The organism is Allobosea sp. ASV33, from assembly GCF_016428755.1.
Lineage (GTDB): Bacteria > Pseudomonadota > Alphaproteobacteria > Rhizobiales > Beijerinckiaceae > Allobosea.
This window is the reverse complement of the sequence record NZ_JAELTI010000011.1, coordinates 1-56,547: the sequence shown is the minus strand read 5'-3', so window position 1 is coordinate 56,547 and position 56,547 is coordinate 1. Positions and strand designations below refer to the sequence as shown.

Genomic DNA, 56,547 nt, shown 5'->3' with positions numbered 1-56,547 from the left:
GACTGCCGCGCGCGACAGCACCGGCACGAATTCGCGCTGCCCGCCGGTCGAGGCGCCCTTGCCGCCGGGCTGCTGCACCGAATGGGTGGCGTCGAAGATCACGGGCGCGCCGATCTCGGCCATGGTCGGGAGCGCGCGCATGTCGGAGACCAGCGCATTGTAGCCGAAGGAGGCGCCCCGCTCGGTCAGCATCACGTTCGGGTTGCCGCTCTCGGTCACCTTGGCGGCGACGTTGACCATGTCCCAGGGCGCGAGGAACTGGCCCTTCTTGACGTTGACCACGCGGCCGGTCTTCGCGGCCGCGACCAGCAGGTCGGTCTGGCGGCAGAGAAAGGCCGGGATCTGGAGGATGTCGACAACCTCCGCCACGGGCGCGCATTGGTCGGCCTCGTGCACGTCGGTCACGACCGGCAGGCCGGTGCGCTCGCGGATTTCAGCATAGACCGGCAGGCCTGCCTTCATCCCCATGCCGCGGGCGCCCTTGACGCTGGTGCGGTTGGCCTTGTCGAACGAGGCCTTGAAGACGAGGCCGATGCTCAGCGCCGCCGCGATCTCCTTCAGCGCGAACGCGCATTCGAGCGCGTGGTTGCGGCTTTCCATCTGGCAGGGGCCGGCGATCAGGGCGAGCGGCAAGGCGTTGCCGAAGCGCACGGGGCGGGCGAGATCCTCGCCGATGGTCACGATGGCGTTGGGAGTCATGGCGGCGTCCTTGTCCAGCGGGCCGCCGGGCTTATGTCCGTGAACCCTGCCGGGTCAAGTCAGGACGGGCTTGCGGAGAGCGGATCGGCCATGTTCGCTGCGAACGGGCTGGCGAAGCGGGAGCGAGGTCTGTAAATTCGCTAGCGAAGCACTATCTCGGTTGTCGATGCAGGATCGGATGGATACGGCGCGGACGGGAATGATGCAGTCAGGCCAGGGCATAGCAAGGCAGGCCGGGCGGCCGGTGCGCGCCAGCGACGCGCCGGTCATGGCCGACCGTCCCAAGCGCGGCCAGCCGCCGAGCGACGGTGGCGGGCGCGACGGCAACGGGCGCGAGGGCAGCGGCACCGCCGTCCTCACCCGGACGCGGACGCGCAAGCCCAATCTCTACCGGGTCCTGCTGCTCAACGACGACTACACTCCGATGGAGTTCGTCGTTCACGTTCTGGAGCGGTTCTTCAACAAGGACCGCGCCGAAGCCACGCAGATCATGATGCATGTGCATCAGAACGGCGTCGGCGAATGCGGCGTCTTTACCTACGAAGTCGCCGAGACCAAGGTTACGCTCGTCATGGATCTGGCGCGCAAGCACATGCATCCGCTGCAATGCGTGATGGAGAAAAAGTAGCCTTGGGTTCGATAGTTCATTCGGAAATCAGATAGGAGCGCGCCCCTTGCCGAGTTTCTCGCGCAGTCTCGAACAGGCGCTTCACCGGGCTCTGGCCCTCGCCAACGAGCGCCGTCACGAATACGCCACCCTCGAACACCTTTTGCTCGCGCTGGTCGACGACCAGGACGCGGCGGCGGTGATGCGCGCCTGCAGCGTCGATCTCGACCTGCTCAGGCGCAACCTCGTCGATTATATCGACGCGGAATTGACCAATCTCGTCACCGACGGACGTGACGATTCCAAGCCGACCGCCGGCTTCCAGCGCGTCATCCAGCGCGCGGTGATCCATGTCCAATCGTCCGGTCGCGAAGAGGTGACCGGCGCCAACGTGCTCGTCGCGATGTTCGCCGAGCGCGAGAGCCATGCGGCGTACTTCCTGCAGGAGCAGGACATGACCCGCTACGACGCGGTCAACTATATCAGCCACGGCATCGCCAAGCGCCCCGGCGCCAGCGAGAGCCGGCCCGTGCGCGGCTCCGAGGAGGAGGGCGAGCCGCAGCGCGAGCAGCGCTCCGAGCAGGGCCAGCCCGAGGACAAGGACAAGAAGAAAAAGGAAAGCGCGCTCGACGCTTACTGCGTCAATCTCAACCGCAAGGCGAGGGACGGGCGCATCGATCCGCTTATCGGCCGCGAGGCCGAGGTGCAGCGAACGATCCAGATCCTCTGCCGCCGCCAGAAGAACAATCCGCTGCTGGTCGGCGACCCCGGCGTCGGCAAGACCGCGATCGCCGAGGGCCTCGCCCTCAAGATCACGCGCGGCGAGGTGCCGGAGGTGCTGGAGGACGCGACCGTCTTCTCGCTCGACATGGGCACGCTGCTCGCCGGCACGCGCTATCGCGGCGATTTCGAAGAGCGCCTCAAGCAGGTGATGAAGGAGATCGAGCAGCACCCGAAGGCGATCATGTTCATCGACGAGATCCACACGGTGATCGGCGCCGGTGCGACCTCGGGCGGCGCGATGGACGCCTCGAACCTGCTGAAGCCTGCGCTGGCCTCGGGCTCGCTGCGCTGCATCGGCTCCACCACCTACAAAGAATACCGCCAGTATTTCGAGAAGGACCGGGCGCTGGTGCGCCGCTTCCAGAAGATCGACGTCAACGAACCGTCGGTCCCGGACACGATCGAGATCCTCAAGGGGCTGAAGCCCTATTTCGAGGAGTTCCACAAGCTGCGCTACACCAACGACGCCATCAAGGCGGCGGTGGAGCTCTCGGCCCGCTACATCCATGACCGCAAGCTGCCGGACAAGGCGATCGACGTGATCGACGAGACCGGCGCCTCGCAGATGCTGGTGACCGAGGCGAAGCGCAAGAAGACGATCGGCGTCAAGGAGATCGAGGCGGCGATCGCGACCATGGCGCGCATCCCGGCCAAGACCGTCTCCAAGGACGACGCCGAGGTGCTGCGCAATCTCGAGACCACGCTGAAGCGCACCGTCTACGGGCAGGAGAAGGCGATCGAGGCCCTGTCCTCCTCGATCAAGCTCGCCCGCGCCGGCTTGCGCGACGGCGAAAAGCCGATCGGCTGCTATCTCTTCGCCGGCCCGACCGGCGTCGGCAAGACCGAGGTCGCGCGCCAGCTCGCCTCCTCGCTCGGCGTCGAGCTGATCCGCTTCGACATGTCCGAGTATATGGAGCGCCACACCGTCTCGCGGTTGATCGGCGCGCCTCCGGGCTATGTCGGCTTCGACCAGGGCGGGCTCCTGACCGATCAGATCGACCAGCATCCGCACAGCGTGCTGCTGCTCGACGAGATCGAGAAGGCCCATCCCGACCTGTTCAACATCCTCCTGCAGGTGATGGACCACGGCAAGCTGACCGACAATAACGGCAAGCAGGTCGATTTCAGGAACGTCATCCTGATCATGACGACCAATGCCGGCGCCGCCGACATGGCCCGCAACGCCTATGGCTTCACCCGGACCAAGCGCGAGGGCGACGATACCGAGGCGATCAACAAGCTGTTCGCGCCGGAATTCCGCAACCGGCTCGATTCGGTCATCTCCTTCGGCCATCTGCCCAAGACGGTGGTCGCCCGCGTCGTCGACAAGTTCGTGCTACAGCTCGAAGCGCAGCTCGCCGACCGCAACGTCACGATCGAGCTCTCGGACGAGGCGCGCGAATGGCTGGTCGAGAACGGCTATGACGAGGCGATGGGCGCCCGCCCGATGGCGCGCCTGATCCAGCAGACGATCAAGACGCCGCTGGCCGACGAGGTGCTGTTCGGGCGCCTCAAGAACGGCGGCGCGGTCAAGGTCGTCGTCGTCCCGTCCGAGACCGGCATCAAGGTGCTCGGCCTCGAATTCCCGGACGGCCCGGCCAAGCCCAAGCCGGAGAAGGATGTCGAGGCTGCCACGGCCAAGCGCGTGCCGAAGCCGCGCGCAAAAGCTGCGTCTGCCGGCAAAACGACCAAGACTCCGCCGCGGCGAGGCCCTAAAGGTGGCGGCACTCCCGATGGAACGGGCGGTGATACTCCGAAGGCCTCGGCCAAGAGCGTCCGCACCGTGCCGAAGGTTCCGCTGACGAAGGCCTGAGAACGTGTTGTTCAAGCGCAAGACCGCGAGCCTCGCCGCCGAAAGCGGCGAGGTGCTTCAGGATACCCCGGCGACGCCTGCCGCGCCCGCACGGCCGAAGAAGGAAAAGCTCGGCTGGTTCGAGAAGCGGGACCGCCGCCGCCGCCGCCGCAAGATCTTCGAGGAAGTGCTGGGCTGGATCCTGGTGCCGGCCTTCATCTACCTGATCTATCTCGGCGTGAAGGCTGTCGGCGGCATCCCCAAGGAGCTGATCGACTTTGCCAATGAGCTCATCGCGATCGCGATGAAGGGCGGCAAGGGCTGACGGGCCGGGCGCCCTCCCTGCAGCAATCGCAGGGCTGGCCGGCTTACCGACGCCTATGCAAGCGTCGCGTGCATGGACGATAGAGGAAACGGCTCGTTCTTCCGGGCCGCAACCTGAGTCGAGCCGTCCCGCAGCGATGATCTCATGAGCGTATCCGCCGACTGGAGCTGGCAGCGCGTGGCGTTGGCCGGCATGCGTGATGCGCTGACGCTGCCGGCCTGGATCGTCGGCTTCGGATTGATCGGCATCGGCTCGCTCGCCCGCGATGTCGGCTATCCCGTCGATGTCGCCGTGCTCTCGACCATCCTGGTCTGGGCCGGACCTTCCCAGGTTCTGTTCTTCGCCTCGATCGCGGCGGGGGCGGCCTGGAGCGCCATCCTGATCGCGATCGCCTTCGCCTCGTTACGCTTCCTGCCGATGACGATGGCGATCCTGCCGCTGCTGCGCCGGCCCGGCCAGAGCGTCTGGCAGCAGCTCTTCCTGGCACATTACGTCGCGGTCACGGCCTGGAGCGAGGGCCTGCGGCGCCTGCCCGCCATCGCCCCGCATCAGCGCGTCGCCTATTTTCTCGGCTTTGCCAATACCTGCATGGCGGTGAGCTCGGTCGGCACTTTCGCGGGTTATTACCTGCTCGGCGCGCTGCCCATCCCCTTCGCCGCGGGGTTGCTCTGCCTGACGCCGATGTTCTTCCTGGTCTCGCTGATGGGCGGATTGCGCCATCGCGGCGACGCGGCGGCGCTGCTGCTTGGCCTTGCGCTGGCGCCGATCTGCGAGCGCTTCATCGGCGGCGGCTTCGACCTGATCGTCGCGGGGCTCGTCGCCGGAAGCGTTGCCTTCCTGATCGGACGGAAGCGGAGGCCGGCATGACCCAGCCGATCGCCATGCTCGACGGGCCGCTCTGGCCCTATCTCGCGCTGATGCTCTTCGCCGTGCTGCCAACGGAGATCTGGCGCTGGCTTGCCGTCGGCTTCGCGCGCCGGCTTTCCACCGACTCGCCGCTGCTCGAATGGGTGAGGGCGGTTGCGACCGCGCTGCTCGCAGGGATCGTCGCCAAGCTGATCGTCTCGCCGCCGGGCGTGCTCGCGACGGCTCCGGCCCTGGTGCGCGTCGCGGCGCTGGCGGCGGCTGCCGGCATCATGTTCGTCGACAAGCGCCGGATGATGCTCGCGGTCTTGGCCGGCGAGACCGTCCTGATCGCAGGTGTCTGGCTGTTCGCGGGCTAGGCACAACGCTGTCATTCCGGGGCGCGCCGGAGGCGCGAACCCGGAATCCACGACGGGCCGAGCGCTCTGCAACTCCGCGTGAGAAGTCTCACCCGGTCGCGGGTTCCGGGGCTCTTCGCTACGCGAAGCCCCGGAATGACGGTCGTGGTCCGTACTGTCTAAGCTTCCAGCAACCGCCGGACATGGCCGAGCTTGTCGGGGTTGCGGATGATGTAGATCGCGGCCACCGCCCCGTCGCGGATGTCGAGCGCCATCGCCTGTACGGTCTCGCCGCGCTCCAGGCTGACATAGCCGGGCAGGCCGTTGATCGTCACGAACTCATAGCGCGTGGTCGAGCGGCCCTCCCGTTCGACATGGCGGCCGATGCCTTCGAAGAAGCGGCCGATCCTGTCGCTGCCGAGGATCGGGTTGAGCACGGAATTGACCTTGCCGCCGCCGTCGGCGCGCAGGATCGCATCATGGGCGAGCATACTCTTCAGGATCGTGGCATCGGTACCGTGGGCCGCTTCGAAGAAGGCCTGGGCATAGCGCCGGGCCTCGTCGGGCGAGAGCGGATGGCGCGGGCCGTCCTCGTCGCGGGCATGGCGGCGCGCCCGCGAGACGAGCTGCCGGCCGGCGGCTTCGTTGCGCCCGAGCGTTTCGGCGATTTCGGAAAAGGGCAGGTCGAAGACGTCGTGCAGCAGGAAGGCGGCACGCTCCAATGGCGAAAGCCGCTCCAGCGCGAGCTGGAGCGCATAAGGCACGTCGATCGCCTCATCCGGGCTCGGAGCGGCGCCGATTGACTCGATCAGCGGCTCTGGCAGCCAGGCGCCGACATAGGTCTCGCGCTTGCGCCGCGCTGATTTCATCAGGTCGAGGCAGAGCCGCGTCACCACGCGCCCAAGCCAGGCGCGCGGGTTCGCGATCGCCTCGGGCGCGGTTCCGTGCCAGCGCAGCCAAGCGTCCTGCACCACATCCTCGGCATCGCTGAGCGAGCCGAGCATGCGGTAGGCGAGGCGGGTCAGGTAGGACCGGTTTGCCTCGAAGGGGTTGGCGGCCGCGCCCGTCATGCGCGCCGGGGCGGTGTCATCAGGCGGCAGCCTCGGTCTGGCGCAGCCGGTCGGCCGGGTGGCGCGTGCGGAACCCGCAATTGATGCGGTTCCAGGTGTTGATCGCGCCGATGGCGAAGGACAGATCGACGCTGTCCTTCTCGTTGAAGTGCTCCCGGAGCTCCGCGTAAGCTGCGTCGCTCGGGCTCCGCTCGGCCACGCGCGTCAGCTCTTCCGTCCAGCGCAGCGCGGCGCGCTCGCGCGGCGTATAGAGCTCGGACTCCTCCCAGGCATTGAGCAGGTTGATGCGCGCCTCGCTCTCGCCGGCCTTGCGCGCATCGAGCACATGCATGTGCAGGCAATAGGCGCAGCGGTTGATCTGCGAGGCGCGGATCTTCACCAGCTCCATCAGGCTGTGCTCGAGGGCCGACTTGTTGATGTAGTCCTGCAGGACCAGCATCGCCTTGTAGGCTTCGGGCGCGATCTGGAAGGCGTTGAGGCGTTGGCTCATGATTGTCTCCATCGGTTGATGACGACAAGACGAGGCGGCGCGCCGCGCTGTGACATGGTCCGTCAGATTTTTTTCAGGGCCTCGCGGATTTTCTCGGCATTGCTGGCGAGAACCTCGTTCTTCTCCATCGCGCCGGTATGCGGGCGCAGCGCCACGCCCTCGAAACGCGGCATGACGTGGACATGGAGATGGAACACGACCTGGCCGCCGGCGGCCTCGTTGAACTGCTGGATGGTCACGCCCTCGGCCGAGAAGGCGGCCTTCACCGCCCGCGCCAACTTCTGCGTGGTCAGCGCGACCGCATTCAGCGCATCGGCGGGGGCATCGAAGATGTTGCGGCAGGGTGCCTTCGGGATCACCAGCACATGGCCGTCGGCGCGCGGCATGATGTCCATGATCGCCAGCGTCTCGGCGTCTTCGTAGACCGTGTGGGAGGGCAGTTCGCCACGCAGGATCTTGGCGAAGACGTTGGATTGATCATAGGCGGTCATGGCGGGTCCGGCAGGATCGGAAAAGGAGGGCGCAAGCTGAGGCGCCCCAGCCGGTGCGTCAAGGCCGCGGGCCGGCTGATCGCTCCGCCTCAAGCGCCGAGCGGCAGCACGGCTTCGACATGGGCGTCGAGCACGAGATCGTCGCTCGCGCCCATCACCTGAAGCTCGCTCACGGTGAGGTTGAGCAGGGACGTGCCCCACCAGCGCGAGACGATGCCGGCCAGCGCGGCGGTCTCGTCGGCATCGAGATCGTCGATGAAGTTGTAGAGACCCACAAGCCAGAGGTCGCCCGGCGCCCGGCCGAAGGCGGCCTGCACGTCCTGCAACGCGTTTCGGCCGGCGCGCTTCTCCGGATAGACCGGCAGGTACAGCCGGCCGCGATTGACGTTGCCGGAGAAGAGCCCGCGCAGCTCGACCGTGAAGGGCTCGATCTTGCGCAGGGCTTCGCGGGTTTCCGCGGTGATCGTGGGCGGCTCGGCAAGGCTGAGCGAACCGCAGACCGTCGCGTGCAGGCGATCCTGGCGCTTCGGCAGGATGTCCCAGGCGATCTTGCCGGCGAAGGGCGCGGCCTTCAGTTCGGCCTCCAGCGCGACGAAGGCTGGGGAGGCGCGTAAGGTGCCGTCCTCGACCGGCAGGACCAGCGAGTAGACGACCGGGTGGCGGCCCATCTCGTAGAACTTGCCCTCGCGCCGGGCGATGATTCCGGGGTGCTCCGGCGCGACCAGCGGGAGATGCGCCAGCCGGTAGCTCTCGTCGAGCATCAGCGGGCTCGTGAAATCGGTGAGGCTGCGGCGATAGCCGAGCTCGTCGTCCTCGCAGAACACGGGCGCCGTTGAGACCGGATTTGCGAGCGCGGCGTCAGTCATCGGCGGAATCCGTCTTGCGGAAAGGGCTTTCGACCGCAAGCGCCTCTCGGGCCGCCGCGATCTGCTCGCGCTCCTGCGCGAGATAGGCCGCGACGGGCCGGCGCAGGCCGGGATCGGCGATATGGTGCAGCGAGCGGGTGATGACCGGCCGGTAGCCGCGCGCCAGCTTGTGCTCGCCCTGCGCGCCGGCCTCGACGCGGGCAAGGCCATGGGCGATCGCGTAGTCGATGGCCTGATGGTAGCAGACCTCGAAATGCAGGAAGGGGTGATCCTCGATACAGCCCCAGTTGCGGCCATAGAGCGTGTTGGCGCTGCGGAAATTGATCGCGCCGGCGATATAGCGCCCGGCGCGCCTGGCCATCACCAGAACGATCCGCTCGCCCATCGCTGCGCCGACCGCCGAGAAGAAGGCGCGATTGAGATAGGGCCGGCCCCATTTGCGCGCGCCGGTATCCTCGTAGAACGAGAAGAAGTCATCCCAGACCGCTTCGGTGAGGTCGCTGCCGGAGAGGACATCGATCGTGATGCCGGCGGCGAGCGCCTCGCGCCGCTCGCGCTTCAGGGCCTTGCGCTTGCGCGAGGCCAGCGTCGCCAGGAAGTCGTCATAGGTGCCGAAGCCTTCGTTCTGCCAATGGAACTGCAGGTCGTTGCGTTCGAGATAGCCGGCCTGCTTCAGTGCGGCGATGTCCGGTTCCTGCGCGAAGGTGACGTGCACCGAGGAGGATTGCGTCTGCCCGCGCAAAGCTTCCAGCCCGCCGATCAGGGCGGCGCGGGCTTCCTCGGCGCGTGGACCATCCGCGACCAGCAAGCGCGGGCCGGTTGCCGGGGTGAAGGGGGCGGCGACCTGGAGCTTCGGATAGTAGCGCCCGCCGGCGCGCTCATAGGCATCGGCCCAGCTATGGTCGAAGACGTATTCGCCCTGGCTGTGGCTCTTCAGGAAGCTGGGGGACGCCGCCAGGAGCTCACCGGCATCGTTCTCGACGAGGAGATAGGCCGGCGACCAGCCGGTGCGGCCGCCGACGCAGCGGCTGTCTTCCAGCGCCGTCAAGAATTCATGGCTGACGAAGGGATTGTCCCCGTCGAGCGCCGGATCGCCCGAGGGCGCAGCGGGCGCCGAGAGGGCGTCCGCCAGCGCGTGGGGATTGGCGCAGGCGTTCCATGCGCCTGCGGGGACGGCCTTGAGGGAGGTCGCGACACGAACGGTGAGATCGCTACCCTCCGCTTCGCTCAAGGGCGAAAACCCTCGAAGACCATCTGGTCGGCCATGGCGGCGGCCCGCTGCCGCTCTTCCGGCGTACGCACGGTCCAGCTCATCAGCGGCAGCCCCAGCGCGTTGCGGCAGAGATAGGGCGCGGCGCTGTCGAGATCGGTGACCTTCCAGGAGATGAAGTCCGGCCGGCTCTCGGTGAAGTGCAGGAGATTGGCGAGGGCATGCTTCCGGGCAACTGAGAGCTTGTCATAGTCGCCGTAATCATAGGCGTTCATCGCGACGATGCCGCGCGGAATCTCGGGGGCGAGTTCGCGGAGCGCCGTCACGATCTCGGGATCGAAGGATTTGATCACGATCGGGTGAGCCTTGTAGCCCGAGACGACCTCGACGGTCCGCCTGGTGAGAGCCAGATTGCCGTCGAAGCGGCTCTTGATCTCGATGACGAGGGGGACGCGCCCGCCGATCAGGTCGAGGAAGGCAGAAAGCGTCAGGATGCGGTCGCTGGAGCCTTTCAGCGTGATCGCATTGAGTTCCGCCGCCTTGCGCGCGACGACTTCGCCGGTCTCGCCCGTCAGGCGGTCGAGCACGAAATCGTGGAAGACGACCGCCTCGCCATCAGCGGTGAGCTGGACGTCGCATTCGATGCCGAAGTTGCCGGCGATCGCGGCCGTGGCGGCAGACGGACTGTTCTCGATCACGCCGGCCGCGAGATCATGCAGGCCGCGATGGGCGATCGGCCTTGCCACCAGCCAGCCCAGGTCGGGCCGGCCGGCGTTCTTGAGCGTGCCTGCCGACATCAGGCGATCTCGAACATCGCTTCGACCTCGACGGCGGCATCGGCCGGCAGTTCGGCGACGCCGATGGTCGAGCGGGCATGGCGCCCCTTGTCGCCGAGCACTTCGACCATCAGGTCGGAGGCGCCGTTCATGATCGCCGGCAGCGCGGCGAAATGCGGGGCGGCGTTGATGAAGCCGCCCAGGCGGACGCAGCGCACGATGCGGCCGAGATCGCCGCCGAGCGCGGCCTTGGCCTGGGCCAGCACGTTGATGGCGCAGAGGCGGGCGGCCTCCAGCCCGGCCTCGTTGAAGATCTCGGCGCCGAGCTTGCCCTTGTGCTTGTCCGCGAGCTTGCCGTCGAGCCCGAAGCAGAGCTGGCCCGAGATGACCAGCAGGTTGCCGGTGATCACATAGGGCACATAGTTGGCGATGGGCGCGGCCGGGGACGGCAGGGTGATGCCGAGTTCGGCGAGGCGGGTATCGGCGGCGTTCATGAGCTTGGCTCCGCGAGCGAGGCAGGGTGCCTTCGGGCAGGCCTTTCATGGCCGATGCGGGCTGCCCTCGCAAGCATCGGGGCATGCCGGGCGGGCAGGGCCGATGCGATGCTCGGGAGCGGCTGCATCGCCTTGTTTGCGCCATTGCCGCAATGCACCTAGATTTCGCACAGGCCATGATGGACAAGCGGCGCATGAACGGAACAGTCTCGAAGCTCGCAGCCCAGGCGAGCGGGGTTTTCGCGGGGGTGCTGGTTTTGGCCGCGACGCCGGCCTTGGCGCAGGCGGCAGCGGAACGGGTGGTTCTGGCGCCGCATCGCGCGGTCTACGATCTCGTGCTGGATAGCGGCAAACCGTCCGGCAATATCGAGACGGCGAAGGGGCGCATGGCCTACGAGTTCACGGGCGATGCCTGCGAAGGCTACGCGCTGTCCTTCCGGCAGGTGACGCAGCTCGGCACCGAGAACGGACCGCGCCTGATCGATGCCCGCACCACCAGTTTCGAGGCCGGCGACGGCGCGAATTACCGCTTCAAGACCGAAAGCTCCACCGGCGGCGCCAAGCCCGACACCGTCGACGGCACCGCGCAGAAGAGCGATGGCGGCTACGAGGTCAAGCTGCGCCTCCCCAAGGTCGAGACCCATCGCGAGGCTACCGACGCGCTCTTCCCGAATGCCCAAATGAAGGCCGTGATCCAGGCTGCGCGTGACGGACAGAAGACGCTGAGCGTCAGGCTCTATGACGGCGCGAATTCCGGCAAGGAGGTCTATGATACGCTCTCGATCATCGGGAAGCGCATCGAGGCCGAGCCTTCCGAGAAGCCGCTGCAGCGCCCCGAATTCGAGAAGATGGCGCGCTGGCCGGTAACGATCTCCTATTTCAAGGCGGGCTCCGGCGAAGCGACGCCGGCCTACAGCATCACCTTCGAGCTCTACGAGAACGGCGTCACCGGCGCGATCCGGCTCGATTACGGCACCTTCGCGCTGCGCGGCACGCTCACGCGTCTGGATCTTCTTCCTCAGGAATCTTGCGCGAAGTAGCGGGCTCGGACGAGCGGCGCTGCGGTAAACGCAGGCTCAGGCCCTTGCCGATCGCCTCGTCGCCGAAGCGGGCGCGCAATTTGTCGAGCGCGCCTTCCATCGCCTTCAGGCGCGGCGTCGCGGTATCGGCGAGGTCGCCATGATCGGCGGCGTCGGGCGCGCTGAAATCGCTCGCGCCGATGCCGATCAGGCGGTAATGCGCGCCATTGCATTCGCGTTTCAGCAGGTCGCGCCCGGCAGTGAAGAGGCGGGCGGCGAGCTGCGTCGGCTCCGGCAGGCGGGCAGCGCGGGTGATGATCTGGAAATCGGCCGTCTTCAGCTTCAGCGTGATGGTACGCCCCGCAAGCTCCTGTGCCTTCAGCCTTTTCGAGGTCTTCTCGCAAAGCCGCCACAGGATCGGCTCCAGCTCCTCGAAACGGGCGAGATCGACATCGAGCGTGGTTTCGCTCGAGACGCTCTTGGTCTCGCGCTCGGGCGTGACCTGGCGGGTGTCGATGCCGTTGGCGAGGTTCTTGAGGCGCGGTCCGTCCTTGCCGGCGAGCTTGAAGAGCTTGTCGACCGGGGCTTCGCGCAGGTCGCCGATCAGCTTGAAGCCGCCTTCCGCCAGTTTCGCGACGCCGGCCGGGCCCATGCCGGGGATGAGGCTGATCGGCTTGGCCGAGAGGAAGGCGACCGCTTCGCCCCGGCCGATGATCGAGAAGCCGCGCGGCTTGTCGAGGTCGGAAGCGACCTTGGCCAGGAACTTGGCATAGGACAGGCCGACCGAGATGGTGATGCCGAGCTGGACCTCGACATGTCTGGCGAAGCGCGCCAGCGTCACCGCCGGGCTGGCATGATGGAGGCGTTCCGTCCCGGAGAGGTCGAGGAAGGCCTCGTCGATCGAGAGCGGCTCGACCAGCGGGGTGAGCTCCCGCATGAGCTGGCGGACCTCCCGGCCGACCGCGACGTATTTCGCCATGTTCGGCTTGACGACGACGGCCTCGGGGCAGGCCTTCAGCGCCTTGAACATCGGCATGGCCGAGCGCACGCCATAGGTGCGGGCGATGTAGCAGCAGGTCGAGACCACGCCGCGCTTGCCGCCGCCGACGATGACCGGCTTGTCCTGCAAGCTTGGATCATCGCGCTTCTCGATCGTGGCGTAGAAGGCGTCGCAATCGATATGGGCGAGGCTGAGCGTGTCTCGCTCGTCGTGACTGAGCAGCCGCGGCGAGCCGCAGGCCGGGCAGCGCCTGGATGATCCGACAGTATCGTGATCCTCCAGGCAATCGCGGCAGAGCCAGCGCGGCGAGGGCGCGCCGATGCTCAAGAGAAGTCGTCCGGCTCCGGCCCGGCGAGGACGCGCCTGGCATCGGCGACGATTTCGGGATTCAGCCTTAAATTTCCGGCAAACTCCAGAAGGAGCGAATCGCTTGAGCCGATATGGTCGAGCACGGCGGCAAGGAAGCCGGGTTCGCCGGCAGCCTGGCGCAGATTGGCCGGGTTGAGGCCGGTCACACTCAGAAAGGGCTCGATCCGTTCGGGTTCGGAAGCCAGGAAGGCAAGAGCCTGAAGCGCGAGTGCCTCGGCCTCGTCGGTGGTCGATCGTCGTATCATGAGGCCCTGAGTCAGGTATCCGGTTTGCGTTTCGTCAACTGCTCGCGTGCTAAGCAATCATCTGATGACGCCGCCAATTTGGAAAGCCCGCCTTCGGCGTGAGCCTTCCCGGCGCGAATGAAGGGCGGCCCGATGAAGACGGTTCTGATCGTCGAAGACAACGAGCTCAACATGAAGCTCTTCAACGATCTCCTCGAAGCCCATGGCTATGCGACGCTGAAGACGTCCGATGGCATCGAGGCGATCGAGCTGGCGCGGACGCATCATCCGGCGCTGATCCTGATGGATATCCAGCTTCCGGAGGTCTCGGGGCTCGAGGTGACCAAATGGATCAAGGAGGATGACGACCTGAAATCCATTCCGGTCGTCGCGGTCACGGCCTTCGCGATGAAGGGCGACGAGGAGCGGATCCGGGAGGGCGGCTGCGAGGCCTATCTTTCCAAGCCGATCTCGGTCGCCAAGTTCCTGGAGACCGTGCGCACCTATGCCGGCGCGGCCTGACCCGGCGAAAGCAGAGCCATGACTGCCCGCGTCCTCGTCGTCGACGACATTCCCGCGAATGTGAAGCTGCTCGAGGCCAAGCTCTCGGCGGAGTATTTCGGCGTGGCCACGGCAACGAACGGGCGCGATGCGATCGCGCTCTGCGAGCGCGGCGAGGTCGATATCGTCCTGCTCGACGTGATGATGCCGGGCATGAACGGCTTCGAGGTCTGCCGGCGCCTGAAGGGGGCGCCGTCGACGGCGCATATCCCCGTCATCATCGTCACTACGCTCGACCAGCCGCGCGACCGGCTGCAGGGGCTCGATGCCGGCGCCGATGATTTCCTGACCAAGCCGCTCGACGACACCGCGCTCTTCGCCCGCGTGCGCAGCCTCGCCCGCCTCAAGGCGATGACCGACGAATTGCGCAGCCGCGCCCTCGCATCCGTCCGGCTGGGAATCGCCGATCCGTTGGCGACGGCGGCGGCCGAGACCGGACTGAACGGCCGCATCCTTGTGATCGAGGACCGTCCGAGCGCCGCCGAGCGGATCGAAAGCGCGCTCTCGGCCTTCCACGCCGTAGAGATCGAGAGCGACGCCCAGCAGGCGGTGATGCGCGCCGCCGAGGGCGATTTCGATGCCGTGGTGGTCAGCCTCGGCCTGGAAGGGCAGGACGGGCTGCGCCTGTGCAGCCAATTGCGCTCGCTGGAGCGCACCCGCAACATCTCCGTGCTGCTGATCGGCGAGATCGAGGATCGCGACCGCATCCTGCGCGGGCTCGAGATCGGCGCGCACGACTTCCTGACCCGCCCGATCGATCGCAACGAATTGCTGGCCCGCGTGCGCACGCAGGTGCGCCGCAAGCGCTTCACCGAGCGGCTGCGCGACAGCGTGCAGTCCTCGATGGAAATGGCGGTGATGGACCAGCTCACTGGGCTGCATAATCGCCGCTTCATGGACAACCGGCTTGCGGTGATGTTCGATGAGTCGGCGCTGCGCGCCCGCTCGCTTTCGCTGCTCGTGCTCGACATCGACCATTTCAAGACGGTCAACGACAGCTGGGGCCATGATGCCGGCGACGAGGTGCTGCGCGAATTCGCCGACCGTGTCCGCGCCTGCACGCGCGGCATCGATCTCGTGGCGCGCATGGGTGGCGAGGAGATTGTGGTCGTGCTGCCCGATACCGGGCGCGATGCCGCCTATCGCGTGGCCGAGCGCATCCGCGAGCGGGTCGAGAGCACGCCCTTCGCGGTCCAGAACAACACCCGGGACATCAAAGTGACGGTCTCGGTCGGCGTCTCGAACCGCCGGGCAGGGGACGCCTCCTCCGCCGACATGATGAAGCGCGCGGACGACGCCCTCTACCGGGCCAAGGCCAGCGGCCGCAATCGCGTGATCGTCGCCAGCGCGGCGTAGCGGTTCGTGGAGCATGCTTCGTTTTCGCGGAGTCACATCGTCATCCCGGACAAGCGGCGAAGCCGCGCCGATGCGGAATCCATCGTTGAGGTCCGGAGCTCCACGATGGATCCCGGGGCAGGCCCGGGATGACGCCTTGGTTCCGCGTAAAATCAGCAGGCGCCAATCCGGCAATCCTGCGGCGCCCCATGACCAAAGGGGGTCGGCGTGGCTCGCGAGCCCTCGGCACGGCATTTTCACGTCATATTGAAGCTTATTCTCAGGCTTGCGCCGCAAGATCCTGATGTCGGTCAGTTAAGCGCCTCCATGCTTCCTGGTGCGCCGTAAATCTTAAGCTTAGCTGGTAGGGTTAACGATCGATGAACGGCGCCGATCGGCCGGATTTGATTGATTTAGATGCGGTGCATTGTACATGTTTGTGCAACGCAGTGATCGCAAAGATCGCTCGGAAATGCCCCTCGGGAGCTCAGGTCCGCCGCATCTCCTGGGAAACCGAAGGGCTCGGCCGGTCGGTGACGGATTTCTGGCCTCCTCAGAACCGTCGCCGGCCGGCCACCATGCGTTGCTTGGCTTTTGCTGCCGCTAGCGCACGAATACTTGGTTTTTCCATCAAGCCTTGATCCTGCGGGGCCGGCTCGCCTTGGCGAGCAGACCACCGTCGCCGATCGGCATGTCCTCGCTTCCAAACCTGTCGCCGAGAACCCGCGACAGCACGCGACGCGCATTGGCGACGCAGTCCATGTCGTCGGGCTTCGCTTCGATATCCGCGATGAGCGCGACGAGCTGGGCCTTGCTCTCCTTCAGACGCGTCTCCAGCGTCTCGATATCCGCCACCTTGCGGCGCAGCGCCGCGATCAGCGCGGCGTGATCCCAATGGTCGAGGCCGGGCGGCAGGAGCTTGCGAATCTCGTCGAGGCTGAAGCCGGCCTTCTGCGCGGTCGTGATCAGTTCGAGGACCAGCACGGCCTCGGGCGGGTAGGTCCGATAGCCGTTCGGACGGCGATCGACGGTCTGGAGCAGGCCCGCGCTTTCATAGAAGCGGATGCGCGAATTCGTCAGCCCGGTGCGTTTGGCGAGCTCGCCGATCGTCATGGCTCGAGGTTCTCGTAAAGACGCTTGACCTTCAACTTAACTCAAAGGTTATGGTCCGTCCAACATCCCAGTTGGAGACCTCTGATGTCCCTGTTTTCGCCGCTGACGCTGCCCAATGGCGCCGTCATTCCCAACCGCATCGCCAAGGCCGCGATGGAGGAGAACATGGCCGACGGCGACCATGCGCCCTCGGCCGGGTTGATCCACCTCTATCGTGCCTGGGCCGAAGGCGAGGCCGGCCTGATCATCACCGGCAACGTCATGGTCGATGCCCGCGCCATGACCGGGCCCGGCGGCGTGGTGCTGGAGAACGATCGCCATCTCGACCGCTTCATGGCCTGGGCGGAAACCTCCCGCTCGCGTGGCGCGCAGGTCTGGATGCAGATCAACCATCCCGGCCGCCAGATGCCGGCGGGCCTAGGCCAGGAAACGCTGGCGCCTTCCGCGATCGCGCTCGATCTCGGCGCGCAGTCGAAGCACTTCCCGGTGCCGCGCGCCATGACGGCCGATGACATCGCCGAGTTCGAGCGCCGCTTCGTCGAGACGGCGCGCCTGGCCGAGCGCGCCGGCTTCACGGGCGTCGAGATCCATGCGGCGCATGGCTATCTCCTCAGCCAGTTCCTCTCGCCGCTGTCGAACCGTCGTGCGGATCAGTGGGGCGGCAGCCTGGAGAACCGCGCGCGCCTGCTCATCGACATCGTCCGCGCGGTTCGCGCCGCCGTTGCGCCGGGCTTTGCCGTCGCGGTCAAACTCAACTCCGCCGATTTCCAGCGCGGCGGCTTCTCGCCCGAGGATGCGAAGGCCGTGGTCGCGATGCTGAACCCGCTCGGGGTCGATCTCGTCGAGCTCTCCGGCGGCAGCTACGAGGCGCCGGCGATGATGGGGGCCTCCCGCGACGCGCGGACACTGGCGCGCGAGGCCTATTTCCTCGACTTCGCCCGCGAGATCGCGGAGGTCGCGTCGATGCCGCTGATGGTCACCGGCGGCATCAGGCGGCGCGAGGTCGCCGAGACGGTGATCGCGAGCGGCGTCGCCATGGCGGGAATCGCGACCGCGCTCGCTATCGCGCCCGATCTGCCCCGGCGCTGGCGAGCCGGCAAGGCCGATGCGCCTGCGCTCCGGCCGATCACCTGGAAGAACAAGCCGCTCGCCTCCTCGGCGCATATGGCGGCCGCGCGCTATCAGCTGGCACGATTGAGCCGCAGGCGTCGCACCGCGCCGAACGTCTCGCCGGCCTGGGCGCTGCTCTGCGCGCAGGTCGAGGGCGCCCGCCGCGCGCGCCAGTATCGCCGCTGGATCGGGCAGCGCAGGGCGGCGGCCTGAGCCGTACTCTTGGCGTTCTCCGTCCCCGGAAAAGCCGTCTCGGGACGGAGAGGCTCAGCGAGCGTCCGGAGCCAGCGCGATGGGCGCGATGGCGAGGATCTCGCAATCGGCCGCGCCGCCGTTCTGCCAGGACTGGACGAGGAAGCGGGCATCCGCGCCGACCGCCATGATCGGATGATGCCAGAGCCCGCGGCGATAGATCATACCCTGCGACGCGGAAAACGAGAAGGCGGCGAGGGTCGAAAGGTCGGGCGCGCCATCCGGGGCGGCCTGGCTGACGACGACGATATGGCCGGCACCGTCGAGCGGCATGATCAACTGGATCGAATTCACATGCCGCTCGAGCATCGCGATCGTGGCAGTCGGTTGCTGCGCCTTCGCTTCGAAGATCGAGGTGACGAAGCTGGAGCCCGGCCGGACGTCGGCAGCGGCATGCGCGTGGATGTCGTGACGACGCGCGGTGCCGTTGTTCGCGGCGCGGCCGGAAGCGCCCGTTTCCACCAGCCAGCCGAAGGGCGCGAAGCTGGCCTGCGTGACCGGAATCACGGGTAGCGAAGGAAGGAGTGCGCTGCCGTCCTTGATCTGATCGTTCGGCGTCATGCCAATCTCTTTCTCCGAAGCATCCGGTCGGCGGGCCTCAAGCCGGCGTCAGGCCGAAGACGGCCTCGGCGCTCTCGCCTGCCTTCAGGGCCGCCTCCCACTTCGCCTCCAGCACCAGCCTTGCCTCGGCATCGGCGATGCGGGTGCGGATCGTCGCGGGCGTCAGGGCGACAAGCCCGTCATCGTCGCCGATCAGGAGGTCGCCGGGCGAGACGATCGTGCCGCCGATCGTCACCGGGCGGTTGATCTCGCCCCGTTCCGCTGAGGACGGGCCGCGCGGCGTCACCGCGCGTGTGAAGACCGAGAAATCCGTCCAGCCGGCGAGCGTTCCGACATCGCGGATCGCCCCGTCGCAAACGAGGCCGACCGCGCCCTTGCGGCGGATGTGACCGCCCAGGATCTCGCCAATCATCGCGCTTTCGGCATGGCCCGCTGCCGCGATGACGAGGACGTCGCCCGGGCCGATGATGTCCATGGCGCGTACGACGGAGCCGAAATCCGGCGCTTCGCAGAAGGCGGTCACAGCGCGTCCGAACAGGCGCGGCTGCCGGCCGGGCGGCATCAGCGGGCGGATCGCCGGATCGATCTGGTTGAGATTGCGGCCGAGATCGACCGCGACCGCGACGGGAATCTCTCGCCAGCGCTCGATTTCGGCGGGGGTCAGGTCGTTCTTCGGGGCGGGGTGGATGGTCACAGGCATGGTGCTGTCCTCATCTTTCGCGATGTGGCGACGCTTTGGTGTCGATCGGAGTTTGCCTCAGCCGCGCGCTCGCGACCCCATCCGGGCTTTCAGGACATTGCCCAGCGCCGTGATGCCGGCGACCAGCCGCTCGTCGGTCTGCGTCGAATAGCTGAGGCGGGCATGGTTGGGCCGCTGGTCCAATGCGAAGAAGGTCGCGCCGGGAACATAGGCCACGCGGGCCTCCGGCAAGGCATGGTCGAGCATGAAGGCGGCGGCATCGAAGCCTTCCGGGAAGGTCAGCCAGGTGAAGAGACCTCCGCTCGCATCCGTGCAGGCGATGTCCTGCGGGAAGCTCTGCCGGATCGTGTCCAGCATCAGGTTCTTCTTGTGGCGATAGGCGCTGCGGATCGTCGCGATATGCGCGTCGATGTCGTATTCCGCGAGGAAGCGCGAGGCGACCGCCATGTTCAGCGTACTCGTCTGCGTATCGGCGGCGAGCTTGAGCAGGCCGAGTTGTTCGATCAGATCGCTCGACGCTACTGCCCAGCCGAGCCTCAAACCCGGCGCCAGAATCTTCGAGAAGCTGCCGAGATAAATCACCCGGCCTTCGGTGTCGAAGCTCTTGATCGGCGGGATGCGCTCGCCCTCGAAGCGGATCTCGCGATAGGGCGAATCCTCGAGGATGATGATGTCATGGGCGTTGGCGATCTCGACCAGCCGCTTGCGCCGCGCCAGGCTCATGGTGACGCCGGTCGGATTGTGGAAGTCCGGCACCGTGTAGATGAACTTGGCGCCGGGATTGGCCTTCAGCGCCGCGTCGAGCGCCTCGACATCCATGCCGTCCTCGTCCATGCCGACCGTGACATAGCGCGGCTCGCAGGGGTTGAAGGCGATCAATGCGCCGAGGAAGGTCGGGTCCTCGACGACGATGATGTCGTCCTTGTCGACCAGCAGCTTGGCGACGAGGTCGAGACCTTGCTGGCCGCCCTGGAGGATCAGCACCTCGTCGGCCGTGCAGGGCACGCCGTCGCGCGTCATCCGCTCGGCGATCTGGCGGCGCAGCAGCGGCATGCCGTTCGAGACGGTGTATTGCAGCGCCTCCTGCCCGCTCTCGGCCAGCGTCTTGCGGAAGACCTCGTCCAGCCCGGCGATCGGGAACAGCGAGGCGTCGGGATAGCCGCCGCCGAAGGAGATCACATTGGGATCGGCGCCCAGCCGCAGGAGCTCGCGGATGGCGGAGGGCTTGACCCGGCTCATCCGGGCGGCGAGGCGATGTGCCATGATCTCGGTCTCCGGCACTCAGGCAGTGACGTGGAGCTCGACGGCGCCTATGCCTTCGAGTTCGAAGCGATAGCTCTCGCTCTCGGTCGGGAAGCGGGTGGTGACGAGGCTGCCGGTCATCACGATCTCGCCCGCGCGCAGGCTCTGCCCCTTCGCCGCCAGCGCATTCGCCAGCCATGCAAGGGGCGCGAAGGGATGGCCGAGAACGTCGCGGCCATGGCCGCGGTCGATCTCCGTTCCATTGCGGCTAACCGTTCCAGAAACGGCATCCAGCGCCGGCCAGTCGCTGCGGAACTGCGACAGCACCACGCCGCCATTCCAGGAATTGTCGGCGACGAGCGAGAGCACGTCGAGCTCGGCATAGTCGGCCGCCCGGTCGTCGACGATCTCGATCGCGGCGCAGACCCCAGCGACATGCGCCGCGATATTTTCCTGCGTCCAGGCCGGGCCGCCGCTGGGAAGATCGCTGGCCATGCGCACCGCGATCTCGAATTCGAGGCCCATGCGGCCGTAGTCGGCGGTCGCGAGGCGCGCGCCCGAATGGTGCAGCCGGTCGGCCAGCACGACGCCGGCGATCGGGTGGCCGATGCCGCACATCGCCTGCATGCGTTGCGAGGTCAGGCCGATCTTGTAGCCGATGGCTGCGCCGCAGCGCGGCTTCAGCAGCGCCACATAGCGTTCCTGCACGGCATAGGAATCGTCGATCGAGGCGATGCCGTTCGCCGCGGCGAAGGGCCGGAATTTTTCCTTGCGATCGTGATCGCCGACGAGCCGAGCGGCCATGGCATCCGTGTCCATCATCCCATCCTCTCCGCCCGGCCCGTTGTCGCCGGGGTGAAATAAGCGATTCCCGAAAACCCTGGTCGGCGCGCTGTGGCAGGATGGATGCTCCGTTCGCGGCCAGCGCTGCACGATGCCGTGCGTCGCCGCGTCGAACAGGAGCTTATCGGCATCCTGCAAACTCACGCTTACGGCGGTCAGACCGTTGCCCCGGCCATGCGCTGCATGCCGCTCAGCACGGCCTTGAGCGAGGCCATGACGATGTTCGGGTCGATGCCGACGCCGTGGACGATCCGGCCGTCCCCGTCCTCCAGCTTCACATAGCAGGCGGCCGTCGCATGGGCGCCGCGGCCGACGGCATGCTCGTGGTAATCGAGCAGCGAGAAGGCGACGCCATAGGTCTTCTGGAGGGCGTCCACGAAGGCGTCGATCGGGCCGTTTCCAATGCCCTCGATGCTGCGGAGAGAGCCATCCCGCTGCTTGAGATCGGCGATCAGCGTCCGCGTATCCTGGCCGGTCGGGAAGGTCTTGTGGGAGATCAGCTCCAGCGGCGCGCCGGACAGGAGATATGTCTTGCCGAACAGGGCCCAGAGGGCGGAGGCGGTCAGTTCCTTGCCGTCGGCATCCATCTGCTCCTGGGCGATCTTCGAAAACTCGACCTGGAGCGGGCGCGGCAGGTCGAGCCCGTGATCGGCCTGCAGGACATAGGCGATGCCGCCCTTGCCCGATTGCGAGTTGATGCGGATTACAGCCTCGTAGTCGCGGCCGACATCCTTGGGGTCGATCGGCAGATAGGGCACCTGGAAGAGCGGATCGTTGCGCTTCTGCTGGGCGTCGAAGCCCTTCTTGATCGCGTCCTGATGCGAGCCCGAGAAGGCCGTGTAGACGAGTTCGCCGACATAGGGGTGGCGCTCATGCACCGGCAATTGCGTGCAGTATTCGGCGACGCTGCGGATTTCGTTGACGTCGCGCAGGTCGAGCGCGGGATCGACGCCCTGCGTGAACAGGTTCAGCGCCATGGTGACGATATCGACATTGCCGGTGCGCTCGCCATTGCCGAAGAGCGTGCCCTCGACGCGGTCGGCGCCGGCCATCAGCGCGAGCTCGGCGGCGGCCACCGCGGTGCCGCGGTCGTTATGCGGATGGATCGAGAGCAGCACGCTGTCGCGGTCCGAGATATGGCGCCCGAACCATTCGAACTGGTCGGCATGGACATTGGGCGTCGCCATCTCGACGGTCGCCGGCAGGTTGAGGATCAGCTTCTTCTGCGGCGTCGGCTTGATCACCGCCTTGACCGCCTCGCAGATCTCCAGCGCGTATTCGAGCTCGGTGCCGGTGAAGCTCTCCGGCGAATATTCGAACGTGAAGTTGGTTTCGGGGGCCTGCTCGGCCAGCGCCTTGATCTGAGTGGCGGCATCGACCGCGATCTTGATGATGCCCGCCCGGTCGGAACGGAAGACGACGTCGCGCTGCAGCGTCGAGGTCGAGTTGTAGAAGTGCAGGATGACGTTCCTCGCGCCCTTCACCGCCTCGAAGGTGCGCTCGATCAGCTCGGGCCGGCACTGGGTCAGGACCTGGATCGCGACGTCGTCGGGAATGGCGTTCCCGTCGATGATCGAGCGCACGAAGTCGAAATCGGTCTGCGACGCCGCGGGGAAGGCGACCTCGATCTCCTTGAAGCCCATCTTCACCAGCAGGTTGAACATCCGGTTCTTGCGCTCGACGCCCATCGGCTCGATCAACGCCTGATTGCCGTCACGCAGGTCGACAGAGCACCAGATCGGCGCCTTGGTCAGCACCTGCGAGGGCCATTTGCGGTCCGGCAGGTTGACCGGCGCATAGGCGCGATACTTGGAGATCGGCATCGTCGACATACTGGAGTCCTTGCGGTGAAAGCGCCCATTGCCGGAGGCTTCAGGATGCAACATTTGCTATAGCCGCCAAGGCACGCTGCCGTCGAGCAAAGGGTGCAGGGGCCGCGGCGGTCGCGATCCCGGACAGCCCCGGCGATCTCCGTTTGAGATTGCCTCCAAAACGAGCAAGAACATTTTCGAGCGCGGTGGATACCGATTCACACGGCGAAAAAGCGATAAGACAGTGATCCGGTTCGTTCGGCGTTTCGGGGAAGCGCGAGAACGATCCGGGCCGGGTTCGGTGGGGTGGATATGTTCCTGAGCGTGTTCGACGTCTTCAAGATCGGCATCGGTCCCTCGTCCTCGCATACGATGGGGCCGATGACGGCCGCCGGACATTTCCTGGAGCTGCTGCGCCAGGCTCCGACGCGCGACCGGGCCGCGGCCGTGAAGGCCACGCTCTACGGCTCGCTCGCCTTTACCGGGAAGGGCCATGCCACCGATCGCGCCGTGGCGCTCGGCCTGCTCGGCTGGATGCCGGCCGCCTTCGATTTCGACGCGGCCGAACGCCAGATCGAGGAACTCGGCCGCAGCCATCTGCTGCGCCATGACGGCCTGCCGCCGCTCGCCTTCGATCCCGCGACGGACATCGTCTTCGACTACGGGCCGCCCTTGCCCGGCCATGCCAACGGCCTGGTCTTCTCCGCGCGTGATTCCGCGGGAGCGGAACTGCTCTCCGAGACCTATTATTCGATCGGCGGCGGTTTCGTGGTAACGGCGCAGGAGCGCGACGCCCCGGCGGCCACCACGGCGGCGGCCTCCTGGCCCTATCCGTTCGCGACTGCGGCGACGATGCTGCGCATGGCCGCAGACAGCGGGCTGTCGATCGCGCAGATGAAGCGCGCCAACGAGATCCATCTCCGCTCGGCGGAAGAGGTCGACAACGGCCTCGACCGCCTCTGGTCGGTGATGAACGGCTGCATCGAGCGCGGCCTGAGCCAGGAGGGCGAACTGCCCGGCGGCTTGCGCGTGCGACGCAGGGCAGCGCGCATCCACCGGCAGCTTGTCGCCGAGAAGCTGGCCAATCGCTCGCAGCCGCACGCCACCACGGACTGGCTCAGCGTCTATGCGATGGCGGTCAACGAGGAGAACGCGGCCGGCGGCCGGGTGGTGACCTCGCCGACCAACGGTGCGGCCGGCGTCGTGCCGGCGGTGCTGCGCTATTATCTCGACCATTGCATCGGCGCGGAGCCCGAGAAGGTCGCCGATTTCCTGCTGACGGCTGCGGCGATCGGCGGCCTCATCAAGCATAACGCCTCGATCTCCGGGGCCGAGGCCGGTTGCCAGGGCGAGGTCGGCTCCGCTGCCGCGATGGCCGCGGCAGGGCTTTGTGCCGTGCTCGGCGGCTCGCCCGCCCAGATCGAGAACGCCGCCGAGATCGCGCTCGAGCACCATCTCGGCATGACCTGCGATCCCGCGGCGGGCCTGGTCCAGGTGCCCTGCATCGAGCGCAACGGCATCGGCGCGATCAAGGCGGTCGCGGCGGCGTCGCTGGCGCTGCGCGGCGACGGTTCGCATTTCATGCCGTTGGACAATTGCATCGAGGCGATGCGCCAGACCGGCGAGGCCATGAACGAGCGCTTCAAGGAAACCAGCCTCGGGGGGCTGGCGGTCAACCTGCCGGAATGCTGAGCCCGTCTCCCAATTTTGCATGATGAGCCGGGCGGGCACCCGATAGGGTGGACGCACAGCCCATAAGGATCGGATCGATGATCGTGGATGACTTCCGTTCGGATACGGTGACGCGCCCCGGCGAGGGCATGCGCGCCGCCATGGCCGCGGCGGAGGTGGGCGACGCCGTCTACGACGATTGCCCGACGACGAAGCGGCTGGAGGCGATGACCGCCGAGCGGCTCGGCAAGGAAGCGGCCCTGTTCTTCCCCACCGGCACGCAGGCAAATCTCGCCGGCCTGATGGCTCATTGCGGCCGGGGCGAGGAATATATCGTCGGCCAGATGGCTCATACCTATCGGCTGGAGGGTGGCGGCGCGGCCGTGCTGGGCTCGATCCAGCCGCAGCCCTTGCCGAATGAGGCGGACGGCACGATCGCGCTCGATGCCATCGCCAGCGCGATCAAGCCGAACGACTTCCATTTCGCGATGACGCGGCTCCTGGCGCTGGAGAACACCTTCAACGGTCTGGTTCTGCCCGATGCCTATCTGGAAGCGGCGACCGGGCTCGCCCGCTCGCGCGGCCTTGCGACCCATCTCGACGGCGCCCGCCTGATGAACGCTGCCGCCGCGAGCAACCGCGATGCGGCCTGGATCGCCGGGCAGTTCGACACCGTCTCGCTGTGCCTGTCCAAGGGACTTGGCGCGCCGATCGGCTCCATCCTTGCCGGGCCGAAGGATTTCATCGAGAAGGCCCGCCGCATCCGCAAGATGCTCGGCGGTGGCATGCGCCAGACCGGCGTGATCGCGGCGGCGGCGATCTACGCGCTGGAGCATAACGTCGGCCGGCTCGGCGAGGACCATCGCCGCGCCGCCGCACTGGCGGAGGTGCTGGCACGCTATCCGGAGCTCGGCGCCGGGCCGGCCCGCACCAACATGGTGTTCATGTCGCCGAAGGCTGTCGACACCGGGGCCTTCGCGACCTTCCTGCGCGAGCGTGGCATCGCCGTCAGCGGGCGCTACGGCACGTTGCGCTGGGTCACCCATCTCGACCTGGACGACGCCTCCGTCGCGCGTGTCGCCGAAGCCTGCGAAGTATTCTTCGATCGGCAGAAGGCTTCTGCCGGTTCGAGGGCGCGAGCCTGAGGGGCGGCGAGGATCAGGCTTCCATTCCCATGACGGTCGTGCCGATCACGCTGCTCATGGGATAGACGGCGATCTCCGCCGTCTCAGTCGAATTCCTTGCGGAACTTCTCGCTCACGGTCGCTTCCGAACGGAAGCGTCCGATCGAGAATGGTCCCAGCGGCGTCGGCGTGGCACCGTCGACGATCATTTCGCTGAGGCAGAGGCCGACGCCGGGGCCGATCTGGAAGCCGTGGCCACAGAAGCCGAAAGCGTGGAACAGGCCGGGCGTCGTCTCGCTGGGCCCGATCACCGGGATCATGTCCGGGAGATAGGCCTCGATACCCGACCAGACCCGGATGACGTGGCACTGGGCGAGCAGCGGCGCAACGCGCGCCAGCGCCCGCATCGCCGCGAGCGTCTTGGCCGGAGGGACAGGCGCCCTGTTCGCCTGCGGATCGGCCGCCGTGCGCGGATAGCCGGCGAGGATGATGTTGCCGCGCGGGATCTGGCGGAAGATCACCGAGCCGTCGATGGCCTGCACCGAGGGTTCGATCCGGTAGGGAAATGGCTCGGTCACGAATTGCGGCGGCCCGGCCGGGAAGACGGGCGCGGTCTCGCCGAAGCGCTCCGCGATCTCCAGCGCCCACGCGCCGGCGCTGTTGACCAGCGCGCCGCAATGCAGCCTGCCGCCATCGGCAAGGGTCAGCGCAAAGCCGTCGCCTGAGCGCTCGACCGCGGTGACGCCGGCATTCTCGCGGATTTCGACGCCAAGTCTTGCCGCGGCGCGCGCCACCGTAGGCGTGGCGAGGCGGGGGTTGGCGGTGGCGTCGCGCGCCGAGTAGGTCGCGGCGACGGCGCGTTCGCTCAGCCAGGGCCAGCGTCGCTTGAGCTCGGCAGGGCCGACGCGCTCGATGGCAAGACCATGGGATTCGGAGACTTTGGCGTAGCCTTCGAGCTTGACGTGCTCTTCCTCGTCATAGGCGAGGTAGAGATGCCCGGTCTGCTCGAACTCGCAATCCTCGCCGATCAGCGCGTCGAAATCCTCCCAAAGTGCCTGGGAGCGCAGTGAGAGGGGATACTGGCCGGGAAAGCGCCCCTGCAGGCGCAGGTTTCCGAAATTGACGCCGCTCGACTGCGCGCCGACGACGCCTTTTTCCAGCAAGGTCACGCGTTGGCCGCGCCGGGCGAGGAAGAAGGCCGTCCAGGCGCCGATCAGGCCGCCGCCGACGATCGCGACATCCGTCGTGCGCCCGCTCATGCCGTGCTCCCGGCCGCGGCGAGCGCGATCGGCTTGACGGGCGCTTGGCCGCGCAGCCTTCCCGCCGCTGCACCGTCGCCGCCGATCTCGGCAGCGACGATTTCCTGCAGGGCGGGGCCGCAGACGCGGCCCTGGCAGCGGCCCATGCCGCAGCGTGTCATCGCCTTGACCCGGTTGACCTCGACCGGGCCGAGATCCTTCGCCATCGCGGCGCGGACCTCGCCGATCGTGATCTTCTCGCAGCGGCAGAGCGTCACCGAATCGGGCAAGGCGGCGATCTGGGCCTTCGGCCAGGCGAAGGCGCGGGCAAGACCGCGCTGAAAATCACGCAGGCGCCCGACGTCGCGGGCCAGTGTCCGGGTGACCGCGATATCCTGCCCATGCCCGAGATCGGCCAGGATGGCCTGGGCGGCGAGCGCGCCGCTGGCTTCGGCGGCATCGGCGCCGCCGATCCGGACGCCGTCGCCGGCAAGGTAGAGCCCCGGCCGCGCCCGGCCCATGCTGTCGATCGCCGGCAGGAACAGCCGGAAATCGGGATCATAGGCGAAGGAGGCCCCGGCGAGATCGGCGAGCTGCGTCTCCGGCTTCAGACCATAGCCGAGCGCGACCGCGTCGCAGGCGAAGCGGCGCTCGCGACCCTGGGCATCGCGCAGCACAAGCGCCTCGACACGGCTTTCACCCTCGATGGCGATCGGCATCACGCCGTGCAGCAGCGGAATTCCCGCGCGCAGCGCGGCGCCCATGTACCAGAGACCGCGAACGAGCGTGCGCGGCGCCCGCAGCAGGCCCGGAAGCGCCGCGATCTTGGCCGAAAACGGCGTCGTGTCGGCGATCACGGCGATCTCGGCGCCCATCTCGCGATATTGCTTGGCCGCCAGCGTCAGCAGCGGAGAGGAGCCCAGAAACGCGACGCGGTTCCCGATCAGGCAGCCCTGGTCCTTCAGCGCGACCTGCGCGCCGCCGAGCGTGAACACGCCGGGCAGGGTCCAGCCGGGCAAGGGTGCGATGCGGTCCATGGCGCCGCTGGCGATCAACAGCCTGTCGAAGGGCTGGGTTTCGGCTTGTCCGTCGCGCAGCAGGTGCAGCGTGCTGCCGTCGATCGCCCAGACCAGAGTCTGCGGGCGATAGTCGAGGCGCGGCAGCAGGGTTTCGAAGCGGCGATGCAGGGCGGTGTATTTTTCCGCCTCCGAGCCCATCAGCCTGTTCATGTCGAGAGCGAGGTCGCTTGCCGGCCGGCGATAGCCCTGGCCGCCGGCGCGCGCGCCTTCGTCGATCAGGATCGGCTTCAGCCCTTTCGCGCAGAGCATCTCGGCGGCGGCGATGCCCGCCGGGCCGGCGCCGATGATGACGATCTCAGCCATGGCCGGGAGCCTGCGGCTGCGGCTCGGCGAAGAGCTCCATCCCGTCGGCGACGGGGGTCGTGCAGGCCCTGATCCGGCCGCCTTCGGCGCTCCAGACCCAGCAATCCTGGCAGGCGCCCATCAGGCAGAAGCCTGCACGGGGCTCGCCGCCGAATTCGAGGCGGCGGACCAGAACACCGCTTTCGAGCAGCGCCGCGAGCACGCTGTCGCCGGCTGTCGCATGGATGGTCGCGCCGTCGAAACGGAGCGTCGCCGGCCGGCCGGTCCGGGCGGCGACACGGCGGAACTGGGCTCGCGGCGGCTCCATGTCAATCTCGAGTTTTATTTCAATGCGATAAGTCTTTTTGAATATTGATAAATCGCAAGCCGGCTTGTCAAGCGCCCGAGAAGCGCGCCGATCAGACCCGCGAGACGGCGTGGGCTGCGGCGATGACGAGGGACGAGAAGCGCTGGACCACCTCGGCATGGCTGTAGCGCGAGGTCGAGGTCGCGATGTTGACGGCGGCCTCCGGCCGGCCGTGATGGTCGACCACGGCGGCCGCGATCGAGGCGTCGCCGATATAGACCTCCTCGAAGGCGGTGGCGTAGCCCTGCGCCGCCGATTGGCGCAGCTTCTGGCGCAGCGCCTCGCGCTGCCAGGTCGTCGAGGGCGTATGGGCCTTGAGGTCGGAGGCGTCGATGATCGCCATCGCCTCGTCTTCGGGCAGGCGCGACAGCATGGCGATGCCCGGCGCGGTGGCGTAGGCCGGCATGCGCGTGCCGATGATGACGTCGGTATTCAGCACGTGGCGGCTCAGGAAGCGCGAGACGAAGATGATCTCCGCGCCTTCCCGCACGGTGAGATTGACCGTCTCCTCCGTCTCCTTGCTGAGATGCATCAGGTAGGGCATCGCCCGGTCGAGCAGGCGGCTGCTGCGCACGAAGTGGTAGCCGAGATCGAGCGTCTTCGCGGTCAGTTCGAAGCGCTTGGTCTGCGCGTCCTTGTGCAGATAGCCGAGCTTGGCGAGCGTATGGGTGAAGCGCTGCGCGGCGCTCACGTCCATGCCGGTCTCGGATGCGACTTGCGAGAGGCTGAGCGTCTGATGCTGGCGCCCGAAGGCGGACAGCACCCGGAATGCCTTCTCCACGGAATTGACCATCAGCACGTCGTCCTTGCGCCCCGGCTGCTCGGCGGCAAGCGCGGCGCTTTTGCGGCCGTTCCGTGGGGTTTCGGACATCGTCATCGCGGTCTGTCTCCTCGCTCGATCAATGGCCGCGCCCGGCTGCCTTGACAAGCTGCGCCATTCGGGCAGAATAATCAATAGAGTTTATTGCATCGTAATAAAAACCAATCGGAGAGCGGTATGACGGATTCTGTTCTGATCGAGGTGCGTGGCGCGATCGGCATCATCACGCTCAACCGTCCGCAGATCCTCAACGCCTGGAACGCGCCGATGCGCGAGCGCCTGGTCGCCTGCTTCGACGAGCTGGAGGCCAACGAGGCGGTGCGCGCCATCATCCTGACCGGCGCCGGCGACCGCGCCTTCGGGGCAGGGCAGGACCTCAACGAGACCAAGACCTTCGATCCCGACCGGGCGGAATTGTGGATGGGCGAGTGGGAGCGCCTCTACGACCGCATGCGCTCGCTCTCGAAGCCTTTGATCGCGGCGCTGAACGGCGTCGCGGCGGGTTCGGCCTTCCAGGTCGCGCTGCTCTGCGACCTGCGCATCGGCCATGACGGCGTCACCATGGGCCAGCCGGAGATCAATTCCGGCATCGCCTCGGTGACCGGCCCCTGGATCATGAAGGAGATGCTCGGCATCGCGCGGACGATCGACCTCACGTTGACGGGGCGGATGATGGATGCCGACGAGTGCTTCCGCATCGGCCTGATCAACCGGATCGTGCCGAAGGAGAAGGTCATGGAGGCCGCGCTCGCCCTGGCCCAGGACCTGGCGGAGAAGCCGCCGGTCGCCATGAGGCTGAACAAGGCCCGCTTCCGCGAGGTGACCGAGGAGAGCTTCCGCGAATGCCTGGTCGCCGGCATCCGCAACCAGCGCGAGGCCTACGCCACCGGCGAGCCGGCTCGCATGATGGAGGCGTTCCTCGCCAAGCGCGCCGCGCGCAAGAGCGCCTGACGTCTAAGAAAGCCCAGCGCCCATGGGTGCTGGGCGCCGACGATCCGATCACCCATGGGGAAATGCGGAAAACCGCTTGAAAGGGGAGAAGACGATGACGAACCTGACCACGAAGCCGACCCGGCGCAGCCTGCTGCAACTCGCGGGCGGCGTCGCTGCCGGCGCGGTTGCCGCGCCCTACCTGACGGGCACGGCGCGCGCCGCGACCCAGATCACGGTCGCCGATCCCGGCGGCCCCTTCGGACCGGCCTTCCGCAAGGCCTTTTACGATCCCTTCGAGAAGGCGACCGGCAACAAGGTCGTCAATGTCGCCCGCGAGGCCGAGCCGACCGCGCAGTTCAAGGCGATGGTCGAGACCAAGTCCTATACCTGGGACGTCTGCACGCTGACCTTGTCGGCCCGCGACATCCTCAAGGCGCAGGGCCTGCTCGACCCGATCGGCTTCGCCCATGCCGATGTGCCGAAGCTGATGCCGCAGGCGATCTCGCCCGAGTTCATGGGCACCGACGTCTATTCGACGATCTTCGCCTACCGGACCGACAAGGTGAAGAACGCGCCCGCGAGCTGGACCGACTTCTTCAATGTCGAGAAGTTCCCGGGCCGTCGCTCGATGCGCAAGAACCCGATCGACAGCCTCGAGCAGGCCCTGCTCGCCGACGGCGTGCCGCTCGACAAGCTCTACCCGCTCGACATCGACCGCGCCTTCAAGGTGCTCGACAAGATCAAGCCGCATATCGCGGTCTGGTGGACCGGCGGCGCCCAGTCGACGCAGCTCCTGCAGAGCGGCGAAGTCGACATGACCACAGGCTGGAACGCCCGCCTGCAGGCGGCGATCGACGGCGGCGCTCCGGCCAAGATCATCTGGAACCAGGGCCTCTATTCGATCGAGGGCTGGGGCCTGCCGAAGGGCGGTCCGAAGGCCGATGTCGCCCGCCAGTTCATCCGCTTCTGCTCGGATCCGAAGGCCCAGGCCGTCTTTACCGAGGCACTCGCCTATGGCCCGACCAATCTCGACGCCTATCAGACGATCCCCGCCGAGCGAGCCAAGCTGCTGCCGACCTCACCGGAGAACCTGAAGCAGATGGCGATCGCCAACGAAGACTGGTGGAGCGCCAACCGCGCCAAGGTCACCGAGCGCTTCAACGCCTGGCTGCTGACCTGAGCCGATGGCGACGCGTGCCGGCATGATCGTGACCGAACCGAAACCGGCGAAGCTTGCCGTCGAGGGCAAGCTCGTCATCGAAGGACTTTGCAAGCGCTATGGTGCGACCACGGCGCTCGAGCCGAGCTCGCTCACCGTCGCCGAAGGCGAGTTCCTCACCTTGCTGGGGCCCTCGGGCTCCGGCAAGACCACGCTGCTCCAGCTCATCTGCGGCCTGGTCGAGGCCAGCGAGGGCAGGGTGGTCATCGATGGCCGGGACCAATCGGCCATGCCGGTGCATCAGCGCGATATCGGTCTCGTCTTCCAGCACTATGCGCTGTTTCCCCATCTCACGGTGGCGGAGAACATCGCCTTTCCGCTCAAGATGCGCGGCCGCCCGGGCGCCGAGATCGCCAAGCGTGTCGCGCAGACCCTGGACATGGTCCATCTCGGGCATCTCGCCGGGCGCTTCCCGCGCGAGTTGTCCGGTGGCCAGCAGCAGCGCGTCGCGCTGGCGCGCTGCTTCGTCTACCAGCCCTCGATCATCCTGATGGACGAGCCGCTTGGTGCCCTCGACAAGAAGCTGCGCGAGCACATGCAGATCGAGATCAAGCGGCTGCATCGCGAGAGCGGCGCCACGATCGTCTACGTGACGCATGACCAGGAGGAGGCGCTCGCGATGTCCGACCGCATCTGCCTGATGAACCACGCGAAGATCGAGCAGCTCGGCACGCCGCGGGAGATCTATGAGCGCCCGCGCACGGCCTTCGCCGCCGATTTCATCGGCATCTCCAACATCTTCCGCGGTCACTGGGACGGCAACGGCTCGCTCGAGACCGCGCATGGCCGCTTCGCCCTGCCGTACGGATCGCATTGCGAAAGCCGGGATGCCGCGCTGGTGATCCGGCCCGAGAACCTGCGCCTCGGCGCGCAGGAGGGCAACGCCGTCAACGGGCGCGTCAGCGAGATCGTCTATGCCGGCTCCGAGACCCGGGTCATCGCCGTGCTTGCCGATGGCGGCCAGCTCGTGCTGCGCCTTGGCCCCGACGACGCCGTGCCCGCCATCGACGAGGCCATCGTCGCCGGCTGGCCGCGCGACAAGGCGGTGCTGGTCGCATGAGCGCCGTCAGCATCGGCCGTGCGCCGGCGCGCACGAACAGGTTGCGCCCCAACGCGCTGTGGCTGGCGGTGCCCGGCCTGATCTTCCTTGCGGTCTTCTTCGTTTGGCCGGTGGCGCAGCTCCTGGGCCTGAGCGTCGTCGATCCGGATAACGGGGCCTTCTCGGCGAGTTCCTACCAGCGCATCGCCGCGACCGACGTCTATCTGCGCGTGCTCGGCATCACCTTCCGCATCGCCGGCTGGACGGCGTTCTGGTCGCTGCTGGTCGGCTACCCGCTGGCCTATTGGCTGGCGCGCCTACCGGATCTGTTCCGCGGCCGGATGCTGCTCTTCGTCATGGTGCCGTTCTGGACGAGCTATCTCGTCAAGACCTTCGCCTGGATGCTGATCCTCGGCCGCAGCGGCGTGATCAATTCCCTGCTGACCGGCGCGCATGTCGTCGACCAGCCGCTCTCGTTGATCAACAACCAGTTCGGCGTCATGGTCGGCATGGTCCATGCGATGGTGCCGCTGGCGGTGATGACCATGCTGCCGGTGATGACCGGCATCGACCGACGGCTCGTCCAGGCGGCGCAGACGCTGGGCGCAGCGCCGGCGCGCGCCTTCTGGCTGGTCTATTTCAAGCTCTCGCTGCCCGGCGTCGCGGCGGCGGGGCTGCTCGTCTTCATCTCCTCGCTCGGCTTCTTCATCGTGCCGGCCTTCCTCGGCGGGCGGCAGGAGACCATGCTGGCGCAGCTCATCATCACGCAGGTGCAGGAGCTGCTGAACTGGTCCTTTGCCGGCGCGCTCTCCGCGATGATGCTGTTGGCGGCGCTGGTTTCCTGCGTGATCTATGATCGCCTGTTCGGGCTGTCGACCATCGCCGGGGGCTCGGCCCAGGTCGGCACCGGCCGGATCCGCGATCTCGGGCTGGCGATCCTTTCCGCCGTCGCGGCGCTGGCCGCGCGGCTGGGTGCGGTCGCCCAGGCCCTGCTCGGCAAGCGCCTCTGCGCGCTGCTGCTGCCCGGCTTCTGCTGGCTCGTCATCGCTTTCCTGGTGCTGCCGACGCTGCTCGTCATCCCGCTCGCCTTCACCTCCTCGCAATTCCTGGAGTTCCCGCCGCCGGGCTACGGGCTGAGCTGGTTCCGCACCTATTTCGAATCGCCGCTCTGGATCCAGGCGACGATCCGCTCCTTCGCGGTCGCCTTCGTCACCGCCTTTGCGGCGACGGCGATCGGCGGCTTCGCGGCGCTGGCGCTGGCGAACAGCCGCACCCGCTGGGCCGGTCTGATCTTCGCCTTCTTCCTCGCGCCGATGATCGTACCGCGCATCGTCATCGCGGTCGGGCTGTTCTATCTCTTCGCCCGGCTCGGCCTGATCGCGACCGATCTCGGCCTCGTCATCGGCCATACCGTGCTGGCGATCCCGTTCACGCTGGTCACCATCGCCGCCGTGCTGAAGACCTACGACCAGCGCCTCGACCAGGCGGCGGCGACGCTCGGCGCCAACCGGGTGCGGACGCTGACAGGCGTCACCATCCCGCTCGTCAAGGGCGGCCTCGTCGCCGCCTTCCTCTTCGCCTTCATCACCTCCTTCGACGAGCTGACCATTGCGATCTTCGTCTCGGGCGGCATCAAGACGACGCTCCCGAAGCAGATGTGGGACGACATGATCCTGCAGCTCAACCCGACGCTCGCGGCGGTCTCGGTCGTCGTCTTCATCGTGGTGACGGCGATGCTGCTCGTCGCGGAACGTTTCCGCTCCTCTTCCCGACTCGACTGAACCGACGACGATGACCTCCTTCGACGACGCTGGCTTCGTGAGCCTTCTGACAACATGCGCTGCGAGCGAACCGGAGCGCGTCTATGCGCGCTTCTGCGGCGAGCCCGTGACCTATGCCGAGATCGAGCGGCGTTCGGCCGCTTTCGCGGCGCATCTGAGGACACGCGGCATCGTCGCCGGCGACCGGGTCGCCGTGATGATGCGCAATTCGATCGCGACCATCGCGGTAGTCTTCGGGCTCGCTCGGGCGGGTGTCGCCTGGGTGCCGGTCAACGCGCAGCAGCGCGGCGAGGGGCTGCGCTACCTGCTCACCCATTCGCAGCCGCGCCTCGTCGTGGCCGATGCGGAGCTTGCGCCGCAGATCGCCGAGGCGATGGGACAGGGGGCGGAGCTGCCGCTGCTAGCCCATGCGCCGGGCGGAGAGCTCGACGCGATCCTGTCAGGCAGGGAGCTCTTTTCAGAACCGGCTCCGTCGCCAGATGCCGCCTTCGCGATCATGTACACCTCCGGCACGACCGGGCGGCCGAAGGGCGTGATCGTCTCGCACCGCATGCTGCGGCTGGCGGCCGAAAGCGTCGCGCTGCTCTCGGACGCCAAACCGGATGACGTCTTCTTCGTCTGGGAGCCGCTCTACCATATCGGCGGCGCCCAGCTTCTACCCCTGCCGATGCTGCGCGGCATCACGCTCGCCATGGTCGAGCGCTTCAGCGCCAGCCGCTTCTGGGACCAGGTCCGGGCGGAGGGCGCGAGCCATATCCATTATCTCGGCGGCATCCTGCAGATATTGCTGAAGCAGCCGCCGTCGTCGCGCGACCGCGAGCACGGCGTGCGCATCGCCTGGGGGGGCGGTTGCCCGGCCGACATCTGGCCGGCGTTCCGAGACCGCTTCGGCATCGATATCCGCGAATGCTACGGCATGACGGAAGCGTCCAGCCTGACGACCTGCAACGTGACCGGCGTCGTCGGCTCGGTTGGGACGCCGATGCCGTGGTTCACGGTGAAGCTGAGGGATAGTGAGGGCAGGGCGGTGGCCACGGGCGCCCGCGGCGAGATCGTCATCGAGACCAGCATCCCCGGCGCGATCTTCCCCGGCTATCTCGACAATCCCGAGGCGACGGCGAAGGCGCTGCGCCCGGACGGCTTCCACACCGGCGATCTCGGCTCGTTCGACGCCGACGGCAATCTCTACTTTCACGGCCGCATGACCGACAGCGTGCGCTGCCGCGGCGAGAACGTCTCCGCCTGGGAGGTCGAGCATGTCGCGGCCGAGCATGAGGCGATCGAAGATTGCGCCATGATCGGCGTCGCGGCCGATGTCGGCGAGCAGGACATCAAGCTCTTCGTCAAGCCGCGCGACGGCGCCGTCATCGACCCGCAGGCCTTGTCCGGCTGGCTCGGCCAGCGCCTCGCGCCCTACCAGAACCCGCGCTACATCGCCGTCGTCGATGAGTTCGAACGCACGGCGAGCCAGCGCATCATGAAGCACAAGCTCTCGCCCCGGCTCGACGATTGCTGGGATCGCGCGGCGATGGCGATGGGGCGCTGACATGGCCGGCTGCGATATCCTGGTTTCCGGAACAGGCGGCTTTGCCGCGCGCATCGTCTTCGACATCGCCGCGACGGCGGAGGAGCCGGTCGCGGTCGTCATCGCCGGGCGCAACCGCGAGCGGCTGAACTGGCTGCGTACCGCGGCCAATGCCCGTGCGGCGCTGTTCGGCAGGAAGGCGCGCTTCACCACCCATGCGGTCGATCTGCTCGCCCCGAACGCATCGGACGAGATGCTCGCCGCGACCAGCCCGCGCATCGTCGTGCAGGCGGCCTCGATCCAGACCTCGCAGGTCATCGCCCAGAGCGGCAATGCCTGGACCCAGCTCGTCGCCGAAGGCGGCCTGAGCGCCACGGCGGTTTTCCAGGCGCTGCTCTCCTCGCGCGTCGCGGCGGCGATCACGCGCGCCGGTCAACCGGTGACGCTGATCAATTGCGGCTTTCCGGACGTGGTCAACGGCATGATCAAGGCGATGGGCCATGACGTCGCCTGCGGCATGGGCAATGTCGCGATCCTGTCCAACGTCTTCGCGGGCTCGGCCGCCACGCCTCCGGGCGCCGAGGTCAAGGTCCTCGCCCATTATCAGAATCTCGCAGCCTGGCGCCGCCGGCCGGAGGAGCGGGGCGGGCGGGCGCCGCGGGTCTGGCTCGACGGCGCCGAGATCGCGGATGTCTATGCGCGTTTCGCCGATATCCAGCTCACGCCCGAGCCTGTGATCGAGATCTCGGGAGCGAGCGGCGTCCCCATGCTGCTCGCCATGGCCGCCGGCCGTGACTGGTATGGCCATGTGCCGGGGCCGAACGGCCTGCCCGGCGGCTACCCAGTCCGGCTGACGACGGACGGAACTCTCATGCTGGACCTGCCGGTCGGATTGGCACAAAGCGAGGCGGTCGCCTGGAATGCCTCCTTCGAGGCACAGAACGGGCTTGTCGTTTCAGCCGAGGGCCAGGCCGGTTTCACCGGCATTCTGGGCGCTCGGCTCGGCGAGCATGTTCCCGCTCTGCGCGACGGCTTCGCGGTCCGGGAGCTGGAAGCGGTCTGCGAGGAGCTGCTGCGCCTGCGCGATGCGCTGATGCAGCAGGCATGAGCAGCTAGACGTTTGCTAGGCGGCACCGGCTGCGCAGGGGTTCGGCGTATGCTTTGCCTGCATGATCGACCAAAGCAGTTCGCTGGGCGACGCTCTTGCCCCGGCAATTCCGGATCGGCCAACATCGGGCCAGCCATGGCTGCGGCCCGGGCAGGCGATCCAGAGAGCGGGCGAGAGGCGAGGGCGGATGAGCGGACTTTTGATCACGGGCGGTCGCGTCGTCGATCCCGAAACGGGCCATGACGGCATCGCCGATGTCGCGATCGCCGATGGAAAGATTGCCGCGATCGGCTCCGGCCTTGGCGATGCCGAGCGTGTCATCGATGCGCGGGGGCTGATCGTCGCGCCGGGCTTCATCGACCTTCATGCCCATGGCCAGTCGATTCCCGCCGACCGGATGCAGGCTTTCGACGGCGTCACCACGACGCTGGACCTGGAAGCCGGGGTGCTTCCCGTCGCCTCCTGGTATCGCCGGCAGGCGGAGCAGGGCCGCATCCTGAACTACGGCGCCGCGACGAACTGGGCTTTCGCACGGATCGGCGCGATGATCGGGATCAACGAGGAATCGTCGCTCGAAGCGTTCGGGCGGGCGATGCGCGATCCGCGCTGGATGGACAACATCTCCTCGCCCGCCGAGCAGCAGAACATTCTCGACCGCATCGCGGCCGGGCTCGACGAGGGCGGCATCGGCATCGGCATCCTCAACGCCTATGCACCGGGTGCCGGTGTGCAGGAACTGACGGCATTGTGCCAACTCGCGGCCGAGCGCGGCGTGCCGACCTTCACCCATATCGCCTATATGGCGAATACCGATCCGAAGAGCGCGGCGGAGGCCTATATCCGCCTCATCGGCTATGCCGGCGCGACCGGCGCGCATATGCATATCTGCCACTTCAACAGCTCCAGCAAGACGGATGTCGAGCGCTGTGCGCGGCTGATCAGGACGGCGCAGGAGCAGGGCCTGCCGATCACCGTCGAAGCCTATCCTTATGGTACCGGCTCGACCGTGATCGCCGCGGCGTTCTTCAGCGATCCGGATTTCGAAAGCCGCAACGACACGCGCTACCAGCAGATCCAGCTGGTCACCAGCGGGCGCCGGATCCAGGATCGCGAGGACCTGCTGTCGGCGCAATCCGAGGATCCGTCGCAGCTCGTCCTCTGGCATGTGCTCGACACCGAGAACAATGCCCGCCACCGCGACATGCTCGACCTTTCGGTGATGTATCCCGGCGGCGCGATCGCATCGGATGCCATGCCCTGGTCGATGCCGGATGGGTCGACCTATACCGGCGATGCCTGGCCCTTGCCGGAAGAAGCGACGTCGCATCCGCGCTCGTCGGGCACCTTCACCCGCTTCCTGCGCCATTGGGTGCGCGAGCGGCAGGCGATCGGCCTCAGCGAGGGCATCGCGAAATGCACCTTGATCCCGGCCGAAATCCTGGCCGCGAGTACGCCCGCGATGCGCGAGAAGGGTCGGCTGAAGGCTGGCGCCGATGCCGATGTCGTCGTCTTCGACCTGGAGACACTGACCGACCGCGCCGAGTTTTCGGCGATGAACCGCCCGGCCGAAGGCGTCCGGCATCTTGTCGTCAGCGGCGAGCCGGTCATCACCGACGGGCTGATGGACGTCGATGCGCGGCCGGGCCGGCCGGTGCGCCGCCCGTTCGGCGCGGCGGCCTGAGGCCATGCCGGTTCCGATCCTGCTGGTCACCGGCTTTCTCGGGGCCGGCAAGACGACGCTGGTCAACCATATCTTGCAGCAGGCGGACGGCCGCCGCATCGCCGCCGTCGTCAATGATTTCGGCGCCATCAATATCGATGCGGAGCTGATCGCGGGCGCCGAGGACGGGGTCGTCAGCCTCGCCAATGGCTGCATCTGCTGCTCGCTGGAAGGCGATCTGCTGCGGACGCTCGCCAATCTGCTGCGACGAACGCCCCGGCCGGAAGCGATCGTGATCGAGACCAGCGGTGTTGCCGATCCCGAGGACATCATCCGCAACCTGATGGATCCGGTGATCTGGCGCGAAGCCCCGCTGGAGACGGTGCTGTGCGTCGCCGATGCCGCATCGCCGGAGGCGGATCTCGGCGATCCCCTGCTGCTGAGCCAATTGCGAGCTGCCGATCTCGTTGCCCTCAGCAAGGGCGATCTCGTCGACAAGCCGACCTTCGAGGCGCGCCGTCGCGCCCTGTCGCAGATCAATCGCAGGGCCGCCCTTGTCGAGGCGACGGGGGGCGATATCCCGCTCGAGCTGGTCTTTCCGGATGTCGGGATGGCCCGCGAGCGGATTACGCGCCCGAAGAGGCCGAGCATCGACCGTTTCGAGAGCTTCGACTGGACGGCCGCAGAGCCGATTTCGCTTGCCCGTTTCCAGCAGGCGATCGGCCGGATGGCGCCACGGCTCGTCCGCGCGAAAGGGCTTCTCGAGACGGTCGAGAGGCCGGATGGCCGCTATCTCTTTCAGCTCGCGGGCGGGAAGGCCACATTGGCGCCGTTCGATCGGGACGAGTCGGGAAGGCCCGGCACGCGCATCGTCTTCATTGCGGAGATCGGTCAGATCACACAATCTGAGATCGATGAGGCCATGAGCGCGGCAGGACGAAAGAGCGCAGAGGCGTCTTCCGCGAGCCCGGCTGGTCGTCGAGGCTGAGCGATCGGGCAGGGCACCGGCCTATTCGCCCTTCATGCCGGATCGGAGCGCGGTCGATGCTCCGACCGCTACGCCACAGCCTTGCGCCCTCCGAGATAGGCCGCACGGATCTCCTCGTTCGACCAGAGCTGCTCCGGCGTGCCGGCGAGCACGAGCTTGCCGGTTTCCAGGACATAGCCGCGGTCGGCGACCGACAGGCCCATGCGGGCGTTCTGCTCGACCAGCAATACGGTCGTTCCGCGCCGCCGGATCTCGGCGATGATCGCAAAGACCGCCTGGACGATGACGGGGGCAAGGCCGAGCGAGGGCTCGTCGAGGAGCAGGATGCGCGGCTTCGCCATCAGACCGCGCGCGACCGCGACCATCTGCTGCTGGCCGCCCGACAGCGTCCAGCCCAGCGCATCGGCGAAGCGCCGGATATCGGGAAAGAGATCGAACATCTCGTCCGCCTCGCGCCTGATCGCCGCGGTCTTCATGTCGGGCCGGTTCGAGGCGCCGAGCATGATGTTCTCGCGCACGCTCAGGCCCGGAAAGACGCGGCGGCCTTCCGGGACATGGGCGATGCCGCGGCGCACGATCTCTTCTGGCCTCAGGCCGACGATCGACTGCCCGTCGAACAGGATGTCGCCCGAGGCCGGCTTGGCGAGGCCGGATATGGCGCGCAGCGTGGTCGATTTGCCGGCGCCGTTCGAGCCGAGCAGGGTGACGACCTCGCCGGCCTCGACGACGAGCGAGATGCCATCGACGGCTTCGACCTCGCCATAGCGGACGACGAGGGATTTCAGTTCAAGCAGGGACATCGGGCGTCGTTCCCAGATAGGCCGCGATCACGTCGGGATGTTTCAGCACGTCGGCGGAATAGCCGTCCGCGATGCGGCGGCCGAAATTCAGCACTGTGATCTGCTGGGCGACCTCGCTGACCAGCGTCATGTCGTGATCGATGATCAGGATGGTGAGGCCCCGGGCCGAGATGCGCTTGAGCAGGTTGCGCAATTCGACCTTTTCCGAGGAGTTCAGGCCCGCGCCGGGCTCGTCGAGCAGGAGCAGCACAGGGTCTCCGGCGAGCGCGCGCGCGATCTCGACGGCCCTCTGGTGGCCATAGGAGAAATTGGCCACGACCTCGTCGGCGCGTTCCTCCAGGTCGACGAAGGCGAGCGCCGCCCGTGCCCGCGCCATCGCAGCGGTGGCATCGTTGCCGACCGTGCTTCCAGGCCGCTCGGCCCCGACCATGACGTTCTCCAGCGCCGTCATCGAGCGCCAGAGCCGGATGTTCTGGAAGGTGCGGCCGAGGCCGGCCTTGGTGCGGGCATGCGGCGGCAGGTCGGTGACGTCCTGCCCATTGAGCTTGATCGTGCCCGCCGTCGCCCGGTAGAGGCCGGACAGAACGTTCAGAGTCGTGGTCTTGCCGGAGCCGTTCGGGCCGATCAGCGCATGCACGCCGCCGCGCTTGATGGTGAGATCGACCTCGTCGACCGCCTTCAGCCCACCGAAATGCTTGGAGAGCCCGCGCACCTCCATCACGGTCTCGGTGCCTTCGCCGCCGCCCGACAGGGCGAGGGTTGCGGCCTTGCGACCGGGCAGGACGGCGCGCTTGAAGCGGTCAAACTGCCCACGCAGAAAACCCCAGATGCCGTCCGGCATGAACAGCACGATCAGGATCACCGCGGCGCCGTAGATGGCGAGATAGAGACCGGGGATGCTCTTCAGGAAGCGCAGCCATTCCGGGATCAGGATCAGCAGACCCGTGCCGATGACGGCGCCGATCGGCGAGGCGACGCCGCCGAGAAGCACCATGGTCAGGAACACCACGGATTCCGCGAAGGAGAACTGGTCCGGGCTGACATAGGCGAAGCCGCCCGCGAACAGGCCGCCGCCGATGCCGCCCAAGATGGCGGAGAGCGCGAAGGCCGTGACCTTGGTGCGGTAGACGTCGATGCCGGCGACGCCGGCGGCGAGCTCGTTGTCGCGCACGGCCCGCATCGCGCGGCCGAGTTTGGTGTCGCGCAAGCGCCAGACAAGGAAGCCGAGGCCGGCGAGCATGGCGATGCAGAAGGCGAGATAGCTCGATCCGTCGGCGAGGAAGCCCGGGCGCGGGATGGCGCGCACGCCGTCCGGCCCCTTGGTGACCGGGATCCAGTTGATCAGCACGAGCGTGACGATCTGCTGGAAGGAGATCGTGACCATGGCGAGGTAGTGCCCGCCGAGCCGCAGCGTCGAGGCGCCGAGCAGCGCGCCGAAGCCCGCCGCCATGCTGGTGCCGATCGGCAGGCAGACCCAGAAGTTCAGGCCGTATTCGGTCTGGCCGATGCCGACCGCATAGGCGCCGAGCCCGAAGAAGGCGGCCTGCGCCAGATTGATCTGGCCGCACAGGCCCAGAACGATGGTCAGCCCGAGGACGGCGATGGCATAGGTCGTCGCCTGCAGCGAGATGTTGAGGATGTAGCCGGTCTTCGGCACCGCGACGGCCAGCACCATCGCGGCCAGCACGAGCAGGACGAAGGCCGGGACGCCCCAGCGCAGGCGCGGCCGGACATCCCCGGCGGCGGAGGTTTCGGTCGTGCTCATGCTTTTTCCGCCACGCGCTCGCCGAAGATGCCCTGCGGCCGGAAGATCAGGAAGGCGATCAGCACCAGGAAGGCGAAGCCGTCCTTGTAGGGCACCGAGATGTAGGCCGCGCCGAAGGTTTCGATGACGCCGAGCGCGAGGCCGCCGATGATCGCGCCGGTGACGTCGCCGAAGCCGCCGATGATCGTCGCCGCGAAGGCCTTCAGCGCGATGGTCGCGCCCATGCCGATCGAGACGAAGAGCACTGGCGCGACCAGGATGCCGGCAATGCCGCCGATCACCGCGGAATAGACGAAGGTGATCATGATCATCACCGCGACGGGAATGCCGAGCAGCGAGGCCATCTCCTTGTCCTGCGAGGTCGCCTGCAATTTCTTGCCGAGCAGGGTGTGCTCGAAGAACCAGTATTGCAGCGCGACCAGCAGCGCGGTGACGACGATGATCAGGACGTATTGGTTGTCGAGATAGACCGGGCCGAGCATGAAGCCCGGCGTGTCGAACCAGCCCGACAGCACCTCCGGTTCGGGTCCATGGATCGCCAGCGTGGTATTGGCCATGAAGATCGAGGCGCCGATCGTCGAGATGATGACCGGCAGATAGGTGCGGTGCCGCAGCGGGTAGTAGACCGCCAGATTGAACACCGCCCCCAGGCAGGCCATGCAGACCAGGGCCAAAACGAAGGCGATCCAGTAAGGCAGGCCGATCTTGAGGGAGAAGACCACCATCAGGAAGGCCGCCACCATCGAGAACTCGCCCTGGGCGAAGTTTACCACATTGGTGGCGCGGAAGATCAGGACGAAGCCCAGCGCGACCAGCGCATAGACCGAGCCGATGCCGATTCCCGTGAAAAGAAGCTGAAGGACGAGATCCATCTGTCTACCGCGCTTGCGTGGAGCCGATCGGTCCTCCGCGGCGAACGGCCAAGGCCGCTTGCCGCGGAAGGCGTGGTATGGATGTGCCGGGCGCTTCGGCGAGCGCTGCCCTCTGTTTTGAGAGAGCCGGCGCCGGTGCCGACGGATCAGCCGAGATTGGGCGTGAAGTCGATCCGCTTGTCGAACTTGATGTCGCCCTTGTCGTTCTTGACGATGTTGTAGCCGTGCAGGCCGTCACCGTTCTTGTCGAAATTGTACTCGCCCTCGGCGCCCTTGTGGCCGCGGATGGCGATCATCGCCTGGCGCACCTTCTCGGGCTCGGTCGATCCGGCCTTGTTCATGGCCATGGCCAGGCAGGTCACGGCGTCGAAGGTCCAGGACGACTGGTTGTCCGGCGCGACCTTGCGGACATCGCGATAGGCCTTGCCGAAAGCCTTCGAGGCCTCGCTCGAATCCTCGGCGTAGTCGGCGACGCCGTAGGTGTTGTAGAGCGCGGGACCCGCGAGCTTCAGCGCCGAGATATTGACGATCGAGGGCGACCCGACCCAGGGAATGTTCACGCCGAGCTGGCGCAATTGCCGGGCGAAGATGCCGAGATCGGTCTCGAAGGTGAAGTAGGTGCCGAGAATGTCGGCGCCGGACTGGCGGACCGCCAGAACGACCGGCGTGAAATCCTGGCTCTGGTTGGCATAGCCCTGGTCGAGCGCGAGCGTCGCGCCGTTATCGGGCAGGGCGTCGGCCAGCGCCTTGCCGCCGGCGGTGCCGAAGGCGTCGGTCGAATGGACGATCGCCCATTTCTTCTTGCCGAGCTCCTTGGCGCCGAACTGCGCGATCACCTTGCCCGAATAGGAATCGTTCGGGCGGAAGCGGAAGAGCCAGGGATTGCCGAGCTTCGTAAGGTTGGGGTCCGTACCGCCGAAACCGACGGGCTTGCCGATCTTGAGCATGTCGGGCGCCATCGCATGCATCTGGGTCGAGCGGATGGAGCCGATGAAGGCGACGATGTCCGGCTGGCTCGCGAGCTTGGAGAAGGCCAGGACAGCCCCGGGATTGGTGGTCTGATCGTCCTCGAAGATGAGCTCCAGCGGCTTGCCGAGCACGCCGCCGGCCTTGTTGACGGCTTCCAACGCGATCTTGGCGCCGGTCTGGGCAAAGGAGCCGGATTCGGCGGCGGCGCCCGTCATCGGCACGACCATGCCGATCTTGACGGTGGCGCCCTGGGCGAAGGCCGTGCGGATGACGGCAGGTGCGGCAATGCCGCCGGCGAGCGCCGTCGTAAATCCGCGACGAGTGAGATTCATCGCAATCCTCCCGATTTAATGGATTAGATCGGATCTGAGCGCCCGATTTCCGTCATGATGGGCCATCTGCGGGCCTGCAAGAACCGCATTCTCCATCATTCTTTAGTCTATGCCGAAAGGTCTTCCTCGGTCCGCATGGCTTTCGTCACGGATGCGCGATCGAAGACGTCTTCGGCGTCAGTTTGCCGGCGCATGCACGCGAGGATGGGCGCTCAAATCTGAGAGACATGATTGAGAGCGATGACCCACCCGCTGTCGCGCTTGCGCATCAGGCGCGTATTGACGCCGATCTGGTTGCCCGCAGCGCGCTCCAGCCTGTAGTCGCTGATCAACTGGGCGGCATCCGGCGCGAGCATCTCGATGCGGATATTCGAGAAGGCGAGTTGCCCCTGCGAACCGGGCGCACCGCCATAGTCGGCGATGTAATGGTCCAGCGTCGCCTGCCAGTCCTTCTGGATGCGTCCGCGCGAGACGAAGATCACGTCGGGATTGGCGAAGCCTGCCATGTAGCCGTGAAAATCGCCGCGGTTCCAGGCCGCCTGCATGGTGGCGATCAGCGCGCGGATGGCATCGGCCTCGGTTGTGTCGGCCATTCCAAACCTGCCTTTCAAAGTGGGTTCTTCGCGACAGCATCGTCTTCCCGACGTTGCCGCTTGAGCAGGACTTCCTGTGCCGCTGAAACAAGATGGCGCCGCAGCGCGCTTTCCGCGGTCTTGGCGTCCTGGTCCAGAATCGCGTCGACGATCTGCTGATGCTCGCGGCAGGATTGCTTGATCCGTCCCTTGTCCTTGAGCTGGAACTTGCGGAACGGCGCCAGTTTCAGGCGCAGGGTCTGGGCGGCGGCGATCAGGTCGCTGTTGTGGCAGCCCTGGAAGAGGAGGTTGTGGAATCGGGTGTTGAGATCGTCGTAGCCGTCATTGTCGCCCGCTTCGGCCAGCACGTTCATCTGGCTGTGCAGGCTTTCGAGTTCGGCGCGTTCGCTCATCGTCATCCGATGCGACGAGAGCCGGCCGCATGTCGCTTCGAGCTCGGCCATCGCCTCGAACATTTCGCCGATGCGCTCGGCCGAAATCTGCGTGACGACCACGCCCTTGTAGGGCTCGCGCTCGGCCAGGCCGCGTCCACACAGGATATGCAGCGCTTCGCGGACCGGCGTGCGAGACACGCCGAATTGTTGGGCGATCGACGCCTCGTCGAGCCGCGAGCCCGCCGGAACCCGGCCGTTGATGACGGCTTCCTCCAGCTGCTCGGCGATGAAATCGCTCCGGCTTTTTTTGATGGAGACCGGCATGTCCAGCATCACAGGGTCCTCAATTCGCTAGCTGGCGACCTCGGCTGGCGACGTGAATGGCACGATCTCATTGCAGCTTGAGCGCGCAGTATACAAAAAAGTCGCGTTTGCATCGAATTGCGCATCAAGAGGCGAGTCTTGTATGTAATATTTCGCAAGAGCCCCACCTTGTCGACAATCCACGTCGAGTTTCATCGGGGCGAGCTGAGGAACCGCCATGACATTCACGACGCGCCCCGAGCTCAGGGGCACATTCGGGGCGGTTTCCTCGACGCATTGGCTCGCTTCGACGGTCGGCATGTCCATCCTTGAGAAGGGGCACACGGCTTTCGATGCAGCGGTCGCCACCGGCTTCGTCCTCCAGATCGTCGAGCCGCATCTCAACGGCCCCGCCGGCGAGGTGCCGATCATCGTCACGCCGGCTGGCGCCGATACGCCGATCGTGATCTGCGGCCAGGGGCCGTCGCCGTCGAAGGCGACCGTCGCCTATTTCAAGGGCCTGGGGCTCGACATCATTCCGGGCACAGGCCTGCTGGCCGCCTGCATTCCCGGCGCCTTCGGCGCCTGGCTCACCCTGCTGCGCGACTACGGCACCGCCGAGCTCGAAGATGTGCTGGCTCCGGCGATCTACTATGCCCGCACGGGCCATCCGCTGGTTCCGCGCATCGCCCGGACGATCGGGGAGATGCGGGAGCTCTTCGAAACCCATTGGCCGAGCTCCGCCGAGCTCTACCTGCCGGGCGGCGTCGCGCCCCAGTCCGGCAAGCTGTTCCGCAATCCGCAGATCGCCGCGCTCTACCAGCAGATCCTCGACCACGCGAAATCCGGCAAGAACCGGGAGGCGCGGATCGATGCCGCGCTCGATTTCTGGTATCGCGGGCCGGTGGCCGAGCGGATCGAGCAGTTCTGCGCGACCGAGGAGGTCTGGGACGTCTCTGGCCGCCGCCACAAGGGCCTGATCACGGCCCAGGACATGGCCGACTACAAGCCGCTCGTCGAGAAGCCCGTCTCCGTGACCTATGGCGACTACGAGGTGTTCAAATGCGGGCCGTGGTCGCAAGGCCCGGTCCTGCTGCAGATGCTGCAGATCCTCAAGGGTACTGATATCGCCGATCTCGACCCGATGAGCGCCGATTTCGTGCATCTCGTCGTCGAGACCGCCAAGCTCGCGATGGCCGACCGCGATTCCTGGTATGGCGACAGCTCCGACGTGCCGATCAAGGCGCTGCTCTCATCCGGCTATGCCGATATCCGGCGGGCGCTGATCACGGACACGGCGTCGATGGAGGTGCTGCCCGGCACGCCCGACGGCCGCAACCCCAATCTCCCGCCGCTGCGCAAGGTCGGTACGATCGCGCAGCCCGGCCTCGGCGGCGGCGAGCCGACCGTCGCGCGCGAGGCCAAGCTGCCGAATGACCGGCAAGGCGAGCCGGCGTTGACCCGCGAGGGCGCCCAGCGCGGCGACACCGTGCAGGTCAGCGCCGTCGATCGCTGGGGCAACATGGTCTCTGCGACGCCGTCGGGCGGCTGGTTCCAGTCGAGCCCGGTCATCCCGGGCCTCGGCTTCAGTCTAACCACCCGCGCGCAGATGTTCTGGCTCGAAGAGGGGCTGAACTCGACACTGGCGCCGTCGAAGCGGCCGCGCACGACGCTGACCCCGTCCACCGTCTACCGTGACGGCCAGCCCTACATGGCCTTCGGCACGCCCGGTGGCGACCAGCAGGACCAGTGGCAGCTCGTTATGCTGCTACGCCATCTCCACAAGGGGATGAATCTCCAGGAGGCGATCGATGCGCCGTCCTTCCATACGGATCACCTCGCCAGCTCCTTCTGGCCGCGCGAGATCAGCTATGGTGCCGTGACGCTCGAATCCCGCTTCCCGGAGGCGGTCCGCGAAGACCTCGCGGCGCGGGGTCACAAGATCACAGTCGGGGACGCCTGGTCCGAGGGGCGCCTGTCGGCGGTCGCACGCGAAATGGATGGCGACGTGCAACTGATCAAGGCCGGCGCCAATCCGCGCGGCGCCCAGGGTTATGCGGTCGCTCGCTGAGCGCGCGGCCGGCACGATACAACGGAAAAAGGGGAACACCGATGAAACCGGCTTTTCTGGCTCTCGCTGCCGGCCTGGCGTTGGGCGCCATGGCGGCCACGGCGGCTCCCGCCATGGCGCAGTCCGTCCTGAAGATCGGCCTGCAGGACGATCCGGACACGCTGGACCCGGTGTCCAACTGGAGCTTCGTCGGCCGGCACGTCCTGCAGTCGCTCTGCGACAAGATCGTCGATATCGACGAGACCGGTAAGATCATCCCGATGCTGGCGGAAAGCTGGGAATGGAGCCCGGACAGCACCGTGCTGACCCTAAAGCTGCGCAAGGATGCGCTCTTCCATGACGGGACGCCGGTCGACGCGGCGGCGATCAAGTACAATCTTGAGCGGGCGCTGACCTCCGGCATTTCGCGCCGCAAGGCCGAGATCAGCGCGATCAAGAGCGTCGATGCCGTCGATGCGACGACGGTGAGGATCAATCTCAAGGAGCCTTCGGTGCCGCTGCTCGCAGCGCTCAGCGATCGCGCCGGCATGATCATCAGCCCGGCAGCGGGCGGGAAGCTTGGCGACAAGTTCACCGAAGCGCCGGTCTGCTCGGGCCCCTACAAGTTCCTGGAGCGCGTCGTCCAGGACCGCATCGTCCTCGAGAAGTTTCCGCAGTACTACGACGCGGCGAAATATCACTTCGACCGCCTGATCTATCGCGGCATGCCGGATTCCAATGTCCGCCTGCTCAACCTGCGCTCCCGCCAGCTCGACCTGATCGAGCGCCTCGCCGCGACGGATGTCGAAGCCGTCAAGAAGGACAAGGCGCTCGCCGTCGATCCCGTGGTCGGCCTCGGCTATTACGGCATCACCTTCAGCATCGGCGGCGAAGGCGCCAATCTCGATGCCGGCAAGAAGGCCGCGATCCGCGAAGCCTTCAGCCTCGCGATCGATCGTCAGGCGATCAGCAATGTCGTCTTCGACGGGCAGGCCTCGACCGGCAACCAGCCGTTCCCGCCATCCAGCCCCTTCTACGACAAGAACTTCCCGGTCCCGGGCCGTGATCTGGATGCCGCGAAGAAGAAGATGGCGGAAGCCGGCGTGAAGTCGGTCGATCTCGAGCTGCTCGTTCCCACCGATGCCGAGCGCCAGCAGGTCGCCCAGCTCATCCAGGCGATGGTGCAGGAGATCGGCATCAAGGTCTCGATCAAGCCGACCGAGCTGATGACGCTGCTCGACGTCGCCCGCCAGGGCAAGTTCCAGGCGCATCTCGTCGGCTGGAGCGGCCGCGTCGATCCCGACCTGAACGTCACCCCGATGCTCGCCTGCGGCGTCGCGACGAACGACGCCAAATACTGCAACGAGCAGCTCGACACGATCCTGGCGAAAGCCCGCTCGCTTGGGGATGTCGAGGCGCGCAAGGCGGAATACGCCAAGGCCATGGCGATCCTGCTCAAGGACCTGCCGATCGTCTATCTCTACCACTCGCAGTGGATCTTCGCGCACAGCTCCACGCTCACCGGCTTCAAGCCGGCGCCGGACGGCATCATCCGCCTGACCAATGTCAGCCGGAAGAACTGAGCCGGCATCGGAATCGCAATGAGCCTCTCATGCTCGATCCTTGCAGGCCATGGGCGCATATCTGCCCATGGCCGTCATGACCGATCCGCCCGCCGCCTGATCCGCGAGACCCGCAACCGGGCTCTCGAAGCCATGGCCGCGCGAGCGGTCCTGAACCTGACGGGCGATTGAACGATGCCGACATTGATCGCCCGCCGCCTCGCGCAGCTCGTCCCGACGATTCTCCTGCTGTCGGTCATCATCTTTTCGCTGCAGCATCTCCTGCCGGGCGATCCGGCGCTGGTGCTTGCGGGCGAAAATCCGGACGAGGCGACGCTGGCCGCCATCCGCGCCCAGTACCATCTCGATCAGCCGCTGATCGTGCAGTATCTCTACTGGCTGAAGGGCGTGGCGACGGGCGATCTCGGCGAATCCATGCGCCATAACCGCCCCGTGCTCGATCTCATCCTGCTCAAGCTGCCGGTGACGTTGCAGTTGGCCGTCATGGGCATCTGCATCGCGCTCGTGGTCGGCATCACGGCCGGGATCATCTCGGCCTTGCGGCAGAACAGCCCCGTCGACTACGCCACCAATATCGCGTCGCTCGCCGGCATCTCCGTGCCGAATTTCTGGCTCGGCATCCTCCTCATCCTGTTCTTCTCCGTCCATCTCGGCTGGCTCCCGGCGTCAGGCTTCGTCAGCCCCTCGGAAGACCTGAGGATGAACCTCGCCACCACGATCATGCCGGCCTTCGTGCTCGGCATCGGGATCGCCGGCGTGATCATGCGCCATACGCGCGGCGCGATGCTCCAGGCGCTCAGCAGCGATTATGTCCGCACGGCGCGCGCCAAGGGGCTCAACGAGCGGTCCGTCGTGCTCAAGCACGCGATGCGCAATGCGCTGACGCCGATCATCACGCTGGGCGCGCTGGAATTCGGCGCGCTCCTGTCCGGCGCGGTGCTGACCGAGCAGATCTTCACGATTCCCGGCTTCGGCAAGCTGATCGTCGATGCGGTCTTCACCCGCGACTATCCGGTGGTGCAGGGCGTCGTTCTGGTGACCTCGCTGTTCTACATCATCCTCAATCTGCTGGCCGACATCGGATACATCCTCGTCAATCCGAGACTGAGAGGCTGACCCGTGTCGAAGATCTCGGAAACCCAAACCTCGGCCAATCCCGTGACGAATGTCTTCCGCGGCCGTCTGTGGCGGCATCTGTCGAAGCGCAAGAGCGCGCTGGTCGGCCTCGCCGTCGTGCTGTTCATGGTGTTCGTAGCCGTCTTCGCGCCGCTGCTGGCGCCTTACGATCCGACCGCTCAGAGCTGGACGGCCGTGCGTAAGGCTCCGTCAGCGGCCCATTGGTTCGGCACCGACGAAGCCGGCCGGGACATGCTGTCGCGCATCATCTGGGGCGCCCGGGCCTCGCTGCTGGCGGGCCTGACCTCGGTCGGCATCGCGATGGCGATCGGCGTGCCGCTCGGGCTTGCGGCGGGCTTTCTCGGCGGCCTCGTCGACGGCTTCATCAGCCGCTTCACCGATGCGATGCTGGCGTGCCCGTTCCTCATCCTGGCGATCGCGCTCGCCGCTTTCCTGGGCCCGAGCCTCACGAATGCGATGCTGGCGATCGGCATCACCGCCACGCCGTTCTTCATCCGCCTGACGCGCGGCCAGGTCCTCTCGATCAAGGGGGAGGATTATGTCGAGGCGGCGAGGGCGGTCGGCAATCCGAAATGGCGTGTCGCGGTGCGCCATGTCCTGCCGAACATCCTGCCGCAGCTCATGGTCCAGGCGACGCTGACCATCGCGACGGCGATCATCGCGGAAGCCAGCATGTCCTTCCTCGGCCTCGGCCTCCAGCCGCCGGCGCCGTCCTGGGGCTCGATGCTGAACTCGGCCCAGCGCTTTCTCAGCAACGCGCCCTGGATGGCGCTGTGGCCGGGCATCGCGATCTTCGCGACGGTTCTGTCGTTCAACCTGCTGGGCGACGGCCTTCGCGACGCCCTGGATCCGCGATCGAGGTGACCGGCCAAGGCGTTCCAGTCCTGCTGGAAACGCGCATGGCCGGCTTAGTGTCTCAGGCCTCGTAGGCGAAGGGGTCATCGACGGTGTGTGAGGGCTGGGTGAACCAGCGGGCGCCGTCCTCGGTCATATAGGCGATGTCCTCGAGGCGGACGCCGAACTCCCCGTAGATGCACATCATCGGCTCGATCGAGAAGCACATGCCGGTCTGGAGCGGGGTCTTGTTGCCCTTCACCATGAACGCTTCCTCATGGACGTCGAGGCCGAGCCCGTGGCCGGTTCGGTGCGGCAGGCCGGGCACCTTATAGCCGGGGCCATAGCCGGCGGCCTCGATGACGCCGCGAGCGCCGAAATCGACGTTCTCGCAGGGCGCGCCGAGCTTGGCGGCGTCAAAGCCGGCAAGCTGCGCCCGCTTTTCGAGATCCCAGATCTCGCGCTGTCGATCGGCCGGCTCGCCGAAAACGTAAGTCCGGGTGATGTCGGAGCGATAGCCGCCGACCTTGGTGCCCATGTCGATCAGCACCATGTCGCCCTCGGCAAGCGTCTGCTCGTAGGGCACGCCATGCGGATAGGCGGTCGCCTCGCCGAACTGGGCGGCGCCGCTCGTCCAGCTCATGCCGAGCTTGCGGTGGGCCTGGTCGAGGAAGAGCTTGACCTGCGCCGTGGTGACGCCGACCTGCAGGGCGCGGGCAGCGGCCTTGTGGACCTCCATGGTGATGTCCATCGCCCGCTGGATGAGTGCGATCTCGGCCGCCGACTTCAACTGGCGGCAAGCGGCGGTGACCGTGTTGCCGTGGATGAAGGAGAAGCGGTTGCCGGCCTTGCGCAGCCCGTCGACGATGAAGAAGGGCGTATGTGGGTCGAGCGCGACCTGGCCGCTCTCGTAGCCGAGGCTGCGAATGGTCTCGACGACCAGTTCGGTCGGGTCCTCGTGTTCTTCCCAGCAGCGAACGTCGTCGCCGAACTTCATGTATTCGCGGGTCTTCGGTTCCTCGAAAGCGGGGCTGAGATAGACCACGTCGCCCTCGACCGGGATGATGGCGCCGTGCAGGCGCTCGGTCAGGTTCAGCTGGATGCCGGTGTAGTAGGCCAAGCTGGTCGAGGTATCCAAATAGAGAGCCTGAAGCCCCTGTTCGCGCAGCAGCGCCTGGGCCTTGGCGACGCGCGCCTTGTACTCCTTGACGGAGATCGGCTCGATCCCGTCCGTCATCGGCTTCAGCTTGGCGAGTTCCGCCTCGAAGCTCGACCCACCCACTCCAATCGTCATATCCGTTCCGTCCTCGTTGTTGTTTCCGATGGGTTTCCATCGGCTTTGCGAGTGGGCCAGCTTATACGCGACGAGGAAGCCCCGGCGAGGCATGGCAGCGTCGTCATGACTGCAATGCTGAAGGAGGTATGCCGGTATAGAAGGGCTCCAGGCGCGATGGTCAGCTCTTCAGGAATGGGCTTCATTGGGCGGCACCGGAAGCGGAGTGGACACCATGCGCGGAATGATCGTCGCGGCTCAGCCGGAGGCTGCCGAAGTCGGAGCCGAAATCCTGCGGCGCGGCGGCAATGCCGTCGATGCGGCCATCGCCTGCGCCTTCAGCCAGGGCGTGGTCGATCCGCAGATGTGCGGGATCGGCGGCTTCGGCGCGATGCAGATCAGTATGCCGAAACGCGGCGTCCACACCGTGCTTGAATTCCTGGCGCGTGCGCCGCTCTCCGTGACGGCCGATATGTGGGCCGCCCGGTTCGTCGGCCAGACGCGTGACGGCTTCGTCTTCTTGCTCGCGGACCATGCCAACGAACTTGGTCACCTCGCGGCCGGCACGCCCGGCAACGTCAAGGGCTATGCCGAAGCGCTGGCGCGCTTCGGCACGATGGCCCTGGAGGACGTGATGGCACCGGCCATCCGCCAGGCGCGCGACGGCTTCATGCTGCGCCCCTATGTCCATTATTACTGGACGATCGACCAGCGCCCGACCGGGCAGGTCAACACCGAGGACAAGCTGAGGCTGAGCGAGACCGGCCGGGCGATCTATTTCCACCCAGATGGCACGCTGAAGCGACCCGGCGATATCGTCGCCAATCCCGACCTCGCGCACACGCTGGAGCGCATCGCCTCCGCCGGCCCCGAGATCTTCTATAACGGCGAGATCGCGCAGGAGATCGCCGCGGACATGGCAGCCCATGGCGGCCTCGTCGGCATGGAGGACCTGGCGGCCTATAAGGTGCGCGAGAAGGAGCCGGTCTGGGGCTCCTACCGGGGCCTGCGCATTGCCGGCAATCCGCCGGCGGCGGGCGGCGTCTCGCTGATCGAGCTCCTCCATATCCTGCAGGAGTTCGACCTGTCCTCGCTGCGGCACAATTCCGCCGAGCATGTCCGTATCCTCGCCGAGGCGATGAAGTGGATGACGATCGACAAGGACGCCCATATCGGCGACCCGGATTTCGTCGATGTGCCGATCGGGATGCTGCTGTCGCGGGAGCATGCGGCCGAGCGCGCGGCCCGGATCCGTGCCGGCGAGAAGGCGAGGGTGCCGCGCTCCGAACTCGCCAAGGACCCGCCGGACACGACGGTCACCTGCGTCATGGACGCAGATGGAAATGCGGTGACGATCACCCACACGCTCGGCCAGCCCTCGGGCGCGATCACCAAGGGGCTCGGCTTCATGTATAACGGCACCATGAGCGGCTTCGATCCGCGCCCGGGCCGTGCCGCCTCGATCGCTCCGGGCAAGGCGCGCGGTAGCGCCATGGCCCCGACCATCGTCTTCAAGGACGACAAGCCGGTCATCGCCATCGGCGCACCCGGCGGCACCTACATCGTACCGGCGCTGGCGCAGGCGCTGAGCAATGTGATCGATTTCGGGATGACGATGGCGGAAGCGGTCGCAGCGCCGCGCGTCGTCTGCCTTGGCGATACGATCGACGTCTCGAACCGTATCGAACGCCGCGTCACGACCGAGCTCGAAGCGATCGGCTATCCTATCGCCCGATCCTACCAGTCCTTCGCCTTCGGCGCGCCGCATGGCGTCATGGTCGATGGTGACGGCTGGTCGGGCGGAGCCGATCCGCAGCGCGACGGCATGGCGATCGCCGTACCCTGACCTGCCACGTCGTCCGCCGGGGCTCCGCGATTTTCAGACGAGCGATGTCGGCGTCACGATGATCTCGTTGACGCAAACATGCGGCGGCAGTGTCGCGACGTGCAGCACGAGGCCGGCGATATCCTCGGGGCGAAGCATGCGTGCCCGCACCTCGTCGCTCATCTTGACTGGCCGCTTGTCCATCAACGGCGTCAGCGTATCGCCCGGCGAGAGTACGCAGGAGCGGATGCCGTGCACCCCGTGCTCGATATTGATCGCATGGCTCATGGCGACGACCCCACTCTTGGCGGCCGTATAGACCGGGCCGGGGCCGGCGCTGAGGACATGCGCCGCCAGCGAGCCGATATGGATGAGGACGCCGCCGCCCTGCGCCAGCATCACCGGCAGCACGGCCCGCGAGAGCTGCAGCGCGCCGCGCAGATTGGCATCGAGCAGCAGGTCGACCGAATCCGGCGTCAGTTTGGACCAGGAACGGTCGGGAATGTTCGTGCCGGCATTGCTGACGACGATATCCAGCGAGCGGCCGGCGAGGAGCGCGAGCGCGCGCTCGATAGCCACGACGTCGGCCACATCGGCCGGGGCGACGATCGCCTCGCCGCCTTCGCCCGCGATGCGCGCCGCGAGCTGCTCCAGCGGCTCCACACGCCGCCCGGTCAGCGCGACTGTCGCGCCAGCGCGGCTCAGGGCGAGCGCCGTGGCCTCCCCGATGCCGCTGGCGGCCCCCGTCACCCAGGCGGTCTTGCCGGCAAGGACCTTCCCGGTCGCGCTCATAGCGGCCACCTGTGCTCGTCGGCCAGCGCCGTCATCACGCCGCGCAATTCGGCCAGGCCGCGCATGCGGCCGATCGCCGGGTAACCCGGGAAGGTCGGCTTGCCGATATCGTCGAGCAATTCATGGCCGTGGTCGGAGCGGAAGGGGATGCGCCAGTCGGCCTGTCCGGCGGCCTTGCGCCGGGCCTGCTCGCGCAACAGGACGCGGATGACCGCGACCATATTGGTATCGCCGCCGAGATGATCGGCTTCCATGAAGGAGCCGTCTGGATCGTTGGCGACGTTGCGCAGATGAGCGAAATGTATCCGATCGGCGAAGCGCTGGGCGATCGCGACGGGATCGTTCTTCGGATTGGCGCCAAGCGAACCGGTGCAGAAGGTCAGGCCGTTGGAGGGGCTATCGACCGCGCTGAGGATCGCCTCGAAATCTTCCATGGAGCCGGCGATGCGGGGCAGGCCGAGCAGCGACCGCGGCGGATCGTCCGGGTGGATCGCCATGCGGATGCCGACCTTCTCGGCGGTCGGGATGATCGCCTTGAGGAAGCGGATCAAGTTGTCGCGGAGCTGCTCGCGGCCGACGCCGTGATAGCGCTTCAGCATGACGCGCAGACCCTCGATGTCGTAGCGGTCATAGGCGCCCGGCAAGCCGGCCATGATCGTGGCGAGCAGGCGGTCGCGGTCGGCTTGCGTCGAGGCGTCGTACCATTCCTTGGCGCGGGCGAGTACCTCGGGCGAGACGTCGGCCTCCGCACCCTCGCGCCGGAGCATGAAGCAATCGAAGGCCGCGAACTCATGCGCGTTGAAGCGCAGGGCCATGGCGCCGCTCGGCAGCTTGTGACGCAGCACGGTCCGGGCCCAGTCGAGCACCGGCATGAAGTTGTAGCAGATGATGTGCACGCCGGCCTCGGCGAGGTTCACCATCGACTGGCGGAAGCGCTCGTAGAGCGGCTCGACATCGTCCGCCGCCAGCTTGATCTTCTCATGGATCCAGAGGCTTTCGACGACGCTCCAGCGCAGGCCGAGCTCGGGCCTGGCGGCGATGGCATCGAACCGATCGCGGATCTGCTCGCGTGTCCAGACCTCGCCCGCCGGCACCTCGTGCAACGCCGTCACCAACCCTGTCGCGCCCGTCTGCCGGATGTGATCGAGGGGAATGATGTCGTTGGGTCCCCACCACCGCCAAGTCTGTTCCATGGTCGCGTGCTTTCTCAGATAGGCAAGTTCAAAGCGATTTTGGCGGCGTGCCGCCGGGCTGAGGCGGCGAATC

The 56,547-nt window shown here is 66.9% G+C and carries 53 protein-coding genes (1 of these 53 only partly in view); 24 read left to right on the top strand and 29 right to left on the bottom strand.

Translation table 11 applies throughout. The features are described from left to right. Positions 1–699 carry the 5' portion of a 3-deoxy-8-phosphooctulonate synthase gene (gene kdsA, locus JHD80_RS05640; protein WP_199085400.1) on the bottom strand. 174 nt of this gene lie to the left of the window's left edge, so only the first 699 of its 873 coding nucleotides appear in the window; its start codon is at positions 697–699; the stop codon falls past the left edge of the window. Between the two features lie 202 nt (positions 700–901). On the opposite strand from kdsA, the gene clpS reads away from it, so the two are divergent. From clpS to JHD80_RS05615, 5 genes are all read left to right on the top strand, one after another. Beyond that, positions 902–1,327 carry an ATP-dependent Clp protease adapter ClpS gene (clpS, locus tag JHD80_RS05635; RefSeq protein WP_199085399.1) on the top strand — a complete coding sequence of 142 codons (426 nt, stop codon included), beginning with the start codon at positions 902–904 and terminating at the stop codon, positions 1,325–1,327. Positions 1,328–1,373: 46 nt separating this feature from the next. After that, positions 1,374–3,902, top strand: a complete 2,529-nt coding sequence (gene clpA / locus JHD80_RS05630) for an ATP-dependent Clp protease ATP-binding subunit ClpA (protein ID WP_199085398.1) — start codon at positions 1,374–1,376, stop codon at positions 3,900–3,902. 7 nt (positions 3,903–3,909) lie between these two features. After that, positions 3,910–4,206, top strand: a complete 297-nt coding sequence (locus JHD80_RS05625; protein WP_199085397.1) for a hypothetical protein — start codon at positions 3,910–3,912, stop codon at positions 4,204–4,206. Positions 4,207–4,350: 144 nt separating this feature from the next. Next, positions 4,351–5,073: an AzlC family ABC transporter permease gene (locus JHD80_RS05620; protein ID WP_199085396.1), complete on the top strand. Its 723-nt coding sequence runs from the start codon at positions 4,351–4,353 to the stop codon at positions 5,071–5,073. Further along, positions 5,070–5,429 (top strand): AzlD domain-containing protein, encoded by a 360-nt coding sequence (locus tag JHD80_RS05615; protein WP_199085395.1) that lies wholly within the window; start codon positions 5,070–5,072, stop codon positions 5,427–5,429. Before JHD80_RS05620 ends, JHD80_RS05615 begins: the two co-directional genes overlap by 4 nt. Positions 5,430–5,587: 158 nt before the next feature. Here the strand turns inward: JHD80_RS05615 and JHD80_RS05610 are convergent, their stop codons facing one another. From JHD80_RS05610 to JHD80_RS05580, 7 genes are all read right to left on the bottom strand, one after another. After that, complete coding sequence (locus JHD80_RS05610; RefSeq protein ID WP_199085394.1) at positions 5,588–6,478, bottom strand: sigma-70 family RNA polymerase sigma factor; 891 nt, start codon at positions 6,476–6,478, stop codon at positions 5,588–5,590. Between the two features lie 19 nt (positions 6,479–6,497). Beyond that, on the bottom strand, positions 6,498–6,968 hold the full coding sequence (locus tag JHD80_RS05605) for a carboxymuconolactone decarboxylase family protein (protein WP_199085393.1): 471 nt from the start codon (positions 6,966–6,968) through the stop codon (positions 6,498–6,500). 62 nt (positions 6,969–7,030) lie between these two features. Continuing rightward, positions 7,031–7,459, bottom strand: a complete 429-nt coding sequence (locus JHD80_RS05600) for an HIT family protein (RefSeq protein WP_199085392.1) — start codon at positions 7,457–7,459, stop codon at positions 7,031–7,033. Between the two features lie 89 nt (positions 7,460–7,548). After that, positions 7,549–8,325, bottom strand: coding sequence for a hypothetical protein (locus tag JHD80_RS05595; RefSeq protein WP_199085391.1), 777 nt, complete (start codon positions 8,323–8,325; stop codon positions 7,549–7,551). Next, entirely contained in the window at positions 8,318–9,556 is a 1,239-nt protein-coding gene (locus JHD80_RS05590) for a GNAT family N-acetyltransferase (protein ID WP_199085390.1), read from the bottom strand. The genes JHD80_RS05595 and JHD80_RS05590 overlap by 8 nt, the downstream gene beginning before the upstream one ends. Then, on the bottom strand, positions 9,553–10,332 hold the full coding sequence (locus JHD80_RS05585) for a glycerophosphodiester phosphodiesterase family protein (protein WP_199085389.1): 780 nt from the start codon (positions 10,330–10,332) through the stop codon (positions 9,553–9,555). The genes JHD80_RS05590 and JHD80_RS05585 overlap by 4 nt, the downstream gene beginning before the upstream one ends. Next, positions 10,332–10,805 carry a RidA family protein gene (locus tag JHD80_RS05580; protein ID WP_199085388.1) on the bottom strand — a complete coding sequence of 158 codons (474 nt, stop codon included), beginning with the start codon at positions 10,803–10,805 and terminating at the stop codon, positions 10,332–10,334. Before JHD80_RS05580 ends, JHD80_RS05585 begins: the two co-directional genes overlap by 1 nt. 194 nt (positions 10,806–10,999) lie before the next feature. Between JHD80_RS05580 and JHD80_RS05575 the strand changes: the two genes are divergently transcribed. Further along, positions 11,000–11,845 carry a cell envelope integrity EipB family protein gene (locus JHD80_RS05575; RefSeq protein ID WP_199085387.1) on the top strand — a complete coding sequence of 282 codons (846 nt, stop codon included), beginning with the start codon at positions 11,000–11,002 and terminating at the stop codon, positions 11,843–11,845. On the opposite strand, the gene JHD80_RS05570 is transcribed toward JHD80_RS05575, so the two are convergent. Further along, positions 11,802–13,151, bottom strand: a complete 1,350-nt coding sequence (locus JHD80_RS05570) for a DNA polymerase IV (protein WP_199085386.1) — start codon at positions 13,149–13,151, stop codon at positions 11,802–11,804. The two genes, JHD80_RS05575 and JHD80_RS05570, sit on opposite strands and share 44 nt — an antisense overlap. Then, positions 13,148–13,495: a DUF3572 domain-containing protein gene (locus JHD80_RS05565; RefSeq protein WP_248311409.1), complete on the bottom strand. Its 348-nt coding sequence runs from the start codon at positions 13,493–13,495 to the stop codon at positions 13,148–13,150. Before JHD80_RS05565 ends, JHD80_RS05570 begins: the two co-directional genes overlap by 4 nt. A 75-nt stretch (positions 13,496–13,570) precedes the next feature. Between JHD80_RS05565 and JHD80_RS05560 the strand changes: the two genes are divergently transcribed. Together JHD80_RS05560 and JHD80_RS05555 are read left to right on the top strand one after the other, a co-directional pair. Further along, positions 13,571–13,939, top strand: coding sequence for a response regulator (locus JHD80_RS05560; RefSeq protein WP_061968283.1), 369 nt, complete (start codon positions 13,571–13,573; stop codon positions 13,937–13,939). A gap of 18 nt (positions 13,940–13,957) precedes the next feature. Then, a complete protein-coding gene (locus JHD80_RS05555; protein WP_199085385.1) occupies positions 13,958–15,334 on the top strand; it encodes a PleD family two-component system response regulator in 1,377 nt (458 codons plus the stop codon). Between the two features lie 609 nt (positions 15,335–15,943). On the opposite strand, the gene JHD80_RS05550 is transcribed toward JHD80_RS05555, so the two are convergent. Continuing rightward, positions 15,944–16,426 (bottom strand): MerR family transcriptional regulator, encoded by a 483-nt coding sequence (locus tag JHD80_RS05550; RefSeq protein ID WP_199085384.1) that lies wholly within the window; start codon positions 16,424–16,426, stop codon positions 15,944–15,946. 84 nt (positions 16,427–16,510) lie between these two features. Between JHD80_RS05550 and JHD80_RS05545 the strand changes: the two genes are divergently transcribed. Further along, positions 16,511–17,749 carry an NADH:flavin oxidoreductase/NADH oxidase family protein gene (locus JHD80_RS05545; protein WP_199085383.1) on the top strand — a complete coding sequence of 413 codons (1,239 nt, stop codon included), beginning with the start codon at positions 16,511–16,513 and terminating at the stop codon, positions 17,747–17,749. Positions 17,750–17,803: 54 nt separating this feature from the next. Here JHD80_RS05545 and JHD80_RS05540 read toward each other — a convergent pair whose 3' ends face one another. From JHD80_RS05540 to leuA, 5 genes are all read right to left on the bottom strand, one after another. Beyond that, positions 17,804–18,349, bottom strand: a complete 546-nt coding sequence (locus tag JHD80_RS05540; protein ID WP_199085382.1) for an ureidoglycolate lyase — start codon at positions 18,347–18,349, stop codon at positions 17,804–17,806. A gap of 37 nt (positions 18,350–18,386) precedes the next feature. Continuing rightward, positions 18,387–19,049 (bottom strand): RraA family protein, encoded by a 663-nt coding sequence (locus JHD80_RS05535; protein ID WP_199085381.1) that lies wholly within the window; start codon positions 19,047–19,049, stop codon positions 18,387–18,389. A 57-nt stretch (positions 19,050–19,106) separates the two neighbouring features. Further along, complete coding sequence (locus JHD80_RS05530) at positions 19,107–20,312, bottom strand: aminotransferase-like domain-containing protein (RefSeq protein WP_199085380.1); 1,206 nt, start codon at positions 20,310–20,312, stop codon at positions 19,107–19,109. Positions 20,313–20,330: 18 nt separating this feature from the next. Continuing rightward, positions 20,331–21,110, bottom strand: a complete 780-nt coding sequence (locus JHD80_RS05525; RefSeq protein ID WP_199085379.1) for a 2-keto-4-pentenoate hydratase — start codon at positions 21,108–21,110, stop codon at positions 20,331–20,333. Positions 21,111–21,289: 179 nt separating this feature from the next. Next, a complete protein-coding gene (gene leuA, locus JHD80_RS05520; protein ID WP_465246499.1) occupies positions 21,290–22,966 on the bottom strand; it encodes a 2-isopropylmalate synthase in 1,677 nt (558 codons plus the stop codon). A gap of 291 nt (positions 22,967–23,257) precedes the next feature. Between leuA and JHD80_RS05515 the strand changes: the two genes are divergently transcribed. Next, entirely contained in the window at positions 23,258–24,637 is a 1,380-nt protein-coding gene (locus JHD80_RS05515; RefSeq protein ID WP_199085378.1) for an L-serine ammonia-lyase, read from the top strand. A 77-nt stretch (positions 24,638–24,714) separates the two neighbouring features. Further along, positions 24,715–25,761, top strand: a complete 1,047-nt coding sequence (gene ltaE / locus JHD80_RS05510; protein WP_199085377.1) for a low-specificity L-threonine aldolase — start codon at positions 24,715–24,717, stop codon at positions 25,759–25,761. Positions 25,762–25,844: 83 nt separating this feature from the next. Here the strand turns inward: ltaE and JHD80_RS05505 are convergent, their stop codons facing one another. From JHD80_RS05505 to JHD80_RS05490, 4 genes are all read right to left on the bottom strand, one after another. Further along, positions 25,845–26,999, bottom strand: a complete 1,155-nt coding sequence (locus JHD80_RS05505; RefSeq protein WP_199085376.1) for an NAD(P)/FAD-dependent oxidoreductase — start codon at positions 26,997–26,999, stop codon at positions 25,845–25,847. Next, positions 26,996–28,360, bottom strand: a complete 1,365-nt coding sequence (locus JHD80_RS05500) for an FAD/NAD(P)-dependent oxidoreductase (protein WP_199085375.1) — start codon at positions 28,358–28,360, stop codon at positions 26,996–26,998. Before JHD80_RS05500 ends, JHD80_RS05505 begins: the two co-directional genes overlap by 4 nt. Further along, complete coding sequence (locus JHD80_RS05495) at positions 28,353–28,667, bottom strand: (2Fe-2S)-binding protein (protein WP_199085374.1); 315 nt, start codon at positions 28,665–28,667, stop codon at positions 28,353–28,355. Before JHD80_RS05495 ends, JHD80_RS05500 begins: the two co-directional genes overlap by 8 nt. 91 nt (positions 28,668–28,758) lie before the next feature. Beyond that, positions 28,759–29,583 carry an IclR family transcriptional regulator gene (locus JHD80_RS05490; protein ID WP_248311408.1) on the bottom strand — a complete coding sequence of 275 codons (825 nt, stop codon included), beginning with the start codon at positions 29,581–29,583 and terminating at the stop codon, positions 28,759–28,761. 120 nt (positions 29,584–29,703) lie between these two features. On the opposite strand from JHD80_RS05490, the gene JHD80_RS05485 reads away from it, so the two are divergent. The 8 genes from JHD80_RS05485 (at position 29,704) to JHD80_RS05450 (ending at position 39,779) form a co-directional block, all read left to right on the top strand. Continuing rightward, positions 29,704–30,477, top strand: coding sequence for an enoyl-CoA hydratase/isomerase family protein (locus JHD80_RS05485; RefSeq protein WP_199085373.1), 774 nt, complete (start codon positions 29,704–29,706; stop codon positions 30,475–30,477). A gap of 94 nt (positions 30,478–30,571) precedes the next feature. Next, entirely contained in the window at positions 30,572–31,639 is a 1,068-nt protein-coding gene (locus JHD80_RS05480; protein WP_199085372.1) for an ABC transporter substrate-binding protein, read from the top strand. Positions 31,640–31,643: 4 nt separating this feature from the next. Next, positions 31,644–32,738: an ABC transporter ATP-binding protein gene (locus JHD80_RS05475; protein ID WP_248311407.1), complete on the top strand. Its 1,095-nt coding sequence runs from the start codon at positions 31,644–31,646 to the stop codon at positions 32,736–32,738. Further along, positions 32,735–34,498, top strand: a complete 1,764-nt coding sequence (locus JHD80_RS05470) for an ABC transporter permease subunit (RefSeq protein WP_199085371.1) — start codon at positions 32,735–32,737, stop codon at positions 34,496–34,498. The genes JHD80_RS05475 and JHD80_RS05470 overlap by 4 nt, the downstream gene beginning before the upstream one ends. Positions 34,499–34,535: 37 nt before the next feature. Beyond that, positions 34,536–36,044, top strand: coding sequence for a class I adenylate-forming enzyme family protein (locus tag JHD80_RS05465; protein ID WP_349237215.1), 1,509 nt, complete (start codon positions 34,536–34,538; stop codon positions 36,042–36,044). Between the two features lies 1 nt (position 36,045). Further along, entirely contained in the window at positions 36,046–37,131 is a 1,086-nt protein-coding gene (locus JHD80_RS05460) for a hypothetical protein (protein ID WP_199085369.1), read from the top strand. 187 nt (positions 37,132–37,318) lie between these two features. Next, positions 37,319–38,812 (top strand): amidohydrolase family protein, encoded by a 1,494-nt coding sequence (locus JHD80_RS05455; RefSeq protein ID WP_199085368.1) that lies wholly within the window; start codon positions 37,319–37,321, stop codon positions 38,810–38,812. Positions 38,813–38,816: 4 nt separating this feature from the next. Then, on the top strand, positions 38,817–39,779 hold the full coding sequence (locus JHD80_RS05450) for a CobW family GTP-binding protein (RefSeq protein ID WP_199085367.1): 963 nt from the start codon (positions 38,817–38,819) through the stop codon (positions 39,777–39,779). A gap of 68 nt (positions 39,780–39,847) precedes the next feature. On the opposite strand, the gene JHD80_RS05445 is transcribed toward JHD80_RS05450, so the two are convergent. The 6 genes from JHD80_RS05445 to JHD80_RS05420 form a co-directional block, all read right to left on the bottom strand. Continuing rightward, positions 39,848–40,579 (bottom strand): ABC transporter ATP-binding protein, encoded by a 732-nt coding sequence (locus JHD80_RS05445; protein ID WP_199085366.1) that lies wholly within the window; start codon positions 40,577–40,579, stop codon positions 39,848–39,850. Continuing rightward, positions 40,566–42,344: a branched-chain amino acid ABC transporter ATP-binding protein/permease gene (locus JHD80_RS05440; protein WP_199085365.1), complete on the bottom strand. Its 1,779-nt coding sequence runs from the start codon at positions 42,342–42,344 to the stop codon at positions 40,566–40,568. The genes JHD80_RS05445 and JHD80_RS05440 overlap by 14 nt, the downstream gene beginning before the upstream one ends. Next, on the bottom strand, positions 42,341–43,216 hold the full coding sequence (locus tag JHD80_RS05435; protein ID WP_199085364.1) for a branched-chain amino acid ABC transporter permease: 876 nt from the start codon (positions 43,214–43,216) through the stop codon (positions 42,341–42,343). Before JHD80_RS05435 ends, JHD80_RS05440 begins: the two co-directional genes overlap by 4 nt. Positions 43,217–43,362: 146 nt before the next feature. Continuing rightward, positions 43,363–44,517, bottom strand: coding sequence for an ABC transporter substrate-binding protein (locus JHD80_RS05430; protein WP_199085363.1), 1,155 nt, complete (start codon positions 44,515–44,517; stop codon positions 43,363–43,365). A gap of 212 nt (positions 44,518–44,729) precedes the next feature. After that, positions 44,730–45,110, bottom strand: coding sequence for a nuclear transport factor 2 family protein (locus JHD80_RS05425; RefSeq protein ID WP_199085362.1), 381 nt, complete (start codon positions 45,108–45,110; stop codon positions 44,730–44,732). A gap of 14 nt (positions 45,111–45,124) precedes the next feature. Continuing rightward, positions 45,125–45,817, bottom strand: coding sequence for a GntR family transcriptional regulator (locus JHD80_RS05420; protein WP_199085361.1), 693 nt, complete (start codon positions 45,815–45,817; stop codon positions 45,125–45,127). Between the two features lie 208 nt (positions 45,818–46,025). Between JHD80_RS05420 and JHD80_RS05415 the strand changes: the two genes are divergently transcribed. From JHD80_RS05415 to JHD80_RS05400, 4 genes are all read left to right on the top strand, one after another. Further along, entirely contained in the window at positions 46,026–47,858 is a 1,833-nt protein-coding gene (locus tag JHD80_RS05415) for a gamma-glutamyltransferase family protein (RefSeq protein ID WP_199085360.1), read from the top strand. A 41-nt stretch (positions 47,859–47,899) separates the two neighbouring features. Further along, complete coding sequence (locus JHD80_RS05410) at positions 47,900–49,420, top strand: ABC transporter substrate-binding protein (protein ID WP_199085359.1); 1,521 nt, start codon at positions 47,900–47,902, stop codon at positions 49,418–49,420. A gap of 174 nt (positions 49,421–49,594) precedes the next feature. Beyond that, positions 49,595–50,536 carry an ABC transporter permease gene (locus JHD80_RS05405; RefSeq protein WP_199085358.1) on the top strand — a complete coding sequence of 314 codons (942 nt, stop codon included), beginning with the start codon at positions 49,595–49,597 and terminating at the stop codon, positions 50,534–50,536. A gap of 3 nt (positions 50,537–50,539) precedes the next feature. Then, positions 50,540–51,421, top strand: a complete 882-nt coding sequence (locus JHD80_RS05400; protein ID WP_199085357.1) for an ABC transporter permease — start codon at positions 50,540–50,542, stop codon at positions 51,419–51,421. A gap of 52 nt (positions 51,422–51,473) precedes the next feature. Here JHD80_RS05400 and JHD80_RS05395 read toward each other — a convergent pair whose 3' ends face one another. Further along, positions 51,474–52,685 (bottom strand): M24 family metallopeptidase, encoded by a 1,212-nt coding sequence (locus JHD80_RS05395; protein WP_199085356.1) that lies wholly within the window; start codon positions 52,683–52,685, stop codon positions 51,474–51,476. Positions 52,686–52,899: 214 nt separating this feature from the next. On the opposite strand from JHD80_RS05395, the gene ggt reads away from it, so the two are divergent. Beyond that, a complete protein-coding gene (gene ggt, locus JHD80_RS05390; protein WP_199085355.1) occupies positions 52,900–54,510 on the top strand; it encodes a gamma-glutamyltransferase in 1,611 nt (536 codons plus the stop codon). Between the two features lie 33 nt (positions 54,511–54,543). Here ggt and JHD80_RS05385 read toward each other — a convergent pair whose 3' ends face one another. Beyond that, entirely contained in the window at positions 54,544–55,281 is a 738-nt protein-coding gene (locus JHD80_RS05385; RefSeq protein ID WP_199085354.1) for an SDR family oxidoreductase, read from the bottom strand. Continuing rightward, entirely contained in the window at positions 55,278–56,474 is a 1,197-nt protein-coding gene (gene uxuA / locus JHD80_RS05380; RefSeq protein WP_199085353.1) for a mannonate dehydratase, read from the bottom strand. Before uxuA ends, JHD80_RS05385 begins: the two co-directional genes overlap by 4 nt. Between the last annotated feature and the right edge of the window lie 73 nt (positions 56,475–56,547).

Coding starts and splice junctions, on each gene's coding strand:
- clpS (WP_199085399.1), top strand. CDS start 902: ATGCAGTCAGGCCAGGGCATAGCAAGGCAGGCCGGGCGGCCGGTGCGC.
- JHD80_RS05620 (WP_199085396.1), top strand. CDS start 4,351: ATGAGCGTATCCGCCGACTGGAGCTGGCAGCGCGTGGCGTTGGCCGGC.
- JHD80_RS05615 (WP_199085395.1), top strand. CDS start 5,070: ATGACCCAGCCGATCGCCATGCTCGACGGGCCGCTCTGGCCCTATCTC.
- JHD80_RS05610 (WP_199085394.1), bottom strand. CDS start 6,478: ATGACGGGCGCGGCCGCCAACCCCTTCGAGGCAAACCGGTCCTACCTG.
- JHD80_RS05605 (WP_199085393.1), bottom strand. CDS start 6,968: ATGAGCCAACGCCTCAACGCCTTCCAGATCGCGCCCGAAGCCTACAAG.
- JHD80_RS05600 (WP_199085392.1), bottom strand. CDS start 7,459: ATGACCGCCTATGATCAATCCAACGTCTTCGCCAAGATCCTGCGTGGC.
- JHD80_RS05595 (WP_199085391.1), bottom strand. CDS start 8,325: ATGACTGACGCCGCGCTCGCAAATCCGGTCTCAACGGCGCCCGTGTTC.
- JHD80_RS05585 (WP_199085389.1), bottom strand. CDS start 10,332: ATGTCGGCAGGCACGCTCAAGAACGCCGGCCGGCCCGACCTGGGCTGG.
- JHD80_RS05580 (WP_199085388.1), bottom strand. CDS start 10,805: ATGAACGCCGCCGATACCCGCCTCGCCGAACTCGGCATCACCCTGCCG.
- JHD80_RS05575 (WP_199085387.1), top strand. CDS start 11,000: ATGAACGGAACAGTCTCGAAGCTCGCAGCCCAGGCGAGCGGGGTTTTC.
- JHD80_RS05560 (WP_061968283.1), top strand. CDS start 13,571: ATGAAGACGGTTCTGATCGTCGAAGACAACGAGCTCAACATGAAGCTC.
- JHD80_RS05555 (WP_199085385.1), top strand. CDS start 13,958: ATGACTGCCCGCGTCCTCGTCGTCGACGACATTCCCGCGAATGTGAAG.
- JHD80_RS05550 (WP_199085384.1), bottom strand. CDS start 16,426: ATGACGATCGGCGAGCTCGCCAAACGCACCGGGCTGACGAATTCGCGC.
- JHD80_RS05545 (WP_199085383.1), top strand. CDS start 16,511: ATGTCCCTGTTTTCGCCGCTGACGCTGCCCAATGGCGCCGTCATTCCC.
- JHD80_RS05540 (WP_199085382.1), bottom strand. CDS start 18,349: ATGACGCCGAACGATCAGATCAAGGACGGCAGCGCACTCCTTCCTTCG.
- JHD80_RS05535 (WP_199085381.1), bottom strand. CDS start 19,049: ATGCCTGTGACCATCCACCCCGCCCCGAAGAACGACCTGACCCCCGCC.
- JHD80_RS05530 (WP_199085380.1), bottom strand. CDS start 20,312: ATGGCACATCGCCTCGCCGCCCGGATGAGCCGGGTCAAGCCCTCCGCC.
- JHD80_RS05525 (WP_199085379.1), bottom strand. CDS start 21,110: ATGGACACGGATGCCATGGCCGCTCGGCTCGTCGGCGATCACGATCGC.
- leuA (WP_465246499.1), bottom strand. CDS start 22,966: ATGTCGACGATGCCGATCTCCAAGTATCGCGCCTATGCGCCGGTCAAC.
- JHD80_RS05515 (WP_199085378.1), top strand. CDS start 23,258: ATGTTCCTGAGCGTGTTCGACGTCTTCAAGATCGGCATCGGTCCCTCG.
- ltaE (WP_199085377.1), top strand. CDS start 24,715: ATGATCGTGGATGACTTCCGTTCGGATACGGTGACGCGCCCCGGCGAG.
- JHD80_RS05505 (WP_199085376.1), bottom strand. CDS start 26,999: ATGAGCGGGCGCACGACGGATGTCGCGATCGTCGGCGGCGGCCTGATC.
- JHD80_RS05500 (WP_199085375.1), bottom strand. CDS start 28,360: ATGGCTGAGATCGTCATCATCGGCGCCGGCCCGGCGGGCATCGCCGCC.
- JHD80_RS05495 (WP_199085374.1), bottom strand. CDS start 28,667: ATGGAGCCGCCGCGAGCCCAGTTCCGCCGTGTCGCCGCCCGGACCGGC.
- JHD80_RS05490 (WP_248311408.1), bottom strand. CDS start 29,583: ATGACGATGTCCGAAACCCCACGGAACGGCCGCAAAAGCGCCGCGCTT.
- JHD80_RS05485 (WP_199085373.1), top strand. CDS start 29,704: ATGACGGATTCTGTTCTGATCGAGGTGCGTGGCGCGATCGGCATCATC.
- JHD80_RS05480 (WP_199085372.1), top strand. CDS start 30,572: ATGACGAACCTGACCACGAAGCCGACCCGGCGCAGCCTGCTGCAACTC.
- JHD80_RS05475 (WP_248311407.1), top strand. CDS start 31,644: ATGGCGACGCGTGCCGGCATGATCGTGACCGAACCGAAACCGGCGAAG.
- JHD80_RS05470 (WP_199085371.1), top strand. CDS start 32,735: ATGAGCGCCGTCAGCATCGGCCGTGCGCCGGCGCGCACGAACAGGTTG.
- JHD80_RS05460 (WP_199085369.1), top strand. CDS start 36,046: ATGGCCGGCTGCGATATCCTGGTTTCCGGAACAGGCGGCTTTGCCGCG.
- JHD80_RS05455 (WP_199085368.1), top strand. CDS start 37,319: ATGAGCGGACTTTTGATCACGGGCGGTCGCGTCGTCGATCCCGAAACG.
- JHD80_RS05450 (WP_199085367.1), top strand. CDS start 38,817: ATGCCGGTTCCGATCCTGCTGGTCACCGGCTTTCTCGGGGCCGGCAAG.
- JHD80_RS05445 (WP_199085366.1), bottom strand. CDS start 40,579: ATGTCCCTGCTTGAACTGAAATCCCTCGTCGTCCGCTATGGCGAGGTC.
- JHD80_RS05440 (WP_199085365.1), bottom strand. CDS start 42,344: ATGAGCACGACCGAAACCTCCGCCGCCGGGGATGTCCGGCCGCGCCTG.
- JHD80_RS05435 (WP_199085364.1), bottom strand. CDS start 43,216: ATGGATCTCGTCCTTCAGCTTCTTTTCACGGGAATCGGCATCGGCTCG.
- JHD80_RS05430 (WP_199085363.1), bottom strand. CDS start 44,517: ATGAATCTCACTCGTCGCGGATTTACGACGGCGCTCGCCGGCGGCATT.
- JHD80_RS05425 (WP_199085362.1), bottom strand. CDS start 45,110: ATGGCCGACACAACCGAGGCCGATGCCATCCGCGCGCTGATCGCCACC.
- JHD80_RS05420 (WP_199085361.1), bottom strand. CDS start 45,817: ATGCTGGACATGCCGGTCTCCATCAAAAAAAGCCGGAGCGATTTCATC.
- JHD80_RS05415 (WP_199085360.1), top strand. CDS start 46,026: ATGACATTCACGACGCGCCCCGAGCTCAGGGGCACATTCGGGGCGGTT.
- JHD80_RS05410 (WP_199085359.1), top strand. CDS start 47,900: ATGAAACCGGCTTTTCTGGCTCTCGCTGCCGGCCTGGCGTTGGGCGCC.
- JHD80_RS05405 (WP_199085358.1), top strand. CDS start 49,595: ATGCCGACATTGATCGCCCGCCGCCTCGCGCAGCTCGTCCCGACGATT.
- JHD80_RS05395 (WP_199085356.1), bottom strand. CDS start 52,685: ATGACGATTGGAGTGGGTGGGTCGAGCTTCGAGGCGGAACTCGCCAAG.
- ggt (WP_199085355.1), top strand. CDS start 52,900: ATGCGCGGAATGATCGTCGCGGCTCAGCCGGAGGCTGCCGAAGTCGGA.
- JHD80_RS05385 (WP_199085354.1), bottom strand. CDS start 55,281: ATGAGCGCGACCGGGAAGGTCCTTGCCGGCAAGACCGCCTGGGTGACG.
- uxuA (WP_199085353.1), bottom strand. CDS start 56,474: ATGGAACAGACTTGGCGGTGGTGGGGACCCAACGACATCATTCCCCTC.